The organism is Paenibacillus daejeonensis DSM 15491, assembly GCF_000378385.1.
Taxonomy (GTDB): domain Bacteria; phylum Bacillota; class Bacilli; order Paenibacillales; family Paenibacillaceae; genus Paenibacillus_D; species Paenibacillus_D daejeonensis.
On record NZ_KB899671.1, the window covers coordinates 22,971 to 77,927 of the forward strand.

Annotated in this window: 41 protein-coding genes; 2 read left to right on the forward strand and 39 right to left on the reverse strand. The window is 51.9% G+C overall.

Annotated features, from left to right (window positions below; genetic code table 11):
• The 18 genes from F556_RS38435 to F556_RS0125845 all read right to left on the reverse strand — a co-directional run.
• A partial coding sequence (locus tag F556_RS38435; protein WP_169447644.1) for a cadherin-like beta sandwich domain-containing protein occupies positions 1 to 2,261 on the reverse strand: 2,261 nt, incomplete at its 3' end.
• A 247-nt stretch (positions 2,262 to 2,508) separates the two neighbouring features.
• A complete protein-coding gene (locus tag F556_RS0125760; protein ID WP_020619892.1) occupies positions 2,509 to 3,084 on the reverse strand; it encodes a P-loop nucleotide/nucleoside kinase family protein in 576 nt (191 codons plus the stop codon).
• A 24-nt stretch (positions 3,085 to 3,108) separates the two neighbouring features.
• Positions 3,109 to 4,275, reverse strand: coding sequence for a nucleotide sugar dehydrogenase (locus tag F556_RS0125765; RefSeq protein WP_020619893.1), 1,167 nt, complete (start codon positions 4,273 to 4,275; stop codon positions 3,109 to 3,111).
• Positions 4,276 to 4,315: 40 nt separating this feature from the next.
• The gene (galU, locus tag F556_RS0125770; protein WP_020619894.1) at positions 4,316 to 5,197 is read right to left on the reverse strand and encodes a UTP--glucose-1-phosphate uridylyltransferase GalU; all 882 of its coding nucleotides are present in this window, start codon (positions 5,195 to 5,197) and stop codon (positions 4,316 to 4,318) included.
• Between the two features lie 9 nt (positions 5,198 to 5,206).
• Positions 5,207 to 6,496 (reverse strand): lipopolysaccharide biosynthesis protein, encoded by a 1,290-nt coding sequence (locus F556_RS0125775; protein WP_020619895.1) that lies wholly within the window; start codon positions 6,494 to 6,496, stop codon positions 5,207 to 5,209.
• A gap of 34 nt (positions 6,497 to 6,530) precedes the next feature.
• Positions 6,531 to 7,715 (reverse strand): glycosyltransferase, encoded by a 1,185-nt coding sequence (locus tag F556_RS0125780; protein ID WP_020619896.1) that lies wholly within the window; start codon positions 7,713 to 7,715, stop codon positions 6,531 to 6,533.
• 9 nt (positions 7,716 to 7,724) lie between these two features.
• Entirely contained in the window at positions 7,725 to 8,744 is a 1,020-nt protein-coding gene (locus F556_RS0125785; RefSeq protein ID WP_169447646.1) for an EpsG family protein, read from the reverse strand.
• A gap of 64 nt (positions 8,745 to 8,808) precedes the next feature.
• Entirely contained in the window at positions 8,809 to 9,939 is a 1,131-nt protein-coding gene (locus F556_RS0125790) for a glycosyltransferase family 4 protein (RefSeq protein ID WP_020619898.1), read from the reverse strand.
• A 20-nt stretch (positions 9,940 to 9,959) separates the two neighbouring features.
• Positions 9,960 to 11,303 (reverse strand): nucleotide sugar dehydrogenase, encoded by a 1,344-nt coding sequence (locus F556_RS0125795; RefSeq protein WP_020619899.1) that lies wholly within the window; start codon positions 11,301 to 11,303, stop codon positions 9,960 to 9,962.
• Between the two features lie 2 nt (positions 11,304 to 11,305).
• Positions 11,306 to 13,327, reverse strand: a complete 2,022-nt coding sequence (locus F556_RS39185) for an NAD-dependent epimerase/dehydratase family protein (protein WP_020619900.1) — start codon at positions 13,325 to 13,327, stop codon at positions 11,306 to 11,308.
• The gene (locus F556_RS0125810) at positions 13,324 to 13,947 is read right to left on the reverse strand and encodes a sugar transferase (RefSeq protein ID WP_020619901.1); all 624 of its coding nucleotides are present in this window, start codon (positions 13,945 to 13,947) and stop codon (positions 13,324 to 13,326) included. Before F556_RS0125810 ends, F556_RS39185 begins: the two co-directional genes overlap by 4 nt.
• A gap of 32 nt (positions 13,948 to 13,979) precedes the next feature.
• Complete coding sequence (locus tag F556_RS0125815) at positions 13,980 to 14,672, reverse strand: hypothetical protein (protein ID WP_020619902.1); 693 nt, start codon at positions 14,670 to 14,672, stop codon at positions 13,980 to 13,982.
• The gene (locus tag F556_RS0125820) at positions 14,669 to 16,555 is read right to left on the reverse strand and encodes a polysaccharide biosynthesis protein (protein WP_020619903.1); all 1,887 of its coding nucleotides are present in this window, start codon (positions 16,553 to 16,555) and stop codon (positions 14,669 to 14,671) included. Before F556_RS0125820 ends, F556_RS0125815 begins: the two co-directional genes overlap by 4 nt.
• A gap of 37 nt (positions 16,556 to 16,592) precedes the next feature.
• Positions 16,593 to 17,285: a CpsD/CapB family tyrosine-protein kinase gene (locus F556_RS0125825; protein WP_026297497.1), complete on the reverse strand. Its 693-nt coding sequence runs from the start codon at positions 17,283 to 17,285 to the stop codon at positions 16,593 to 16,595.
• Positions 17,269 to 18,030: a YveK family protein gene (locus tag F556_RS0125830; protein WP_020619905.1), complete on the reverse strand. Its 762-nt coding sequence runs from the start codon at positions 18,028 to 18,030 to the stop codon at positions 17,269 to 17,271. The genes F556_RS0125825 and F556_RS0125830 overlap by 17 nt, the downstream gene beginning before the upstream one ends.
• Before the next feature lie 120 nt (positions 18,031 to 18,150).
• Positions 18,151 to 20,586 carry an S-layer homology domain-containing protein gene (locus F556_RS0125835; protein ID WP_020619906.1) on the reverse strand — a complete coding sequence of 812 codons (2,436 nt, stop codon included), beginning with the start codon at positions 20,584 to 20,586 and terminating at the stop codon, positions 18,151 to 18,153.
• A 110-nt stretch (positions 20,587 to 20,696) separates the two neighbouring features.
• A complete protein-coding gene (locus F556_RS0125840; protein ID WP_020619907.1) occupies positions 20,697 to 21,479 on the reverse strand; it encodes a tyrosine-protein phosphatase in 783 nt (260 codons plus the stop codon).
• Positions 21,480 to 21,760: 281 nt separating this feature from the next.
• Complete coding sequence (locus F556_RS0125845; protein ID WP_020619908.1) at positions 21,761 to 23,443, reverse strand: glutamine--tRNA ligase/YqeY domain fusion protein; 1,683 nt, start codon at positions 23,441 to 23,443, stop codon at positions 21,761 to 21,763.
• A 554-nt stretch (positions 23,444 to 23,997) separates the two neighbouring features.
• Between F556_RS0125845 and F556_RS0125850 the strand changes: the two genes are divergently transcribed.
• Entirely contained in the window at positions 23,998 to 24,348 is a 351-nt protein-coding gene (locus F556_RS0125850) for a helix-turn-helix domain-containing protein (RefSeq protein WP_020619909.1), read from the forward strand.
• A 49-nt stretch (positions 24,349 to 24,397) separates the two neighbouring features.
• On the opposite strand, the gene F556_RS0125855 is transcribed toward F556_RS0125850, so the two are convergent.
• The 20 genes from F556_RS0125855 to F556_RS0125960 all read right to left on the reverse strand — a co-directional run bounded on the left by F556_RS0125855 (position 24,398) and on the right by F556_RS0125960 (position 52,178).
• On the reverse strand, positions 24,398 to 25,612 hold the full coding sequence (locus F556_RS0125855) for a hypothetical protein (protein WP_026297498.1): 1,215 nt from the start codon (positions 25,610 to 25,612) through the stop codon (positions 24,398 to 24,400).
• Positions 25,613 to 26,018: 406 nt separating this feature from the next.
• On the reverse strand, positions 26,019 to 28,391 hold the full coding sequence (locus F556_RS0125860; RefSeq protein WP_157272954.1) for an S-layer homology domain-containing protein: 2,373 nt from the start codon (positions 28,389 to 28,391) through the stop codon (positions 26,019 to 26,021).
• A 73-nt stretch (positions 28,392 to 28,464) separates the two neighbouring features.
• On the reverse strand, positions 28,465 to 29,796 hold the full coding sequence (locus tag F556_RS0125865) for a UDP-glucose dehydrogenase family protein (RefSeq protein WP_020619911.1): 1,332 nt from the start codon (positions 29,794 to 29,796) through the stop codon (positions 28,465 to 28,467).
• A 22-nt stretch (positions 29,797 to 29,818) separates the two neighbouring features.
• Positions 29,819 to 32,230 (reverse strand): phosphohexomutase domain-containing protein, encoded by a 2,412-nt coding sequence (locus F556_RS36655; protein WP_020619912.1) that lies wholly within the window; start codon positions 32,228 to 32,230, stop codon positions 29,819 to 29,821.
• Positions 32,231 to 32,252: 22 nt separating this feature from the next.
• A complete protein-coding gene (locus tag F556_RS0125875; protein ID WP_020619913.1) occupies positions 32,253 to 33,710 on the reverse strand; it encodes a sugar phosphate nucleotidyltransferase in 1,458 nt (485 codons plus the stop codon).
• Positions 33,711 to 34,408: 698 nt separating this feature from the next.
• The gene (locus F556_RS0125885; protein WP_020619915.1) at positions 34,409 to 35,698 is read right to left on the reverse strand and encodes a glycosyltransferase; all 1,290 of its coding nucleotides are present in this window, start codon (positions 35,696 to 35,698) and stop codon (positions 34,409 to 34,411) included.
• A 73-nt stretch (positions 35,699 to 35,771) separates the two neighbouring features.
• The gene (locus tag F556_RS35250; protein WP_020619916.1) at positions 35,772 to 36,773 is read right to left on the reverse strand and encodes a glycosyltransferase; all 1,002 of its coding nucleotides are present in this window, start codon (positions 36,771 to 36,773) and stop codon (positions 35,772 to 35,774) included.
• A 621-nt stretch (positions 36,774 to 37,394) separates the two neighbouring features.
• Complete coding sequence (locus F556_RS0125895; protein WP_020619917.1) at positions 37,395 to 37,673, reverse strand: hypothetical protein; 279 nt, start codon at positions 37,671 to 37,673, stop codon at positions 37,395 to 37,397.
• Positions 37,674 to 37,842: 169 nt separating this feature from the next.
• Entirely contained in the window at positions 37,843 to 39,159 is a 1,317-nt protein-coding gene (locus F556_RS0125900; protein WP_020619918.1) for an oligosaccharide flippase family protein, read from the reverse strand.
• A gap of 21 nt (positions 39,160 to 39,180) precedes the next feature.
• Positions 39,181 to 40,545, reverse strand: coding sequence for a UDP-N-acetylglucosamine 1-carboxyvinyltransferase (locus F556_RS0125905; protein ID WP_020619919.1), 1,365 nt, complete (start codon positions 40,543 to 40,545; stop codon positions 39,181 to 39,183).
• A gap of 50 nt (positions 40,546 to 40,595) precedes the next feature.
• Complete coding sequence (gene murB, locus F556_RS0125910) at positions 40,596 to 41,483, reverse strand: UDP-N-acetylmuramate dehydrogenase (protein ID WP_157272955.1); 888 nt, start codon at positions 41,481 to 41,483, stop codon at positions 40,596 to 40,598.
• A 38-nt stretch (positions 41,484 to 41,521) separates the two neighbouring features.
• Complete coding sequence (locus tag F556_RS36660) at positions 41,522 to 43,090, reverse strand: glycosyltransferase (protein WP_020619921.1); 1,569 nt, start codon at positions 43,088 to 43,090, stop codon at positions 41,522 to 41,524.
• 154 nt (positions 43,091 to 43,244) lie between these two features.
• Entirely contained in the window at positions 43,245 to 44,561 is a 1,317-nt protein-coding gene (locus tag F556_RS36665) for a glycosyltransferase family 4 protein (protein WP_020619922.1), read from the reverse strand.
• Positions 44,561 to 46,162, reverse strand: coding sequence for a hypothetical protein (locus tag F556_RS0125925; RefSeq protein ID WP_020619923.1), 1,602 nt, complete (start codon positions 46,160 to 46,162; stop codon positions 44,561 to 44,563). Before F556_RS0125925 ends, F556_RS36665 begins: the two co-directional genes overlap by 1 nt.
• Entirely contained in the window at positions 46,144 to 47,364 is a 1,221-nt protein-coding gene (locus F556_RS35270; RefSeq protein WP_020619924.1) for a glycosyltransferase family 4 protein, read from the reverse strand. The genes F556_RS0125925 and F556_RS35270 overlap by 19 nt, the downstream gene beginning before the upstream one ends.
• Positions 47,365 to 48,032: 668 nt before the next feature.
• Complete coding sequence (locus F556_RS0125940) at positions 48,033 to 48,689, reverse strand: sugar transferase (RefSeq protein WP_020619926.1); 657 nt, start codon at positions 48,687 to 48,689, stop codon at positions 48,033 to 48,035.
• Positions 48,686 to 49,597 (reverse strand): UTP--glucose-1-phosphate uridylyltransferase GalU, encoded by a 912-nt coding sequence (gene galU / locus F556_RS0125945; protein ID WP_020619927.1) that lies wholly within the window; start codon positions 49,595 to 49,597, stop codon positions 48,686 to 48,688. The genes F556_RS0125940 and galU (F556_RS0125945) overlap by 4 nt, the downstream gene beginning before the upstream one ends.
• A 442-nt stretch (positions 49,598 to 50,039) precedes the next feature.
• Positions 50,040 to 50,726: a CpsD/CapB family tyrosine-protein kinase gene (locus F556_RS0125950; protein ID WP_020619928.1), complete on the reverse strand. Its 687-nt coding sequence runs from the start codon at positions 50,724 to 50,726 to the stop codon at positions 50,040 to 50,042.
• Entirely contained in the window at positions 50,707 to 51,468 is a 762-nt protein-coding gene (locus tag F556_RS0125955; protein WP_020619929.1) for a YveK family protein, read from the reverse strand. The genes F556_RS0125950 and F556_RS0125955 overlap by 20 nt, the downstream gene beginning before the upstream one ends.
• A 281-nt stretch (positions 51,469 to 51,749) precedes the next feature.
• Positions 51,750 to 52,178, reverse strand: coding sequence for a hypothetical protein (locus F556_RS0125960; protein WP_020619930.1), 429 nt, complete (start codon positions 52,176 to 52,178; stop codon positions 51,750 to 51,752).
• Positions 52,179 to 53,157: 979 nt separating this feature from the next.
• On the opposite strand from F556_RS0125960, the gene F556_RS36670 reads away from it, so the two are divergent.
• On the forward strand, positions 53,158 to 53,577 hold the full coding sequence (locus tag F556_RS36670) for a LapA family protein (protein WP_020619932.1): 420 nt from the start codon (positions 53,158 to 53,160) through the stop codon (positions 53,575 to 53,577).
• A 111-nt stretch (positions 53,578 to 53,688) separates the two neighbouring features.
• Here the strand turns inward: F556_RS36670 and F556_RS0125975 are convergent, their stop codons facing one another.
• Positions 53,689 to 54,612, reverse strand: a complete 924-nt coding sequence (locus F556_RS0125975) for an AEC family transporter (protein ID WP_020619933.1) — start codon at positions 54,610 to 54,612, stop codon at positions 53,689 to 53,691.
• Positions 54,613 to 54,957: the final 345 nt, after the last annotated feature.

Consider the following 54,957-nt stretch of genomic DNA (forward strand, 5'->3'; position numbering starts at 1 on the left):
AGTGTCAAGCCGCTCAGATTCGCGTTGCTGGAAGCGGCCCGCGTCACTTCGACCGTATAGGTCTTCGTCGAGTTATCCTGCGCCGTTACTTCCACGGTGATTGTGTTCACGCCGACGTTCAGCGCGATCGGATCCGAAGCGCTGCCGCTAGTCACCGTCCCGCCATTAACCGTCACGGTAGATGTGCCGACGGCTGTTGTCGGCGTAACCTCGATGTTATTCACACTATTGGCGACAGAGGCGGTGTAGTCCTCCGTACCCGATGCAAACGCCGGATCCAAACTGCCCGCGCTCAGTGTCAAGCCGCTCAGATTCGCGTTGCTGGATGCGGCACGCGTCACTTCGATGGTATAGGTCTTCGTCGAGTTGTCCTGCGCCGTTACTTCCACAGTGATCGTGTTCGCGCCGACGATCAGCGCGATCGGATCCGAAGCGCTGCCACTGGTTACCGTAGCGCCGTTAACCGCCACGGTAGATGTGCCGACCGCTGTTGTCGGCGTGACCTCGATCTCATTCACGCTATTGGCAACGGAAGCGGTGTACGCCTCCGTGCCGGATGCAAACGCTGGATCCAGACTGCCCGCACTCAGCGTCAAATCGCTCAGATTCGCGTTGCTAGATGCGGCACGCGTCACTTCGATGGTATAGGTCTTCGTCGAGTTGTCCTGCGCCGTTACTTCCACGGTGATCGTGTTCGCGCCGACGTTCAGCGCGATCGGATCAGAAGCGCTCCCGGTAGTCACCGTCCCGCCGTTAACCGTCACGGTAGATGTGCCAGCGTCCACAGTTGGCGTGACCTCGATCTCATTCACACTATTGGCAACGGAAGCGGTGTACTCCTCCGTACCGGATGCAAAGACGGGATCCAGACTGCCCGCACTCAGCGTCAAATCGCTCAGATTCGCGTTGCTGGATGCGGCCCGCGTCACTTCGACCGTATAGGTCTTGGTCGAGCCGTTCTGCGGCGTCACTACCAAGGTGATTGTGTTCGCCCCGACGTTCAGCGCGATCGGATCAGAAGCGTTGCCGCTGGTCACCGTATCACCGTTAACCGTCACGGTAGATGTGCCGACCGCTGTTGTCGGCGTGACCTCGATTGTATTCACGCTATTGGCAACGGAAGCAGTATACTCCTCCGTGTCCGATGCAAACGCGGGATCCAGACTGCCCGCGCTCAGCGTAAGACTGGTTAGGTCAGCAAAGGCATTAAATGTGTGCCCGTAATCAGCAGCATAATCCTTAGCCGTAGATGGATCAAAGCTAATAAGAGTTAGATCCGCCGAGGATGGTTGATTGCCCTCGAACGCATGCGCTCCGATTATCGTGTCGCTGCCATTGATCCTAACACTGGACAGTTGGTTATAAGAGAATGCATATTCTCCAATTTCCGGTATACTGTCCGGGATCGCGATACTTCTTAAAGCGTTGGCTTGAAATGCTCCGTTCCCGATTGTCATTGAGCTATCCGGGATCGTAACACTTGTCAAACTGTTATTCATGAATGCAGAATTCCCTATAGACGTTAGACTATCCGGGAGGGTGACGCTGGTCAGACTGTTATTATAGAATGCGCTCACACCAATAGTCGTCACACCATCCGGAATGGTGACACTGGTTAGAGAATTGTCTCTGAAAGCATGCTCTCCAATACTCGTCACACTTCCCGGAATGGTGACACTGGACACGCTATTTAGGATGAATGCATAATTCCCAATCGTCTGAACACCATTTAAAATCGTGACACTGGTTAGTGAATTGTCTCTGAACGCTTGATCTCCAATAGTCGTCACACTTCCCGGAATGGTGACACTGGATAGGTCGTTTTCGCTAAATGCAGCTGCCCCTATTGTCGTCACTCCATCCGATAGGGTAACAGAACGCAGTCCGCTTTGTCTGAAAGCATGATCTCCAATGGACGTCACACTTCCCGGGATGGTAACACTCGTCAAATTGTTGTAGAGGAAAGCCTGAGCACCAATAGTCCTTACACCATCAGGGATTGTAACACTAGTTAGTGCGTTGCTTCTGAAAGCGTCCATTCCAATTCCAATGACCGTCAACCCATTCAATGTCCCAGGTATGTTCACATCCGTAGCCGTACCATTGTAGTCGGTAATTGTTACCGTCCCGTCTCCATGATTCGTGTACGTATAATCACCGAAATTATCCGCCAGGACGGGTTGGCCGGGGGTAGCAACCGAAACTACTAACAGGAAAACCAAAAAAAGAATGAACTTCGGCACAATCCTTTGCAATACCATTCTCTTGCCTCCAAAATACATATTTGTCTTCCGATTACAGAGATCCTTTCCTCATTATACTAGATCGCTATGAAAGAAATATGAAAGAATATGAAATCACACGCCCCCCGCCATCTTCCCCCTAGCCATCTTTAATCCGGCCTTCCTGCTATATTTCACCTGACATCTATACATGCCAGGCCATTTCCCTTGCCGTCGACAACCCAACGAACATGGACCTCACTGTACAAAAAGATGACCGCCACGGCTACAGGTCAGTGACGGTCATCTTGGTTCGAATTTGTGTAAGGAGAGCCTCATAGTTCATCCGCTCCGGGGTCGTGGTGTCCACCTCAATCAAGGTCCCACCGACGGACAGCGGCGTCAGCTCGCCCTGCAGTAGCAGCTCACGGTTGGCTTCCAGCCAGGCCTGATCGGCGTGGCCGCCATGTCGGGACTCGCTGGCCATACGCGCCAGGAAGCGTTCGACCAGCACCTCACCGTCCGCCTTGCAGAGCAGCTGGATCGGTTCATACGGATAGCGCTGCTGGAGCTGGTGAAACTCCCCGCTTCGTAGTGCCGGACGGCCGTAATAGCCTTCAACAAGACAGGAGCGTCCAACCGAGAGGATCTGTCCCGCCGCATAGTACATCATAGCGAATGCCCCGTGCCCCAGCGCAGGGTGCGCCTCATCCGATGGGCGGTGCATAGCATCATACAGGGTCTCGTAGATCCCATCCCGCGCAAAACGGGGAACCGCCAGATCCTGCGCCAGCCGCTGGGCCAGCGTGGTCTTGCCGGAGCCGGGCAGGCCGTTCACGATTAGCAGGTAGGGTACAGGCATCGGCTCACCTCACCTTCGCTGAGATTAGTCCCGGCTGAACAAATCCCGTGTGTACACCTTCGCCACGACATCCTCCAGGTCGCTGGAGAGACGGTTGGCGACGATCACGTCGGAGATTTCTTTGAAGAGGGCGAAGTCGTTGACCACCCGGGAGTTGTAGAAGGTGTCATCCGTCAGGGCCGGCTCATACACGACGACCTCAATGCCCTTGGCCTTGATGCGCTTCATCACGCCCTGGATCGCCGACTGGCGGAAGTTGTCCGAATCCATCTTCATTGTAAGACGGTAGATGCCGACGATCTTCGGACTGCGGCTCAGGATCATCTCAGAGATATGATCCTTCCGGGTACGGTTGGCCTCGACGATCGCGCCCATGATGTTGTTCGGCACATCCGCATAGTTCGCCAGCAGCTGCTTCGTATCCTTCGGTAGGCAGTAGCCGCCATAGCCAAAAGAAGGGTTATTATAATGCGTCCCGATCCGCGGGTCCAGACCAACGCCATCGATAATCTGCTGTGTATTCAGCCCACGCACTTCGGCATACGAGTCCAGCTCATTGAAGAACGCGACACGCATCGCCAGATACGTATTGGCAAACAGCTTGATGGCCTCCGCTTCGGTGGAGCCGGTAAAGAGGACGTCGATGTTCTCTTTTCGGGCCCCTTGCACCAGCAAGTCTGCGAACCGCCGCGCACGCTCGGACTCCTCGCCAACTACAATACGGGACGGGTAGAGGTTATCGTGCAGCGCCTTGCCCTCCCGCAGGAACTCTGGCGAGAAGATGATATTCTCCGTCTCGAACTTCTCCCGCACCTTCTCGGTATAGCCCACCGGCACCGTCGACTTGATCACCATCACCGCATCCGGGTTAATGGACAGCACACTGGCGATGACCGCTTCGACGCTGCGGGTGTTGAAGTAGTTTTTGTCCGGATCATAATTCGTAGGCGTAGAAATGATGACATACTCCGCATCCTTGAAGGCCAGATAGTTATCGGTAGTTGCCGTGAGCTGCAATTCTTCTTGAGCCAGGAACGTCTCAATGTCCGGGTCGATAATCGGCGAACGGCGATTGTTGATGAGATCGACTTTCTCCTGGATGATATCCAGCGCGATGACCTCATTATGCTGAGCCAGCAGCACTGCATTGGAGAGACCGACATAGCCGGTACCTGCGATTGTAATCTTCACTAGGCGACACTTCCTTGCTTATGTAATAGAGGCATTCCTCTCAGAATGCCTCTTCGTTGTGTAACTGTCGGAGATATCGGGCAACATCCTCCCGCAGATCCTCCCGCTGCAGCGCAAAATCAAGGGTCGCTTTAACGAAGCCAAACTTATCCCCCACATCGTAACGGGTTCCTTTAAAATGATAGGCCAACACCGCTTGGGTGCGGTTCAACTCATTGATAGCATCCGTTAACTGAATTTCTCCACCAGAACCAGCTGGTAAGGACTCCAGAACATCAAAGATTTCTGGTCTCAATACATAACGACCCAAGATTGCGTAGCGGGATGGTGCTTCCTTCGGATGCGGTTTCTCCACAAGTGCTTGGACATTAAGCACACCCGGCTCGATTTCATGCCCTTTCGGATCAATAATCCCGTACTTGGAGACGTCCGCCTCATCTACCGGTTGGACCCCAACGACGGAGGAATGGTAGCGATCGAAGACGTCAAGCAACTGCTTCAGACACGGCTCAGGGGACTGGACGATATCATCTCCCAACAGGATGGCAAAGGGCTCCTGACCAATAAAGGAGCGGGCGCATTGAATTGCATGCCCCAGTCCCAGCGCTTCCTTCTGCCGGATATAGTGGATATTAGCCATGTTGGAGATGGCCGCCACTTCTTCCAAGAGGTCGTGCTTGCCCTTTTTCAACAGCGTTTCTTCGAGCTCATAGGATTTGTCGAAATGATCTTCAATGGCACGCTTACTGCGGCCACTGATGATTATAATATCTTCGATTCCGGAGGCAATTGCCTCTTCCACGATGTATTGAATCGTAGGCTTGTCCACGATGGGCAGCATCTCTTTGGGCTGCGCCTTGGTGGCGGGCAAGAAACGCGTGCCGAGGCCTGCGGCTGGGATGATGGCTTTGCGGACTTTCATAGGCTCACCTCATGTTCTGTTCAAACTTGATTTTAGACTCCATTTTATTACCCAAAGAATTAAAAAGACATAAGATAACACACCTGCTATTGAGTACAAAGCTAGAGCAGCAACATCATCTCCAATAAAATAAAAACCAATTATTAAGGCAACTATCTTGAATAACGTACTGAATAGTTCATAAATTAAAAAACCTTTTTGAAGCCCTAAAACTGGAATGGCTACAACGCATGGTCTGTTGATAAACATAAAAAATAGCCATAGCGACAACCAGCGTGCATATTCTCCTGCTTGAGTCCACTCTGAACCAAAGGCATAGCCAAATATAATCGGTCCAATCAATATAATTACTCCAAACGGTAACAAACCAAGAGCGGCTAATCCTAAGGTACTTTTTATAATTAACTTACTAAGATCTTGCCCTTTATTTAACGCATCTGCAAGTTTAGGATAGAGTACATCACCTACAGACTTTCCAATTAGTTGAGTGGGCACTCCTAGTACAGTCCTACCAAGAGTATAGAACCCAGCAGAGATAGGACCAAAAAGAATAGACAACAATAATATAGGTGAACTTTGCGACAAGGCATTAATAAATACCTGAGGAGCTCTAAACAGCGGGAAATCAATATATTGTTTTGCCACATTGAAATATGTTTGCTTGTTTACAGTTTCAGAATCTCCGTAAGTTGATTTTGTTTTCATTGAAGCAAATAACATTATTGAATGAAGTAAGCTTCCTAATACAGTCACATATATAAGGGATATCGCAAAAGGATGTAGCCAACCAATTCCGACTTTTGAACTGTTTAAAATTAAAGAATGCATTATAGATACTTTTGCAGTTACAGCAAATTGTTTAGTCCTAATTCTCCATTGCTGGGCCACCTGTAAAAAGGAGGAAAAGAACATGAAGATCGGTACAAAATACAAATACCTTGCATCTATTTGTAGTTGAAAAACGTTTGTTATTTCAAAACTAAAAAATATTACTATTAGTATAGTAATACTAGCAATGATTCCTGATAACCAAAAAGAAAGTCGCGCAAGAACTCCCGCAGTAAAATCGTCTTGAGGAAGAACTATTGCAACAGGATATGTCAAAGCGGCTATGGGCGAAAGAACAGCGACTATTGCTACAAAAACTCCCAATATCCCAAAAGCTTCAGGACCATAAATACGAGTAATGATAGGTGAAAATATCATCGTTATAAATTGAGCAGCAGCAGTACCTGAAGCTACTATAATTATATTTCTTATTAATTTATTTTTACGGAATTGATTAGCTAAATGTCTCATAGTTCTCCTGCACATGACTCCTGTGTTTGGTTTTCTAGTTTATGCGAGACGAATAAAATTCTTTAATTTCCCTTCCAATGTCATTCCAAAAATATCCTTTCTGAACAATTTCTCGCCCTCTACTCCCGAGCTCATTCCTCTTTTTATCATTGGCTATTAACTCTTTTAATGAGAGATAAACATCTTCAACTGAATTAGGTCTTACCACTTTGCAACTTTGATCATTCACAACAACACCATCGATACCTTGATTTTGACATATTATTACAGGCTTACCGTAAAATAAAGCCTCAAGATAGACAAGTCCAAAAGTTTCTCTATAACTTGGTAAACTAAATATATCACAATCTTTTAAATATCTCATGGCCTCACCGTGAGACAAACTACCTTTAAATTGAATATATTTTTCTAGCTTTAATTTTTTCGTTAAAGTTATTAGATCCTCTTTAAACTCACCTTCTCCAATAATAATATATTTAACTTTTTCATATTCCTTTACTAATTCGGCCAATGCTTCTACATTGTATTGAATACCTTTAGTTTGGGTTAAATTCCCGATACTTAAGATAATCTTCTCGTCAACCATTTCTATTGAATCACTACTTTTTACTTGAGACAACTCATCTGGATATATCCCATTGGTTATTAATGAAGATTCAAAACCAAGCTCATTAAGTAGCTTCTTCTGAAGTTGCACACTTGGCGTAACTATTCCATCGGCGTTAGTATATATGGAGCGCATTTTATTTTTTATGTATGTTTTACCAATCGACAAGTCAAGATCCGAACTCCGAGCAGATACTATAACTGGAACGTTATATCTTTTTTTTAGATTTCTGATGCCTAAAGCATCTGGGTAGGTCATATGACAATGAATAATGTCAAATTTCAAGTTATGAGCTATTTGATTTAATGTCATTCTTATTGAACGCATTAACGAATGCTCGTTTAATGTACTAAGGAAGCGTCCAGCTTTAGGCAGCTTAATATATCTTGGATGGTAAACTTCAATTTCGTCATAGATTTCTTTTAAAGGAAGCTTACTATATTCTGACCAAGTTTTTTTTCGTTTACTTAATATCTTGGGGCTAAAGGGTATAGGAGAAATGACAGTCACTTTGCAACCTAATTTCATAAGCTCTTTTGCTTGACTATGGAATACTCGCCCATTATCGGTTAATCTATTCGGGTAAATTCTAGAAATATATATAACGTGCATTAATTCACCTCAGTATATCTGATAAGGTACTACTCCGTGCCATCCCTGTGACAATCTAATCGCTAAATAAGATAAAGTTAAAATAATTGTTGTGTAACTCAAAATGATTCTCTTTTCTTTTTTCTTAATTAGCCGCAAAGAATAAGGTATAGCAAGTATGTAAAAAACCATGAAAAAGTAACTAAACCTTACAAAAAGAGCTATTTCTAGCGACAACAAATTATTAAATAAGCTAAGAAGAGTAAGTATAATAAAAAAATCTAAATCTTTGTCTCTAATTGATTCAGAAAACTTAATATACACCAACAAAAACAATATACTCGCACTAATTAAAGGAAATAGCAGACCAGAACCCTCAAACAATTGGCCAGATTCTAGATAACTCAAAGTGTTTGAATTTCTAATAACTACGAGAATTAATCTATCTAAAATTGCCCAAACAACTGCGAAAACACTAGCTAACAATGCTAAAACCTTTATATTAGCTCTTAATCCATATATAAAGTATAAAACTAATAATAAAATTGAAGTTTGATGAAATAGTGACGCTAAAGCTACGACTACAATATACCTAATTAGCTTTCTATTAATAATGTAATGAAATCCAATTGCTATTATAGATATAGCTATGGCTTGCCTAATACCATTAAAAGAGAACAAGTACAGGTAAAGAGATACAAATAAATACAAACTAAAAACAACATTAGTAGAATTTTTATAAATAAAATAACCTACACCAGCTAACGACAGAAAACTCGTCACAATGAGAATTACCTGTTCATTATACGATATAATACTAGATAGCTTATTTATTATTAAATATCCAGGCTCCCATCTCTCGAGAGAAAATACATTATTGAATGATGTGGTTGCGATATTCCTAAAACCTCGAAGATAATTCCAAGTATCGGTCCCAATATTAGACCCTCTTAATCCAGATACAATAAACAGTGGAGTTAGGGATAAAACTAAATAACTTATTTTGGTACCAGCGTTCTTATTCCAGTATTTTGTATTGAAGAGTCCCAATAAAAATACAAATGAAAAGACAAAAATGTATATTGATATTTTAAACCCTCCACTCTTTTACTACTCAGAAATAAGTTTTGCTACTATGATAAATATCTATATATTTCTCAACAATTCCATCCCAATCAAATTTACCAACTTTTTCAATACACGCTTCTGATATCCTTTTTTTATTTTTATAGGCTAACAGTATTTTATCAGATATCCCCTCAATGTCAGTTGCCGAAACTTTATAACCTACTTCTCCATCATTGAATTGTGTATCAAATCCCTGTCCCTTTGTATATATTACTGGCAATCCTTGACTCATCGCCTCTGCGTATACTAATCCGAAAGTTTCAGTATGAGATGGCATAGCAAAAATGTCAGATTTACGATAGTATTTTATTAACTCTTCCTTTGATATAGGTGAAATATATTCAAATTCCCTTATACCTTTTAGTTGTTCAAAATACTTTTCATCTACTTTTTTTCCTATAACCATTAATTTTATAGATTTATCAGATTTCTTTTCAGCGATATTTAGCGAGTGCAGTAAACCTTCGATATTCTTTCTTTTAATGATTTGTCCCACAAAGATAATACTTATTACCTTTTCATTTTTCTTTATGTTTTTATGTTTGTTATTTAACCAATATGAATTAATACCATTTGGAATGACTACACTCTTCTCAAATAAACTATTTCTTTTTTTATCAGGAACGTATTCATTTAAAACAGCTTGTCTATATGCATCAGACAAAAAAACAATTTTATAAGCATTTTCCATAATATTAATTGCATGAGTTCTCAAATGAATTGCCATCCGAAAATATTTATTAACATCAGTGTCCCTAATTGCAACTATATAAGGAATTCTGTATTTCTTAAAAATACTAAAAGCCACTCCACCATCAGAAAACAAACTATGAGCATGCAATAAATCATGGTTTGAAAGACCAATATTACTAATTAAGTCTTTTTCCATCCTTTTAATTTTAGTGAAATACAAAAATTTGTCATATGGTTTTATGATTTTATTAGAATATAATTTGAAACCATAATCATCTTCATTATAAGTTTTTTTGTTTGAATAATGCTGCGGCACGTAGACTGAAAAACCCACTTCTTTTTCTTTAAGAACATTAAATAATTCAAAGTAAATATTACTATAGCTAGCTCCACAGGCTATGTGAAGAACTGCCACTTTGTTCACCTACTTATTTTAATATCTTTTTACAATCTCCAAAATGAGAATCCTTCATTTGAAATATCCGACTTTTCCATAATGCTTTTTACATCTATTATGACTTTGGAACTGTTATCCAGGTCTTCTTTAAATAACTTACTCCAGAATTTCATATCTTTATCTATGAATTCATTATGAGCAACTGCAAATACTAAACAATCCGCATCTTTAATTTTATCTAAATCAACAAGTTCAATTTCATATTGCTCTTTAACCTCATGTATATTTGCTATCGGATCTACAACAATTGGCCTTACACCATATTCATCCAAAACTTTAATTATATCTATTACCTTGGAGTTTCTAGTGTCCGGTGTATTTTCTTTAAATGTAAGACCCAATATAACCACAATTGAATCTTTTACTTTTTTATTGGTATGTATTAATTTCTTAACAATAGATTCTGCTACAAATCGTCCCATACCATCATTGATTTTCCTGCCAGCAGAAACAATTTGGCTGTGATACCCGAGTTTCTCTGCTTCATATATGAAGTAATATGGATCTACGCTTATACAGTGCCCCCCAACTAAACCTGGGTAAAAACCAAGTGCATTCCATTTAGTGTTCATTGCTTCAATAACTTCTTTAGTGTCAATCCCCATTCGATCAAACACCATTGCCAGTTCATTCATAAAAGCAATATTTATATCACGTTGGCTATTTTCCACTACCTTTGCAGCTTCAGCGACTTTTATAGACTTCGCTTGAAAAACTCCTGCTTTGATAATCAATTTATAAACATTGCTAATAATATCAAGAGTTTCATTATCACAAGCTGAAACTATCTTAACTATACTCGCAAGGGTATTAATTTTATCCCCAGGATTGATTCTTTCAGGTGAGTAACCCACCTTAAAATCAACGCCATACTTTAACCCTGATTCAGCTTCAAGTATATTTACACATATGTCTTCTGTTACACCAGGATACACAGTTGATTCATATACTACTATAGATCCTCTAGTCAGATTTCTCCCTACTACTTTACTAGCATTTTCAATTGGAGCAAGATTAGGGGTCTTATCTAAATTTATTGGCGTAGGTACTGAGACAATGTGAAATTTCGCCTCTTTTAACCTTTGCTCAGAAGAAGTAAACTCTACAGTTGTATTACTTATTTCCTCATTCCCCACTTCATTAGTGGGATCTTGCCCAGACTTATACAATTTAATTTTATCTATATTATTATCGTAACCAATAACATTAATTTTTTTTGCAAACGCTACAGCTAAAGGCATACCTACATAGCCCAGACCGATAATGGACATTTTTTCACGTCTATCTATTAATGCTTGAAAGAGACTCAAAGGAAACACTCCATTTTTCATATTTACATATTCTCATTTGAAAGCTGTTGATAAAGAGCAATATGTTTTTTTAAATTATTCTGTAGAGAATAAACTTCTTTTACTCTTCTTAAGTTGAATTTCTTTTCTTCCTCCATCTCCTCTGGGTTATTATAATAAAACAAAACCTTTTGAGAGAATTCATCAGAGCTTACAAAGACGTTGCTTTTGTTGCCTACAACCTCTACTGATCCACCTGAATTAGTTGTAAGCACAATATTTTTTCTACTCATTGCTTCGACCAATGTTCTTCCAAACGATTCAGTATTATAATTCGAAGTCAAAATAAATACATCCAATTTATAATAAAAAACATCCATCTGTTTCAAATCTATATTTATAGCGCCATTAAATCTTTCTCCTAGTAGTTCTTTCAATCTATTAAACATATCAATTGTTTGCTGTTTTGAGTGTTCATCTAAACATCCTACTGCCATTTCAACATATAATTTATCTCCAAGAACATCTTTAAGCTTTTCACAAATTTCTTCTGCTAAAGGCCAATTCTTCCAATCACAATACCGACCAGCGAACCCTATTTTTATACAATTTGAATTTGAATTCTTCTTTTTTAAATTCTCATCAAATTCCTCAAATAATAGGCCTGCAGTATTCTCTATAATCTTAAATTCTACCTTATTATTTTTTTTAGCAGTTATAGCTTTTTCCCAATGGGTCATGTTAAATTGCGTTGTAGTTACAAAAACATCCAACTCATTTATAAAAAATAAAAAAACCTTTCTAATTAAATCATTATACTTTGTATACAAACCTCTTTCGGTATGAACAAACTTTATATCATTTGAAATCATCTTAATCTTCTTCAACAAAGAAATTATAAAAAAACTAACTTGGGCCTGGGTGTGAATCACTTTTGGTTTATTGCTTTTTATTACACCTTTAATTCTAAAAATATATCTTAGGAATTTAATCGGTTTCTTTACCAAGTGCTTAATTCTAGTTTCAGAAGTAACATCGTAGTAAGATATCGCTTCAATTGGTTCTTTTATTATCCCTGGCTGAATGACACCTAATGGGAATAAATCTTTGATTCCTCGCAAAATAATTTTTGTAGACTCTTGCTCTCCCCCTACGCTATCTAACGCATTATCACCTATAATTATGACATCTGGTTTGTTTTTAGTTTCTGTTCTAAGTATGGATTCACTCAAATTAAAAATTTGATAATCACCATACGGGTATGTACTTAAAGATTTACTATAGGTAAAATTACCAAACAGTTTTCTTGTTAATTTTGATTTAAAGACCTTAATAAATGGATTGAATACTTTAGTGAGTCTAACCGTTCTCCCATGAAATCTAGCTATTAATTCTACTAACTCGCTTGTCTTAACATAATCTTTGTTTTGGGGATAAAAAACACCTTGATCGTTATTAAGTATTATGAACTTTATCAATTCGCATAAATTATCAATATAAAGCATGCTTCTTTCATTATCTGCGTCTGGAAAAACAGGAGTTTTCAAAGCGAAATTCGATAGTTTTTTGTAGTTTCCTTTAGCTTCTTTACCATAAACCATAGGGGCTCTTATAATAGCCACTTTAAAGTTAGTATCGGAGATCTTTTTTAATCCTTGTTCAGCTTGCAATTTGCTCATACCATAAAAGTTAGATGGATTGGGGACTGTATCCTTATTTATTTGGAATTTTTCACTTTTACTTTCCCCGTAAACAATCATACTACTCATGAAAACAAATTGTTCTACGCCTTCATTTTTAGCTTTTTCTGCAAGTTCAATCGTTAGATCTCTATTAACTTTATAATAAATTTCTTCCATATCAGACTTTGCATCTACATGTGCTATTCCTGCTACGTGCAGTATAACATCATAATCTCCAAATTCTTTATTTTTCCAATCCTCATTTTTACAAGATATAAAATCCGTTTGAATTTGCTTATCTTTGCTTACCCAAGAAGCGAACGAATTACCAATATAACTATTTTTCGCTGTGACTAGCACTTTTTTAGTGACAACAGTATTCATAGGCTCGTGTTTTTCCTCGCATTCCCTTTAGATTGCACTCGCCCTTCTACAACACCTTCACTTTTCAATACCGTTTTGAAGGTAAGAAGAAAACACTTGATGTCCATTTTTGCACCCATATTTTCAACATACTCCCCATCAAGCTTCGCTTTTATTTCAATTGGAAGCTCATCTCGTCCATTAATTTGTGCCCATCCCGTTAGGCCTGGTTTAATATCATTAGCACCATATTTATCTCTTTCAAAAATTAGGTCATATTGATTCCACAAAGCTGGTCTGGGACCAACAAAAGACATCTGACCTACAAAAATATTCCATAACTGGGGTAGCTCATCAAGTGATGTTTTTCTCAAAAACTTACCGACCCGGGTTATGTATTGATCCGGATCGGTAAGAAGATGAGTGGGCATCTCACTTGGAGTATCAATTTTCATAGTTCGAAACTTTAAAATATAATAATAATTCTTATTAAGACCAACTCTTTTTTGCCTAAATAAAATCGGGCCTTTAGAATCAACTTTTATCACTAAGACAAGTATGAGTATAACAATGGATAAGATAATCATACTAGAAAGTGAAAGTAAGATATCTATCGTTCTCTTAAATTTTAAGAAAGTCATTAAAAACTCCCCTACTCTAAATAACTTTTTCCCTATTGTCTACTTGAAGTTTGTTCCCCATAACTCTTCCCGGTACTAAGCCCATGTTTTGTAGCAACTGCAATAATTTCATCGTACTGCTCTTCAGTCAGTTTTTCTAACATTAATGCTCTAGCCTCTTTTTTCTCTTCGACGGTCAACCCGCCACTAGCCAACTCTTGGAGACGCTTGATATCTTCCACACTGAGTTGACCCATAATAATAGACAGCACTTTAGATTTATCGCCAAGCGTTACATTATCCTGCACATGCTGCGCCTTATCCGGCGTAACCTCAGCTGAGTAACCATCTAAGTCTTCAGGTGTTGTTGGGGCGGGATTGTTACTAGGTTTACCTCCTGAAGCTCCATCAGCCCCCGTACCTTTACTTGTTCCTGGTGTAGCAGTACCATCGGTCACAGCCCCGCCCTCAGAAGAATCTCCATCCCCGGAGCCACCGCCTCCTACAGGAGTGTTGTTACCAGTAGCCTGCTCACCGCCAGCATCAGCCGTGATATCTCCAAAATCGATCTCTGCTGCCATCTGTTCCAAGAACTTGTCGATAGCATAATTAGCCGCAAAAAGACCACCGGCACCAAGAATGACCACTATAGAGAGCGTCCATAGCAGTACCTTGGGCCAGCGTTTCTTCTTGCGGTAACGCTTCTTACGAACTCTTATTTGCTCTGGTGGCTGTTGTTCACTCATGATACGACGGCCTCCCTTTCTATTTGAATCGTTGACGTTGCTTTGACGATTGGTCTTTCAATTTGTTCTTCATATAACGGAACGATACTCGTGATCGCCATTCTTACGTTGTCTGGAGGTTCACTGACAACCTTCTCAAGCCGCTTGTATTCCAGCTCCAGCTCGGCGCGGTTAATGTTAGACGGCTTGCCTATGTAGATGCGCTCGTGCGTGGTAGAGGTGATGGCCTCTTCATCAGTGAGCAGCTCTTCGAACAGCTTCTCGCCTTCACGCATGCCGGAGAATTCGATTGGAATCTCTGCATACGGTTCGAAGCCAGAGAGCCGGATGAGGTCTTCCGCCAGCTTCAAGATCTGTACCGGCTTGCCCATATCGAGGACGAAGATCTCGCCGCCCTTGGCGAATGAACCAGCCTGAATGACCAACTGTACGGCCTCCGGAATGGTCATGAAGTATCTCACCATCTCAGGATGAGTGACGGTGACCGGGCCGCCCCTTGCGATCTGCTGCTTGAAGTAAGGTATGACACTGCCACGACTTCCGAGGACATTGCCGAATCGGACGGCAACGAACTTGGTCCGGCTGCTTGCGCCCAGACTCTGCACATACATTTCAGCGATCCGTTTGGTAGCTCCCATGATGCTGGTCGGATTGACGGCCTTATCCGAGGAGATCATGACAAACCGTTCCGAGCCATATTTATCTGCACAATCTGCTACATTCTTCGTGCCGAAGCCGTTATTTTTGACGGCCTCCGCTGGGTTGCGTTCCATGAGTGGCACATGCTTGTGGGCAGCCGCATGGAACACGACCTGTGGACGATGGGTGCGGAACACCTCGTCCATCCGCTCCCGGTCCTGAATATCCGCAATGACGGTCTCTAGGTCGAGCCACGGGAACTTGTTGCGGAGCTCCATCTCTATGGTGTAGATACTGTTCTCGCCATGCCCGAGCAGCAGCAGCCGATCAGGATGGAAGGTGCCGATCTGGCGACATAGCTCGGATCCGATGGATCCGCCAGCGCCAGTGACCAGTACCGTTTTGTTCTGTACGTAATTGGCAATCCCCTCTAGATCCGTAATGACTGGATCACGTCCCAGCAAGTCCTCGACACTGACGTCGCGGATCGCCTTGACGGATACCCGGCCCGTAATTAGATCGTTCAGGGCTGGAATCATTTTCACCTTGATTCCAGATGCCAAACTGAGGTTAATAAGTTCAGAGATTGCTTTCTTGGGCGCAGATGGCATAGCGATAATGATCTCTGCAATGCCATGCTCCTTGACGGCCGATTGAATCATATTACGGTCCCCTAATACGGGAAGACCATAGACTTGCATGCGCTGCTTGAGCGGATCATCGTCGATGAACCCGACAAGCTTCCATTCTCCAAAAGCCGGATTCTGCAATTCCTTGGCAATCAGTGCGCCACAGTCGCCTGCACCGATGATCAGCACAGAGGATTGCGCTTTTTGCTCAGCGCGCTTCGCCCTACCATTACGCACCAGTCGGTAGAAGAAACGGATTCCGCCTGAGAGGAGCAACATCGTCTCCAGCGTTCGTACGGCAATGCCAACCGGTACGAATTCACGGAACAATAGTGCTGTAATAAGGTACGAGAATACCCAACCAATACTTACCGCTTTGAGGATAGCGATAATCTCGCTAATACTGGCATATTGCCACATCCGGTGATAGAGACGGTAATAGACCATGGCAGCACCGCAGACGATCATGGAGACGGCAGAGTAGAGCATGAATTGCATCTGGACCGCTTGCGGCAAGGTGCCGTTATACTTGAACAGATACGATGTCCCTATACTGAACCATACAATGACGATATCGACTACAAACAAGGCCAGCAATTTCTGCTTGGTACTCATGTCTCGCCTCCCTTTCCTTCCTGCTTGCCCTCGGACACTACTTGCTGTCCGCCGTGCCATAGTAATAGTAATAATAAGCTTCCGAAGACTTTCGCTTCACGTTGTTCATCACGACTCCCAGGACACGGGCACCCACTTTATCCAGGTTGGCCTTCGCCTTGATGGCAATGTCGCGTTTGACCTTTCCATAATCAATGACCAGCAGCACACCATCACTCTTGGTAGCGACGATCTGGGCATCGGTTACCGCCAGCAGAGGCGGGGTATCAATCAAGACAACATCATATCGGTTGCGTAGCTCGCCGATCAGCGCCGTCATACGCCGGGACGCAACCATTTCAGCCGGATTCGGGGGAATCGGCCCTGCAGTAATGACACTAAGATTAGGCACATTCGTCTTCTGAATCACATCCTCCAGCGAGGCTTGTTGAGACAGTACGGACGAAAGGCCAAAGCGGTTGCTGACACCAAACGTATGGTGCTCGGTCGGTTTACGCATGTCTGCATCCACCAGAACAACCGAACGATCCATCTGGGCATAGGTTACGGCAAGGTTGGCAATCGTCGTTGATTTCCCCTCACCCGGACCAGCCGAGGTGACCATAATGACCTGCATAGACTCATCGATTGACGAGAAGTCTACATTAGTTCGCAGCGAACGATAAGACTCAGAAATCGGAGATTTCGGATTAGTGACAGTGATTAGATGACGTTTATTCGACTGTGACACGTTCGAGCTCACCCGCTTTCTGATAGGATCGGTTCTCCTGTAGCGACTTCTGTTTCTCTTGCTCATCGACACGAGTAATCATAGCCAACGTTGGCAATCCCAGCGCCTGCTGGATATCCTCTTCGGTCTTAAGCGTATCGTCCATATATTCCAACAAAAATGCGATTCCTGCTGCAATCATCAGCGACACGATGAAACCAATCGCGATGTTCAGTGGGATATTCGGCGCCACTGGAGATGGCGTAATGTCCAGTTTGGCTGCATTGAGGATGGAGACATTCTCTACGTTCAAGATCTGTGGAATTTCCTGTTGGAAAATAAGGGACACCGCATTGACGATCTCTGCTGCCTGACGGTAGCTAGTATCCTGAATGCTCAGTGTCATGACCAACGTGTTATTAACCGCATTGACTTGAATACGTTGGGTTAACTGCTCAGAGGTCAATCCGAACTCCGGGTGCTCTGAGACAACGCGGTCCATGATCGCCGGGGTACGGATAATTTCTTTGTATGTATCGATCATGCGAATATTAGTGTTGATCTCATTTAGATCCAACTGGGGAGCAGAAGCTTGAGTGTCAGCTCGGTTGACGATGATTTTGGTTGAGGCTTGGTAGACGGCTTCCTTGAAAAACATACTATAAACGGCTGCGGCCACGGTCGAGATGAGGACAATCGCCACGATCAGCCAGATGCGCTTGCGAAGAATGCGAAAGTAATCCCGCAAGTCTAATTCAGTGGACAACGTTAATTCCCTCCATAACTATAGAAGCGCGTAGCGCTTGGTAATAAAACGTGCAAAGCATCCTCCTCTCACCTAAGAGAGAAGAGGATGCTGTTGCCTGACTAAGGATAGATGAGGATATTATTCTGTGAAGTTAAATGCACGGTAGACCATGACAGCCGCTTCTGCACGGGTAGCATTGTCGTTCGGCATGAAGTTACCTTGGTACCCAATGATCAGCTCTTTGCTAGCTGCCAGCGCTACGCCGGAACGAAGTGTCGAGTGGATCGAAGCACCATCGATGAAGGCTGCCAGTGCGCCGTCAACATCGGAAATCGCTTCGAGCTCATGCGTAATGCTCAATGTGCGAGCCAGCATGGTTGCCATCTCAGCACGAGTGATCAGAGCGTTCGGTGCGAATGAAGTCGCGGAACGGCCGTTGATGATACCCAGATCAGCTGCAGCTGCTACATATGGTGCAAACCAGTCGCCCGAGTTTACATCAGAGAAGCTATGCGTAGCTGAGTTGTTCTCCAGGTTCATGGCACGAACCAGCATTTTAGCAAATTCAGCACGAGTGACGTTGTCACGTGGTACGAATTGACCTGCAGCTCTTCCTTGGATCGCTCCCTTGGCTGCCATAACTTGAATTTGACGTCCAGCCCATGCGTTTACGCTGCCGATGTCGTTGAAGCTGACTTTGTTCTCGACGATAACATAAGAGGAGAACGAGTCACGTGGTTCAACGATGAAGCCGCCACGCAGGAAGCCGCCATGGAATTCCAGATCGCCGTTCACGATCTTGGCCAACGACAGCAACTCTTCGTCCAGTCCGTCAGTGTTAACAACAGGAATTTTCAGAATAACCTGACGGTCGAAAGTCGTTACAGCATTGCCGCCTACAGTTACATCGAAGCTGTAGATTTGCGATGCGGTACGGACACCCTCAACAGCAGGCTCACCATTTGGCGTTTCGCGCTCAACCGACAGGTTCACTGCGCCACCTGCGAAGCTGTTGCTCGCTGGCAGAGTTACGCTCAGACGGTCAGCAACGATTTCGAAGCCAGCCAGACCTGCGTTACGTGCAGCTGTGAACAGCGCTTGCGAGATGTTCACGGACACTTGGTCCTCAGAGATTGCACCCAGGTGAATTGCAATCGCACGAGGCTTCAGGCCGTTCGTGGAACCAGGAGCCAGGCTCTCAAGCTTCGCTTTGATATCGCGAATGCCGTTGATGATCGCCAGCACGTCTGCATCCGATACGTTCAGCGTAGCCACGCCGTTCGCTACCGTCACGCTCGATGCTGCATTGTAGTTCGCAATCTTGTCGATCGCTACTACTGCTGCGTCGATTGCTTTGGCAATGATCTCCGCACGCTCGGATGGCGATGCGCCTTCCAGACCAGCCAGAATGTCATCCAATTCGTCCAGAACTGCGCCGATTACGCCAGGTACGTCAACTGGAGGCGTTTCAGTGCCAGGTCCTGGAGGAGGAGTAACTGGAGTTCCAGGGCCTGGGACCCAGCCGCCTGTATTTGCTGTAAGAGTAACGGTCTCTTCAAAAATTACACGGTTACCAATACTAGCTGTAATGGTCGAAGTTCCATTTCCGCTCGCAGTAAACACTCGATTACCGTTAGATGTAGATTGTGTCAAGGTATTGCCAGATGTCGTCCATGTCAGACCAAACTGCGTAGCTGGAACATCAATTCCAAGTACTCTTAGCGCACTGTAAGAACGAACAAGTCCGTTCGTGGATCCCAGTGCAGTCGTATTGGCACGAATATACGCTGTGCCCAGTGCCTTGGTAGCATCTTCATAAGTGTCTTCAATTCCTGGGAGCTCCGTAAATGCATTGTAAGCAGCCACGAGATCATTTGTAGTGATATTTAACTCTTCCGAAGCATTATTATCCAAGAACCTTAACAGAGCACTTACATTGTTATCAGCAGCACGAAGTTCTGGCGCAATAGCTCTGATGATATCCTCACGACCATTTGCATTAATGAGATCAAGAAGATTATCTTGTTCTGCTACGACATAATTTTTTACAATTCCTTCGCTTTGATCGAGGAATTTAACAACCTCAGCTACCGTAATCTCAATTCCTGTTTTTTCTTCAAGAAGTGTCAATCCCGCGATAACATCAGGATCAACAGCAATCTCTTGAAGAGCCTTCAAGTCCTCGTCATAATAAGAGCCCATTACAACAGTCAGAATCGCTTTAAGACCTTTTTTGGCTACGACCTCTTCTTGTTCAATCAACTCTAGCTGATCTACAACTTTGAACCAGAATGGAAGAATAACATCTTCAATGTCCTCTTCGTCCAATGCTCCCAGAGCATCTCTGAAATCTCTTACGTCTTGAATATGCTGATCATCAGCCTTATGTAGTGCGTCATGAATCGTTTTAATCTTGGCCTTGAAAGCTGAATCGATTACAATTTCAGCCGCACTAGCCACATTTACTTGAAAACCCACCTTTTCAGCCAAACCTTTGGAACTGAGCGGGATTCCTGCAAAAGCGGTTACTGCCATGGATGCCGCAAGCGTGGAAATCGCAATTTTTCTTTTCATTGTCACTTTCTCTTCACCTCGACTAGTTATTTTGAGATTATGTTGTCAAAAAATGACGAAATATGTAGCGAATCAAGTTTAGTCTAGCATTAGAAATATGAGAGAGTCAATCATTTTCGGAAAATCCTTGTAATTTTATGCCAAATATTGTTATTCGAAACCATCAATGGCGGGGCTTGTCCAAACGCCCGATCGCTCGCTACGGCTTCGGCGTTCTGGAGCAAATAATCCCTCCACTCGGTCCCCATCACCTCCTCGATTTCCTGATAGGCTTCCCTCATCTTAAACCCCCGGCGCTCCACATGATGCGCATCCGAGGAAACGAGATGAATGAGTCCCTCGCGGCACAGCGTCCACGCGGATTCCTGGCACCGCTTGCCGAAGCCCCCCAGCAACGAAGCTGCCGTCACCTGGGCAAAAGCACCCGCCTCGACCAGCTCGGCCAGCCGCTGCGGCTGTCTCATGATCGGCGCGTTGCGTTCGGGATGGGGAATAATCGGTGTTAGTCCCAACACCCTCAGCTCATGCAGCAAATCGGTCATACCGGACGGAATCTCCGTGAACGGCATCTCGACTAATATGTAGGAAGAGTTGCCCAGGGTCAACAGCTCACCACGTCCCCACGCATCCAGCAGATCGTTGTGGACGCGGATTTCTTGGCCTGGCAGCATTCGGATCGCGATTCCCTCGGCATCCAATCGCGATTGCAGCTCATCGGTCAACGAGCGTACGCCATCGGCAGGATTACGCCAGGAACCGCTCGCATGGTGCGGCGTCGCGATGATTGTCGTGATTCCCTCAGCCGCTGCTGTACGGGCCATCGCCAGTGACGATTCCCAGTCCTCTGCGCCATCATCAATCCCGGGCAAAATATGTGTATGTATGTCGATCATTGTGACTCTCCTTTATATTCCAGACGAGTGTAGCCTATTTAAGCTATCACCCATTCTATCATAGGTTGAATCACAAATTGTCAAAAAAAGCCTCGTTAATCCGTCTAAAACACCCGATTTCATGTCTATTTCTTGTCGAATAGGGTCAAAAACAACAAAAAAAAGCACCACATGGTACATACTGTACCACGCGGCGCTTAACAATTCGCTTACAAATTGTAGAACTTTAGCATTTCTTTAGGCAGCGTTCCCGAGATGAGAGAATGCTCATATGATTCTCATCAAGAACCTTTACTAGGATCAAAAGAGCTCTTGAGCGATACGATCCGGTTGAACACCGGACGCTCGGGAGAGGTCAGCTTGGGATCCACATTGAAGTAACCGTGGCGGAAGAATTGGAACTTGTCGCCGCCTTGGGCACGCTGCATGTCCGGCTCAACGAAGCCTTGCAGCACTTGCATGGACTCCGGGTTAATGCAATCGAGGAACGACTTGCCTTCCTCATCGGCCTCATCCGTGATCAGCGGCTCGAACAAACGGAACTCCGCAGGAACAGCCTGAGACGCATCGACCCAGTGGATCGTGCCCTTGACCTTTCGGCCGGTGAAGCCGGAGCCGCTCTTGGTCGCCGGGTCATACGTGCAGCGCAGCTCGATGACTTCGCCTTGCTCGTCCTTGATGACCTCTTGGCATACGATGAAGTATGCGTGCTTCAGCCGCACCTCGTTGCCAGGGAACAGACGGAAGTATTTGTTCGGCGGATTCTCCATGAAATCATCACGCTCGATATAGATTTCGCGGGAGAACGGAATATGCCGTACACCCATCTCTTCATTCTCGGCGTTGTTCTCCGCTTCGAGCAGCTCGCTCTCGCCCTCGGGATAGTTGGTGATGACGACCTTGAGCGGCCGCACGACCGCCATTGTCCGCAGCGCCTTGAGCTTCAGATCCTCCCGGATAAAATGCTCCAGAAAACGCTCATCGACCTTGCTGTTGGCCCGTGCCACACCGATCTCGCGGCAGAACGAGCGGAGCGCTTCGGCCGTGTACCCTTTTCTACGCATCCCCGAGATTGTCGGCATCCGCGGGTCGTCCCAACCATCCACTTCACCTTCGTCTACGAGCGACTTCAAGAGCCGCTTGCTCATGACGGTGTTGGTGATGTTCAGGCGGGCAAATTCGTACTGGCGAGGCTGTGCCTCCATCTCGCACTCCTGGATCACCCAGTCGTAGAGCGGACGATGATCCTCGAACTCGAGCGTACAGATCGAATGCGTCACCCCTTCGATTGCATCGCCGAGCGGATGCGCGTAATCATACATCGGATAAATGCACCAGTCATCCCCAGTCCGATGGTGATGCGTATGTGCGATGCGATAGAGTACCGGATCACGCATGTTCATGTTAGGGGACGTCATATCGATCTTGGCCCGCAATACTTTGGCCCCGTCGATATATTTGCCATCTCGCATCTCGTCGAACAACGCCAGGTTCTCATCCACGCTCCGATTACGGTACGGGCTCGCCTGCCCCGGCTCGGTCAGTGTACCGCGCGTTTCACGGATCTGCTCCGCATTCAGATCACATACATAAGCTTTTCCTTTGCGAATCAGCAGTTGGGCCCGCTCATACATTTCCTCGAAATAATCCGAAGCGAACCGCAGCTCGTCCCATTCGAAGCCCAGCCATTTGACATCCTCCTGGATCGATTCCACATACTCAGTATCTTCCTTGAGTGGATTCGTATCGTCGAACCGCAGATTGGTCCGGCCCTTGTATTCGTCGGCCAACTCAAAGTTCAGACAGATCGACTTGGCATGTCCGATGTGCAGATAGCCATTAGGCTCGGGGGGGAACCGGGTGACGATGGTATCCATCTTGCCGGCGCTCAGGTCGCCTTCCACGATCGTTTTGATAAAATTCGAAGATGAGGACTTTGTGTCCGCTACTGCCTTATTTTCCATAATGATCAACCTTCCCGCATGGTAATGTCTCATCCTCTTATCATACACCACTTTGCGTTGGAATATAAGGGAAGACAATAGAAACGGGAGGGACAAAGTAATGGCAACCTTTGCGTCCTTCATAACGTTTTAAATAGAGTGGAACCTTTTGGTGCATCATAGCAATATGATGCTTTTTGACGTTGGTTTTGAGGGTTGTAGCACATTTTTTTGAAAAAAAGTGATCCGTTTCGTCTGTTTTAACGTATTACTTTTTAATAGTTCTAAATACTCATTTTCAATAGACTTTTTCATCAAATGCTAGAGACCGCGTTCACTCCCTAATTTTTGGAGGATTTACGTGGTTGTAGACAGGATAGATGCGGAGCGGATGATTCGATTTTCGTGCAACAAGCCCATGATCATGCTATAATTAGTTGCCTTTAACGATTGATCTGAATTAATATAGGTCTTAAGACCGGTTTAATTATACCTATATTTGGTTAATATTTTGTGATTAAAATCCTACAGTCGGTTTAAGAAGTAAGTATAAAGTCCTCCAGGGGGTTGTGCAGATGTTTTCCAAACGATTGAAGTTGCTTCGGAAGAAAAGGAAGTTCTCCATGCAGGAGTTAGCAGATGAAGTAGGCGTTGCGAAGAGTACATATGCCGGGTATGAATCGGGGTACCGTCAGCCGACACTGGAGACGATCCAGCAGATTGCCAAAAAGCTCAACACGTCAGCTGATTACTTGTTGGGCCTTACGGACTACATTGAGCCACAGGAGCCCAGCAGCAATGCAAGAGAGCTGCTCAATTATGAACAGCTCCATTGGGATGGTATTCCGCTCGAAGAAGAAGATCTGGAGCTCGTGAGACGGCTCCTCGAGCGTGTGGTCAAGGACCGTTCGACCAAGGATCTGTAATATCGCAAGTGGCTGTGCTGGCCCTAACCCCCGCCCGCACGGCCTTTTTTTACATTCTGGACTGAATCTGGCTTGTGGCCCGATTGCGAATCGAGGCTTTGGCCTGCTCATATTCCTGATCCCAGGTCTTGCCCGCGGCGAAGCTCAGCTTCGCCTTTTTGAATTCGGCTTCGGCCTGCGCTACTAACTGTTCATACTGCCGGTCACAGCGCTCTTCAGCCACACTTACCTGCTCCATCAGATCTTGCTCGGCTGCTCCAGCCGCCGACACGCTATCTGCCTTGTCCAGATGGGAGATAATTTGGCTCAGCATGCGCTCGGCCTCCTGTACGCAGCTCGACTTGAGGGATTGCAGTTGACGATGATAGGATGCCGTCAGTTGTTCAGCAGTCGCGGGGCCAGCTTGACCGCTCTGGCCAGAGGTTTGGGGCGGTGTGGAGCTGGCCGCTTCATTCTTCTGTGGCTCCTGACCGCCTGCGGATGCAGTAGCACTCGGCTTGCTGGCGTCCGCCGTCGGTGCAGATGGCTGCGAACCACTCTGCGCGGGGGCATCCGAAGAAGCGACGGGGGCGTCGCCCTCCGCCGCGCCTGTAGTAGTCGAGGGGCCAGATGCGGGTGTATTACCCGGCGCCGCACCTGCGTTTGGCTGTGCTGCCGCTGTTGGCTGCGGGCTATCCCCCGACTGCTCGGCTGCTGCCTTGGCTTTTTTTCGGTGCTCATAGATAATCCGGTCCCGCTCGGCATCATCCTTCACCCCTACCGCTTCAATCGGGTAGTTCGGGTCCAGGATGACGAGGTTTTTGCCGTAGCCGGAGGTGATCGCTCGCAGTGACTCAATCTCCTCTCGCTTCAGCTTCGCGAGCAGCAGATCGCGGATATGTTGTTTTTCCTCCGTAGACAGTGTGTCTGTCGACTTGCCTAGCAGGTAGTACATCTCGCGAAAAGACAGTCCCGACTGCAGCAGAATCGCCGCCGCATCGAGGGCATCGTCGCTCTGAATCGGCTTGTCTGCCAGCGTATCGGCTTTGCTCACCGCACTGCTGAGTGAAGGTGGCAGCGCCCCGCCACCGCCCGCCTCGGAACCCTCGGCCCCCTCGCTTCCCTCTTGCCCTTCCGTGCCCGGATCGGCCTGCAGGACATGGCGCTCGCGGATGTCACCCAGATCCATCGACGTCAGCTTCCAATACAGCAACCCCGCCGCCGTTACCACCAGCAGCCCCATAATTCCCGTCGTCCACAGCGTAATCTTCCATACTCGCTTCATGCGTATCCTGCCTCCCTTGCCCAGTTCTGTTTAGCTTACTTTTCTTCCCTTACAGCACCATTCGGCGCTCGACTCCAACCTCTAACTAAACTTTCCTTACTTACAACCACCATCCGGCGCCTGATCCCAACCTCTAACTAAGCTTTTTTTACTTACAGCCACCATTCGGCGCCTGATTCCAACCTCTAACTAAACTTTTTTTACTTGGAGCGGTGCGAAAACGGCCCAGCTTAATGCAACATGATGCAGTTAGGCCCACCTGACTCCTCACTTCCTACCCCAAAAAGCAAGTAAGCCGGAAGACAGCCTCGCGGCTGCCTTCCGGCTGCTGTGTAAATCTCACTGGCGTAACGCCCACTAATCACTTGCTAACGTTACTGACTCGTGATCTTGCTAACCTTCCCGACTATTGCTGCTCCAACAGATCCAGCAACCGGTAGATAACAACCGCGCCCTCCGCACGGGACGTATCCCGATTCGGGTAGAAGCTGCCTTCGCTGCCGACGATGAGTCCCTGCTCAGCTGCGTAGGCTACGCCCGCCTTCAGTGAAGCGTGGATTTGGGCGCTATCAGCGAACACGCCGTCCAGCGATGCCCCTGTCTCCTCCACCTCTTCATCTGCCGTCTCCAATTGAACGCCCCGGGTAATCATCGTTGCCATCTCCGCACGGGTGATCGGCGCATGGGGTGCAAACGTGCTTGCGTCGCGTCCCTGAATAATGCCATAAGCATAGGCGGATTCAACAAATGGTGCGAACCAGTCGCCCGAGATGACATCCCCGAAGCCGGCCGCGCTAGCGCCATCTTGCGGCAGATCCAGTGCCAGGACGAGCATCTTGGCGAACTGGGCACGCGTGATTTTGGCCTGCGGTGCAAAGCTGCCGTTCCCTACGCCCTCGATAATGCCCTTGGCTGCGATGGCCTGAATCTGTGCACCCGCCCAGGAGCGGACACTGTCGATATCATGGAACGTGACCCCATTGCCAGCCTGGCTCACAATCGCGTACGTGAAGCTGCCGCTCAATGACTCGATCACCGTACTGCCTCCGTTAACGGCAGCCGTCTCTTGCAGCTCCCCGTTCACAATCGGCGCAGCCGAGACGATCTCCTCCGGCTGCTCGCCCGTACCGCTTGTCGGCACCTCGATCAGAATCGGCTGCTCCAGCGAGCCGACCGGCTGGCCGCCCTCCTGAATCTCCAACTCGTACGCCTCCGAAGCATTGCCACTGCTAGGCGGTGCGGATGCGCCGAAGCTGAATGTCAGATCAGAGCTGAACTGGCCGATTGGAATGTTCACCCGCATGCCGTCCGCAATGAACGTCACCGTGTTGATGTCCGCTTCCTTCAGGCTGGCCAGAATGTCAGCTGACAACCGGATGTCCAATGCCTGACGTCTGAGACGTTCGAAGTCGAAGTTCATGGCCGGATACAGGAACTCCAGCGATCCTCCGAGCTCGCCAAGCTGCTCGCTAATGATCCCTTCCGCCGCAGTCTGCTCATCAATGATCGGCTGTATCACCTGCAGGGACGGGGCAAATTGCGCCCGCTGGCCGCTCCGGTCAATCAGGGAGCTGATGTCCGGGGTGATGAATGGAGCCCATGTCCGCTCGGACAACCGCTGGCCCTGACGGATGAGTGCCAGTCGGCGCTGCTCATTTGCACCTGGTAATCTAGCAATCAGACGTTCCATATCCGCGACATAGCCGCTCAGGAAGTCACCGCCGCCGCGGTACACCGTCACTTCCTTCTGGAAGATAATGCGCTCCAGCGCCGGTACCTCTGCCCGGATCGTTGCTGTGCCGGAATTGGCATTGCCAATCAGCGTGACTACACCGGATGGGGAGATCTCCAGGTTGCCGCCCTCCGACACCTTCGACCATTCCAGCGCCAGCGATGGTACTTCAATCCCGAGAATGCTCAGCTTGAACGTATGCCGTCTGCCATTGGCCGATACCTGGACCTCTTCCTTCGCTTCCGAGCGCAGGTAGGCAAAAGCCATCGCTTCAATTGCCGCATTCTCATGCTGAAGGGTTTGGCGGAAGTTGAGGCTGGTATCGATGATATCCTGTTCGTTCACGCCCAACTCGCTCAAGATTGCGCTCACTGTATAGGTGTTGGTATCCCGCAGCACCACACCCAGTGCCGAGCGCAGCAGAGCGTTGCGGCGTGTCTCGTCCGCGAGCAGCAGCGCCAGCTCCGTCGAGGAGCGCCCGGCCAGCTGCGCCCGGAACTCGCCTTCGACGCCGCGCTTGCCTTCGCTGCCAAAGATGAATTCGAAAATATCCGGCACCGTCAGATCGGTCTGATCACCGTAGCCCGCTGCGGATGCCACCGCCACGAGCGCACTCCGGTAATCCGGATCGTTGCGGATCGCCTCCAGATCGGTGAGGTTCGGATCGTACCAGATCCCGCCGACCGCAGTGACGAACTCGAACAGATTCTGCTTGATGGTCGCATGTTCAGCCTCTGGCAGATCATCCGCCAGCTTGTTCCAGATCGGATCAATCGCTGCGCCATGCTCCTCATACGTCAGAGTGCGGATCTCATCCCGCAGCCTGCGGACGTCAAGCACATCCTGCTCCTCGATATGCAGCCCAGCGTGGATAGCACGCATCCGCTCCAGGAAGCTTTCGCTGAAGAATGGACGCTCATTGGCATAAGCCACGGATACGCTGGTTAACTCAGCCAGCCCTTTGCTGCTCAGCGGGATACCTGTCAGCGTACTTCCCACCAGTGTCACTGCCACCGTTGCGGTCACGACTTTACTCTTCCATTTCACAGTTCCTTCACCTCTCCAGTCATATTAGGTAATGCTAAATATTATTAAGTATGGCATACGAATTACAGGTGGATTAAACCAGCTCGCCAACCTGCGGCCGTTCATTGTACAGCGCTGGCCGCCCTACCGGATAGTAGGAGAAGTGGGTGTTCATGAGCTTCTCAGCTCCATACAGATTGCGTCCATCGATTAGCACCGGCTGCTGCATTGTGCGCTCAACTGCCTCCAGATCGAGAGCTGCGTACGCCTCCCACTCGGTGAGCAGGCAGACGGCATCCGCTCCTGCTGCGGCCTCTTCCGCTGTCTCGCACCAGACGATGGACGGATGATCCAACTGGCGGCGGAAGTTCGTCATCGCGACCGGATCCGTCACGCGCGGCGTCGCGCCCAGCTCCAGCAGACGGTCCAGAATCTCCACTGCGGGTGATTCGCGTACGTCATCTGTCTCCGGCTTGAAGGCCAATCCCCACACTGCCACCGTCTTGCCTTGGAGGCTGCCGAGCGCATGGACTAACTTGTCGATGACGCCAAAGCGCTGATGCTGATTGACCTCGACCACCGATTTGAGAAGCTTGAAGTCATAAGCCACATTGCCAGCAATCTGGATGAGCGCCTTGGTATCCTTGGGGAAGCAAGAGCCGCCGTAGCCGATGCCCGCCTGGAGGAAGGAAGCGCCGATCCGGCCGTCGAGTCCCATACCGCGGGCCACCTCGGTGACATCGGCGTGGACTTTTTCGCAGATATTGGCAATCTCGTTGATAAAAGAAATCTTGGTCGCCAGAAACGCGTTGGAGGCGTACTTGATCATCTCCGCGCTGCGGATGTCTGTCACAACAACCTGATCAGTGAGTGGCTGATGAAGAGCAGTGAGTCGCTCCACGGCTTGCGGGCTCTCAGCGCCAATGACGACCCGATCCGGGTGCATGGTGTCATGAACGGCCGAGCCCTCGCGCAGGAACTCCGGTACAGAGGCCACATCGAACGGCTGCTTGGTTCCCTTCGCAATCAGCGACTGAATGCGTTCATTGGTGCCAACGGGGACCGTACTTTTGGTCACGATGATCTTGTAGCCATTGAGCGTGTAAGCAATCTCGCGAGCGGCTGTCTCGACATATGTCATGTCCGCTTCTCCGCTTGCCAGCGGCGGTGTACCAACCGCGATGACCACAATCTCCGCCTCGGGCATCGCTGCCTCCAGGTCAGCCGAGAAGGTCAGTCTCCCTGCTGCCGTATTGCTCGCAATCAGCTCCTTCAGGCCCGGCTCGTAGATCGGCACCCCGCCTTCGCGGAGCAGCCGGATCTTGTCCATGTCCTTGTCCACGCAGACCACCTGATGGCCCAGCTCGGCGTAGCAGACGCCGGATACCAACCCTACATAGCCCGTTCCGATTACCGTTATTCTCATCTCGTCCACTCCCCGTATATAGTTATAAAATGGATTCCAGCTCCACCAGCAAATTAGACCGGAGCGCCGCCGTCTGGCGACGGCTCTCCTGAGCTGTATCTGCTCGACAACCGTAATACAGCGTCAGCACCGGCTCAGCGCTGGAGGCACGTACCGCACACCAGGCGTCCCCGTCCAGCTGATACTTAATCATCTCGCCCGCTGGAAGACCTGTCGGCTCGACGCGCGAGCGGTAGCGGTAGCGGATCTCACCGCTCCCGTAATCGCACACCGCGCTCACCTGCAGCGGCCCGATCGCCGCGGGCGGCTCTGCCCGCAGCTTCTCCATGGCATTGCGGATCCGCTGCCAGCCTTCCAGCCCGTTGTACACCAGGCTCACCTGGCCTTCCAGATGGTAGCCGTGCAGCTCACCCAGTTGCTGCAGCCGCTTGGCCAGTGTGAGCTTCTTACCCCGATAGTACGCCGTCATCTCGGCAATCAGCATCGCCGTCTGCAGCGCATCCTTGTCCCGCACGAAGTCCGCCGGCAGGCAGCCCCCGCTCTCGTCATAGGCGAGGCGAAATGGCGGGGCTGGCGCTTGCGGTTGCGCAGAGCCAGTAGCTTCATCGCCACTGTTGCCGGAGCCCGGTGGCTGAACTGCACTGGCCAAGGATTCGCCACTGTTGCCAGAGCTTGGCGGCTGAGCTGCACTAGTCGATGTTGCATCTCCGGTGCCGGAGCTCGGCCGCGGTGCAGCAATCTCCCCCAGACTCCCCTCGCCCTGGTTCAATGAAGATGTGTCTTGTGCGACTCTCGTCGAGACGAATGCAGCGCGAGGATGCAGCGACTGGCTATTCGCCTTCCCTACCGAGAGGTTGATCGTATTGGTGTGACGCTCAGCCAACGACATGTTCGCGCCCCATGCCGCCGGGCCCGTGGCCCCTTGGTGGAGGCTGCTTGGCGGTGCCGCCATCACCATGCTAACTGCAGCCCGCCGGTGCCCACTAGAGAGCAATTGACGCTTGGCGCGAAGCTTCACGACTGGCTGCACACGGAACTGAAATTTTTCCACTTCCGCCGCAGCCTGCTCTCCCTCCGTCGACAGCCGTTTTTGTCCTCTCAACGCCCCTGTTGCAGCTCCCGCTCCTGTTGTTGCGGATGTCGCGGATGTTGCGACATTTGCTGGTATTGATGCTGATGAGTCTAACTCAGTGGCAGCAGCAGAAGCATTCTCCACCGCTGGCCATTCCTCCATGGCTTCCGCGTCCGCCATCGCCGAAGCGATATGGCGAAAGCCCGGCAGCGTACGAACCAGCTGCAAACCGTAGCGGGCCGCAATCTCGTCCGCTAGCCCGCCTGTCAGCACGCTGGTATAGATGGAGCCACTCGCTGCTGATTTGTCCCGGCGCTTGATTTGCATCCCGATATAATCCAGCAGCAGAGCGCCCGTCTCATCCGGCCGCAGTGTCCGATACCGGCTTCCGCTCTCGCGGATCGTCAGGCTCAGCCGCTGTGCCTGCGGGTCCATAGCCAGCACGATGTCCGCCTGAACGGAACGCGCCAACTCCAGCGCAGGCTCCAGCGCTTCTGGACAAAATGGATCAGGATTTTTCACGGTGGAGAAGAAAGGATCCGGCCCCGCCTGCTCCTTCACTTCATAGACGTGCGTGTATTTGGCACGCTTCAGCATTCGCTGCAGTGCTTCGCCGCCTGTGCCATGCAGCGCCGTGAAAACAATTCCGATTCCAGCCGCTTTGTTCTTGCTGATCTTGGCGAGCGGTACACTCATCTCCAGTTGGCGCTGATAGGCCTGGTCCAGTTCCTTGCCCACCATGATAAGGCGGCCCTGCTCCAGCGCTTCCTGCTGACCCATCAGCGGAATCCCAATCTCGTCCTCCAATTCGGCCATGGCTTGTCCGAGCCGCCCGCTGGCTTCGGGAGCCATCGGCGAACCGTCTGGGCCATAGAGCTTGCAGCCGCTATATTCTCTGGGGTAATGACCGGCCGTAATGACGATACCCGCCGCAGCCTCCAGCAGCCGCACCGCACAGGATAGCTGCGGCGTCGGCCGCGACTGCTCCAGCAGATACGCCCGGATCCCACAATGCGCCAGCACTAGCGCTGCCTGCTGGGCAAATCCGCGAGACGACAACCGCCCATCATAGCCGATGACGACGCCCTGCTCCAGTGTCTCGCTCCCCTGAGCCTCCAGCTCCGTGGCCAGTGCACGGGCGATCCGCCGGATGGTATAGATATTGATCCGGTTGCTTCCGACACCGACCCGCTCACGGATCCCTTCCGTTCCCATCGCCAGATGGCGGTAGAAGCGGTCCGTCATCTCGCTGGCTTTGAGCTCGCTGAGCTCCTTGCGCAGGTAGCCCGGCAGATCCGCATGCAGCCAGCGGCGGTAACGAATTTGAATCTGGTGATCCAATTGTTCTGCGATGGCATTCATAGCTCGATTCCCCTTTGGCTTATCAGAACTGTGTAATCGACGACCACTGCGTACCCAGACGGACGATATCCTCCTCCACCAGCCGGACGCCGCGCTGCACCTCAATGAGCTGCATATCCGTATGCGCCATCAGCGTGTGTACCGCTCGTGCCGGGATGACCGCGACGTCACCTGCTTGCAGTAATCGGGTGGCCCCATCCAGAATCATCTCGCCGCGACCACTGAGGACGGTCCAGACCTCGCTGCGATCCGTGTGAAAATGGTAGCTAAAGTTACAACCCGCCTCCAAGCACACTCGCTTGGTGATGGCCGACGTCCCATCGTCATGCCGGACCTGGTCCAGCACCAGATAGTGCCCCCAGCGCCGCTCCTCGTACATCGGCCGCCGGTCGTCGTGCTGCATGACCTCCTTGATCCGGGGGCTCGCCGCCTTGTCGGAGACCAGAATCCCGTCGGGGCTGGCGGCCACCACAATGCCGGAGAGACCGAGCACCGCAATCGGGATGCCGAGCTCATTGAGCACATGCGTGTCCACGCAATCCTCAGTCATCCGGCCTTCGCCCAGCAGCGGGGACTTCATCTCCTCGGTGAGTGTGTTCCACGTCCCGAGATCCTTCCAATACCCGTCATACCGCAGCACCTCAATGTGCGCCGCCTGCTCCACCACCTCGTAGTCGAAGCTGGTTTTCTTCAGACGATCATACTGCTGCAGCATCCCGTCATAGTGAATCGGCAGTCCGCGGTCGATCAGCAGCTGAATCAGATAGCCCAGCCGGAAGGCAAAGACGCCACAATTCCACAGCGCCCCCTCCGCGATCAGCCCAGCCGCCGCCGCCTCATCCGGCTTCTCCGTAAAACGGCGTACCCGGCGGCTGTGGGCGATTGCGCCTACCCCTGACAGCTGACCAGACCGAGCCTCCTCTTCGGAAGCTTCGACCCCAGTTGGTGCCAGCTCGCCGCGAGGGGACTGTACTGGATCGTCAGCATGCCCCGGCTCTGGAACAATGTAGCCATATTTGGCAGAGGGATAAGTTGGCGCCACGCCCATCAGCGCCATATCGCAGCCCGTCCGGGCGATCACCTCCTCCAGCTCGGTCACCCGGCGGAAGAAGCCGTCCTCCACGTAGGGATCGACTGGCAGCACTGCCACCGTCTCATCCAGGCTGACGCCCAGAATCGAGTAGAGATATACGGCCGAGAGGGCAATTGCGGGAAACGTATCCCGCCGACTCGGCTCCACGATCAGCGGCACCTCCGGTCCCACATGCGCCCGCAGCAGCTCCTCCTGCGCTTGCCCGGTGGCAATATACGCGGAGGAGCGGATGCCGCTCTCCCCCAGCTGCCGCCATACGCGTTCCACCATTGACTCCTTGCGGCCCTCCGGCCCCTCCAGCATGCGGAGGAATTGCTTGGAGCGGGCGTCATTGGACAGCGGCCATAGCCGCTTGCCCGACCCGCCGGACAATAAGATCAGCTTCATCGATCCCTCTCCCTCCTGTTGCCTGATATCTACCAACCGCACCACGCGACACCGACGCGCATCCCACTGCTGACGCTACTTGTAGCTCCATCAGCTGAGCTTACTTGTACAATTTCGACCAACACTAGCTACTCCAAGTTCTTCCTCTACTCGCACACTTCCAACCAACTCCGACACTCCAACACACTTTTCTTCCTCTATTCGCACACTGCCAACCAACTCCGACGTTCCAACGCACTTTTCTTCCTTTATTCGCTCACTTCCAGCCAACTCCGACGCTCCAGTGCACCTTTCTTCCTCTATTCGCTCACTTTCCGCCAACTCCAAAGCTCCAGTGCACCTTTCTTCCTCTACTCGCACACTACCAACCAACTCCGAAGCTCCAACGTACCTTTCTTTCTCTATTCGCTCACTTTCCGCCAACTCCGAAGCTCCAGCGCACCTTTCTTCCTCTACTCGCACACTGCCAACCAATTCCGACGCTCCATCGCACTTTTCTTCCTTTATTCGCTCACTTCCAACCAACTCCGACGCTCCAGCGCACTTTTCTTCCTTTATTCGCACACTTTCGGCCTTCTGCCCACCGCCAGTGGGCCACTATGCGCCTAGTCTCTCGCACTAGCTAATGTCAGCATCGTACATTCCCGACCAACTGTCGCCCATCACACCAGCGGGTTCACAACCCGCTCACTAGCCAGCTATCCTTCGGCCTGCTGCAGCTTGCGGCGGGCTTGGACCTCTCTGCTCGCCCCCGGCTGAATCAGCAGCTGCAAGAAAATATCCTCCAGCCGCTCATTGAGCCGGTGGATGTCATAGCTCTGCTCGACGATCTCCCGTCCCCGCCTGCTCATCTCCGGCCATTGGTGGCGGTTATCCATCAGCAGCTTCAACTTGTGCGCCAGCCCCTGCTCATCGCGCTCGGGCACGAGATATCCGCTTGCCCCGTCCTCGACCAACTCGGGAATGCCACTGTGCCAAGTCGACACGATTGGCAGTCCGATCGCCATCGCCTCCATCAGCACGACTGGGATTCCCTCTTGATCACCGTTGGCCGCTGTTACGCTGGGTGCCACCATCAGGTCCGATTGCCGCAAAATATTCAGCACCTCGTTCTGCCCCTTCGGGCCCACCAGCCGGATGTGCTCACCCATCTCTAACGACAGAATCAGTTGCTGCAGCTCCTCTCGGAGCGGTCCATCGCCGATGATCGTATACTTCACCTCACGCCCCTCGGCGGCTAGCGCTGCGGCAGCCTGGATGGCGTAGGCGACACCTTTTTTCTCCACCAGTCGGGCAATTGTCACCAAGCGCAGCGGCATATCCTCCCCCTCCACCGGCGGCCGGTAGGCAAACCGCGACGAATCGATTCCCATCCGGTGAATCGTGATTCGCTCCTCCGGACATCCCAGCTTCATGAGCTGTGTCCGCCAGCGCTCGCTGATGGGCAGGAACAGATCCCCCTGGCGAAACAACTCCCGGTACACCTGCTCGCCCCGCTGCTGCAGATACGAAGTGATGTCTGCCCCGTGAAAGGTCGTGATCAGCTTGCCCTTCAGCAGCCCAATTCCCTGCAATGCAGCCGCCAGCTTGCCCGTCGGTCCGAAATGGCAGTAGATGATGTCATACTCCCGCCGATCCGCCTCCAGCAGGGATACTGCCGAATAGAACAGGTTCAGCGACGAGGCCTCTCGGCCGTACCGAATCGGATTCAATGCACCCAGCAGCGCACCAGGCGCCTTGAACAGGTGACGGGCCAACAGCGGTAGGAGCTTGGCATAACGGGCCAACTTGCCGGGCGGCATCTGCCGGTAGCGGCAGCGAGCGTCCAGATTGTAGGCGGCGACGTCGGGGTGACGTGTGTTTTCCTGTCTCGGGGCCGTGGCGTAAATATCCACCTCATGCCCGCGATCGAGCAGCCCGGTAACCTGGTTCAGCACGAACGTCTCCGACAACGCCGGAAAATAATCCGCAAACACCGCAATCCTCATCCGTCCTCACTCTCCTCTCTTCAACTTGTTCCGTCCGCCATGCAGCGAGTCTTGTCAGTGACACCGCGGCGCCTTAACGGGCCGCTTGCAGCGCTCTTCGCCGACGGGCTTTGACAGCCCTCAGCTGATCAATCCACCGCAGCGCCCGCTCCCGGCGTCCTTCCCTCCGGTCGATGAAGTCCGCGCCTGCCAGCAATAGCCGGCCTTTGAACGAATCATGCTCATCCAGTGCCAGCTGCAGCAGCTTGCGTGCCTTGGTCAGGTCGCGGTCCTGGATGATAGCCGCCTTGGCCAGCCCGTAGAGCAGACCCGCCAATCGCTTTGACCGTTTGCGAAAAAACAAACTATGCGCCCCATACTGGTCAATCAAGTCCCGACCGGTGTCCATGCGCATCTCGATGCATTGCCGGCCCAGCTCGGCCAGGTATTGCTGCACCATCATTTTGTCGACCGATGCACTCACCCCGTCCGGCAGCGTATACCGGCGATATAGCAGTCGATCCACGCTTGCGAACTCCGTCACCATCGCCATCCGCAGCCACAGGTCATAGTCCTGGGTGAACTTGAAAATCTCACGGTACCCGCCAACCTTGTCGTACACCGACCTGCGGAACATGACCTCGCCGTGGGTGTAGACGTTGTTGCGCAGCAGCTGCGTGAGCGGCCGTTCCTCTTCCTTCAGCTTGTGAAACATCGCCGTCTCCCCGGTAACGATGTTGCGGTTCTCCACCACGCACCCGACCACGCCAACCTCTGGTCTGGCCTTCAGCAACGCCGCTTGCTCCTCGATCCGCTCTGGATAGGAGATGTCCCCCGAGCCGTGGATAGCGATCAGGTCGCCCGTGCTCTCCGCCACCGCCTTGATGATGGATCGCGTAAATCCCCGGTTGCTGTGGCTAATGACGCGAATCCGCGGATCCGTCCATTGTTGCAGCCGCTCCAGCGTATCGTCCGTTGATCCATCGTCCACGATGATGATCTCCAGATCCTCGTAGGTCTGGCTCACCAGACTCCGGATCGACTCGTCCAGTTGATCGCCTCGGTTGTAGTACACCGTCAGTACCGATACTTTCATGAATGGTCCCTCCTTTCTTACAGGCCGTTGAAAAGGAGCCTACGGTCACGGATCGATCTTCCGATCGCTGTTGTCCCCAGATTTCTTGATTTCCTAACCGCTCTAGCGGTTGAAATCCGGGGACAGCGTATGCTTCCGAAGCTAGCTTTTCTGCGAAAAGCTTTCAGGCGAACGCTTCGCAGCGTGTGCTTCCGAAGTCGCTTTCTTTCAGAAAGCGTTGACCAGATTCGATTCCGTGCCTCTTCGGCTATTTTCAAATGCCTTCTTTCACTCCGTTAGTCGCCCAATTGAAGTAACATTTTGCTCCTATTTCCACGCTTAACCCGCTTGTCGCTCTTTTCAAGTAACATTGTGCACCTAATTCAGTGCTCAACCCGTCAACTGGCGAATCCAAGTAACATAATGCACCTAATCCGACCCGTACTCAGTAAATCAGCCGATTTAAGTAACATTGTGCACCTGATTCGCCGCTTACCCAGCAAGGCAGCCATTTCAGGTAACATTGTGCACCTAATTCAGTGCTCATCCCACCAACCGGCCCAATCCAAGTAACCTTTTACCTCTTAACCCGCGCTCATCCCACCAACCAGCCAATCCAAGTAACTTTTTACCTCTTGTGCCTCACTCATCCCACCAACCGGCCGATCCAAGTAACTTTTTACCTCTTATTCCGCGCTCATCCCACCAGTCAGCCAATCCAAGTAACTTTTTACCTCTTATTCCGTGCTCAACCCACCAACCGGCCAATCCAAGTAACTTTTTACCTCTTATTCCGTGCTCAACCCACCAACCGGCCAATCCAAGTAACTTTTTACCTCTTATTCCGTGCTCAACCCACCAACCGGCCAATCCAAGTAACTTTTTACCTCTTATTCCGTGCTCAACCCACCAACCGGCCAATCCAAGTAACCTTACCTCTTACTCCTCACTCATCCCACCAACCGGCCAATCCAAGTAACTTTTTACCTCTTATCCCGCGCTCAACCCACCAACCAGCCGCCCTATCGTCCCGTCCTAACCGGCACAACTGGCCAGGACCTTCTAGCCTAGCTAGGCAGCCAGCCCCCGCCTACCCCGAGGGGGCAATGCGCGCCCGCAGCTTGCCGAGCTTGGCCCGGATCTCTTGGCGATCCTCGGCGGTCGGCAGCAGCACCGAGCGGAGTGGAATGCCCTCGCGTCGCACGTACAGCCAGACGAACAGAAGTCCCGCAATGCCATAGCTGATACTGGAGGCCACTGCCGAACCGATGGCGCCGTAGCCCGGAATCAGCATCAGGTTGAGCACAATGTTGACCACCAGCGCCAGCAGCGAGACCCGCATCGAGAACAGCGGGGCGCCGCGCCCTGACAGATCGGCATGCAGCAGCTTGAAGATGACCATGATGATGATGCCCGGCAGCAGGTAGCGGATGATGGTCCCCGACCCGGCGAACGCCGAACCGTACATCAGGTCAATCATGACCGGCGCCATCAGCCAGAACAGGGTACCGCAAACCACCAGCGTCGGTACGACCAGCCGGATCAGCTTGGATGTACGTGCCACGGCGGCCTCCGTCGTCTTGGACCCGGCACTGCGCGAGAACAGGATCAAACCGATGGCGGTCGGCAGCTGCCAGATCAGTTCGGCGATGTTGGTGCCTACCGAGTACAATCCGACCTCCGTCGCACTGGTCAATCGCTCCAGGAAGACGATGTCGATGCGATAGTTTAACTGAATGACGAACAGCGCCAGTGCAAAGGCGAAGCCCTTGCGAATCAGCATCTGCGGAATCGGCTTAACCACGCGAATCGAGAAGCCAATCTCTCCTTTTAACAGCCCAAACGAATACACCAGCGTCACCAGGAGCAGCAGCAGCTGAGTCAGCGCCGCACCAAACACACCAAGACCGAGCCAGCCGACGAGCAGCATCAGGATGATGAAGTTGAGCGCCGTTTTGACGATCTCCACCCGATTGATGCCACCGATCCGTCCCCGCCCCTGCATAATGCCCCGCAAATACTGGATGCCCAGGTTGACGGGTATCGTCATGATGCAGACGCCGAGCAGCCACCAACTGTACTGGCCGCTGTATTGGAGCAGGAAGATGACCGTCACGATGCCGACGCTCAGCAGGGAGGTGAGCAGCCACAGGAACGTGAGCGAGGACACAATATCCCGCTGTTCATACGTGCGCTGACCGATAAAAAACGCCGTCGCCTGCCGGATCCCCAGATCCGCAATCGTCACTACCAGCGTCGGGATGACCAGGATGGCGGTGATGATGCCCTTGCCCTCCGGTCCGAGCAGGCGCGCCATGATGACCGAGACGACAAACGCGCCGAACAGCACAACCACCCGCGTGCCTAAGGTGCTGACGATTTGGAAGAGCATGCCTTTTTTGTCCATAGGGTCTCCGTCCGCCCCGTCTTATTCCGCTACACGGGTGATAGATGCGCCGAGCGCCGTGAAGGTCTCCCGGAAGCTGTCGTAGCCGCGCTCCAACTGGTAGAGGTTCGTGACCCGGCTCGTCCCGACCGCTGCCATCGCTGCTACTGCCACGGCCGCACCACCGCGAATATCTGTGGCCACCACGTCGGTGCCGTAGAGCTGACCCGTGCCGGAGATGACTGCCGTCTGGCCCGGTGCGCCGTTGACGCAGGTGAATCCGCCATCCTTGACCTTAATATCCGCACCGAGCTTATTCAGCTCCTCGCAGTACGCGAACCGTCCGTCGAGGATCGTATCCTTCAGCTCCGACGTCCCCATCGCATGCATCATCAGCACCGTATGCAGCGGCTGAATGTCCGTATGGAATCCGGGGTATGCCTCCGTCATCACATCAACTGGACGCAGCGGCCGCTCCCAGGCGACCCGGATGCCGTCCGCAAGCTCCTCAATCCGTAGCCCCGCCGCACGCCAGACCGCAACTTCTGCTTCTAGCACCCGCGTTGACGCATTGCGGATAATCGCGCTGCCGCGTGTTGCGCCGATGGCCGAGATGATCGTTGCCGCAATGATGCGGTCACCCATCACCGTATGCTCCGCCGCATGCAGCCGCTCCACCCCGCGAATCCTCAGTGTCCCCGGCTCGGTCCAAGCGATGTCGGCGCCCATCCGGCTGAGCAGCTCGATGACATCGAGCACTTCCGGGTTGCGAGCTGCGTTCTTCAGTGTGACCGTGGACTTCGATTTGACTGCTGCGAACAGCACGTTGAGCGTGCCGCCGAAGGTCGGGTACGAGAAGTCCACTACCGATTCGGTATGCGGCTGGCTTGCTGCCAAGTGAAGGCCGAGCTCACTTTCTTCCATTCGGAAGCCCATCTGCTGAAGCGCCTGCAAGTGAAGATCATGCTTGCGGTTCCCGATGCTGCAGCCGCCTGGCAGTGGCAGGAACAAGCCTTGCCGCCAGTTCGCCGACGCACCCAACAGGAGCAGGGAGTGCCGAATCTTCCCGGCCAGCTCGGCATTCAAAGTCCCTCCATGCCAACCGGCACCGCGGCAGATCAAGTCGCTACCTTCCTGCCTCACCTCGGCTCCTGAGTCTTGAAGCAGCTGAATCAGCTTCTGCACATCATTGAGTCCCAGGGGCACATGGCGCAGCGTCACTTCCTCATCTGCGAGGCAGGCGGCGACGATGGCGGGAAGAGCGGCGTTTTTGGCTCCCGGCAAGGTCACTTCCCCCTGCAGCGGGCGGCCACCTTCGATGATCAGATGCGGCTCGCGCAGCCGGGGACGTACCGCTTCCGCCGCTGTTGCCAGCCGGCTCACGGCTCCAGTTCTAATTCTCTCCATCTTCTCTCCTCATTTCTTTAAGGTAAGTAAATCGCACGCATTCCCACGTCTTAGACAATCAAGACCTCCGGCTCCATCTCGATGCCGAGCTTGCGGACGACCGTCTCCTGCATCACATGCATGAGGCGCTTCACGTCCTGCGCGGTTGCGGTGCCGAGGTTGATAATCCAGTTGGCATGCACCTGACTGATCTCTGCGCCGCCGACCCGGTGTCCCTTCAGCCCAACCTCCTCGATCAGACGTCCGGGGTGCGGTCCGGCTGGCGGACTTTTGAACGTACTGCCCACAGTCGCCACATGGAGCGGAAATTTTCCTTTGCGGATATCCGCTGCCGCCCGGGTGCGGGCCATTACATCCTCCTGGGCATCGCCGCGCTGCACCCGGAATTCCGCCTCCAGGATGAGACAGCGCGTGCCCTGCAGCGCACTAGTGCGGAAGCCCAGCCCCAGCTCCGAAGCCAGCTTGCGGTGAAGCACGCCCTGCTCGTCAAGATAGGTCACTGCGTTCAGCACATCTGCGGTATCCCGGCCGATGCAGCCTGCGTTCATGACGACGCCGCCACCTACGGTTCCTGGAATGCCAGCCATGAATTCGAATCCAGCCAGTCCTTTTTTGGCCATGGCCCAAGCCAATCTTGGCATCGGCAGTCCGGCCTCAGCGATTAGCGTGTCGCCTTCGAGCCGCATCCCCTTCAGCCGGCGTCCGAGATGGATGACCACCCCGGCGTAGCCGCTGTCGTCCACCAGCAGATTCGAGCCGTTGCCGACGGCCAGTACAGGCAATCCCTGCTCGCGGCATTTTGCATAGATTGGCTCCAGCGCATTCAGGCCGTGGGGCGCAACATAATAAGCGCAAGGTCCGCCGACGCCCATCGTCGTGATATGCTTCAGCTCATAGTGCTCTCTCACTTCACAGTCCAGCTCGCTCCACATCCTCATCCCTCACCCTTCGTTTGGTTGGTCTAGCTCCTGCGGCATTACTCTCTGGCACTACTCCAGGCAACAGCCGGCGCACCCTGCGGGGCCTTGCCCGGACCGAACCCTCTGGACATCGCACCAGCGAATGTCGTCTCTTCCTCCACAGGTACCGTGACGGGGCGATTGCGAGGACGCCCACCCTCGTACACATCAATCAGCGAATCCATCATGCCCTCCAGCGTAAAATATCCCTCATACAACTCCCGGCTCCGCTTGCCGTAATACGCGATCAATTCGGGATGCTCGATCAGCCGCGACAGCCGCTCCACGCCTTGCTCGATATGCTGGGCCTCGAACAACAAGCCGTTGTAGCGGGCCAGCACGACCTCATTGTTGCCAATGACGTCAGTAGCGACGATCGGCATGCCCAGGCTGAGCGCCTCCACGATAGAGTACGGCAAGCCTTCATATAGGGAGGTAATCAGATAGACGTCGAATGCCCGAATCAGCTCCATCACATTGCTGCGGAAGCCGACCAGCCGGATCCGTTCTTCCAGCCCCTCCTGCCGGATCTGCTCATCGATCATGTCCTTAAAAATCCCATCGCCAATGTAGACGAAGTCCACATGGTCGTAACGTGTCACAATTTCCCGGGCAATACGGTAAAAGGTCCAAGGATCCTTTTGCTCGTCCAATCTTGCCGACGTTCCTATCGTCAACCGGCCCCCAGCACGCAATCGAGCCGCTCGCTCCGCAGCCGCAAAGCTAATGACATTGCTTGCCGTCTTGCTCAATTGGCCGTTGTCCGTTGTCGTCCGGTGTCGATCTGCCTCGAGTTGTTGCTCAGCTGAACCGATGCCCGTGCTAACAGGTTGCAGAGCTTCTTGAAGCGCCAGCCTGCTGGCAGCTTCTGTGCTTGCCACTTGCGTACTACCTTCCTGCCCTTCCGCTGCCGCCGCCACGTGTGGTTCCACGCCCAGCAGCTGCTGCCAGGCACTCGCATAGTTCGCTGCATCGACCCGTCGTCGAAACGTTTCGTGCCGCGAACCGGGGGCCGCGTCCGGCTGCTCGGGCGGCTGGATGCCGTTATAGATCAGCACCGAGCGCTCCTCCCGCATGACCCGCTGCTCAACACCCGCCCGCCGTTCGCCGGCTGAGACGTTGATCGTCATCGTCGTGATGCGGCCGAGCACCCGCTCCATCATGGTGTACATCCATTTCTTGCGGTCGCTGAGGCCGACATTCTGAAACATATAAGCATGCGGTGTGTACAAAATGGTGCGAATGCCGCACAGTCTGGCCGCCAGCCGTCCGATTCCCCCGGCTTTGGAGCTGTGGCAATGGACGATGTCCGGCTCCAGCGCCCGGATCAGCCGCATCGTCTTGCGCAGCGCCGCCCAGTCCCGACGAGGCGACAATTCCCTAACCAGCTCATCCACCGGATAGAGTCCGATGCCCATGTCCCGCAGCAGCCGCAGCTGACTGGTGAACAGCTCGTCCGCACGCCGGTCGCTATAGATGAGTGACACTCGGTACCGGCTCAGATCCAGATGAAGCAGGATGTCCAGCACATGCTTGCGGACGCCGCCGCCCATCGCTTCGCAGATCAACACGATATGCTTTCTCATGGCGCTCCTCCTAAAAGTTTTCCGAAGGAAAACTCACTTCGGAAGCATTAGCTTAGTTTTCCGAAGGAAAACTCACTTCGGAAGCATTAGCTTAGCTTTCCGAAGGAAAACTCACTTCGGAAGCACTCGCTTAATAGTTTGTGAGCTTATTCTGCTACCCCGACTGCACGATCTCCCGGAACAAGCCGCCCGAAAAGGAACGCCACCGGTACCCCTCCGCATGCGCCAGTCCGCGCTCGCGCAGCGAGTGGCGCAAGGCCTCGTCGCCCATCACCTGCTGGATTTTCTCGGCCAGATCGGTGTACTGGTGCGGATCGCAGTAGATCGCATGCGGTCCGCACACCTCGGGCAGCGATGCCGCCTGCGAGACGATCACCGGACAGCCGCAGGACATCGCCTCAATCGGTGGCAATCCAAATCCCTCGTAGAAGGACGGATAGATGAAGCAGCCTGCGTGCTCGTACAACGCCTTAAGCTCACTGTCGCTCACGTACCCGAGCAGCTTGACCCGGTTGCGGGGCGTCTGCGCTGCATCGCCGTTGCGTGCTCCTGCCATCCGTTCTTCGGTTGCAATCAAGTCCGCATGGCTGTCGCCATGATGGGTACTGCCTGCTGCGGAGACCGGAGCTCCAACTCCCTCTTCAAGCGGCTTGTCTGGTACACCAGCCAGTTCCGCCTGATTCACGACAGGACGAGGAACCTGCTCCGCTCTCGCGTGTCCTCCCGTTTCCCCGTTCACGCCGCTCACCTCGGCCTGCCCAAACACCTGAGCATTGGCCCCGCCGACGATCACACAGTCATAAGCGGTGTTCCCCAGATGACGGATCGCTTTGACGATGGCGTCGAAGTTCTTGTTGGGGCTGCGACTGCTTACCGCCAGCACATAGTTGCCTGGGGTGAGGCCGTGCTTGGCCAGGATCGCGTGGTCGGCGATCGTCTTGGCCATATGGTCTACGCCGAGATGATGCACCGCAATCTTGCGCTCGCCAATCCCGCAGTAGCGCTGAATCTCCGACTTGGAGAAATGCGAGACGGTTATCACCTTGCGCGAGGCGATCCGGAAGCCCGTAAACATCAGCCGGTACCAGCTGCGGAACACCAGCGAGAAATTCTCGCGGTTAGCAAAGATAGCCGCATCGTGAATCGTCACGATCTGCTGCCGCTTCGCCAGCGGCGCAGGGCCGCACAGGTTCACCAGCAGCTTGCCCCGCGTCAGACGCGGCAGCTCCAGCTGCTCCCACAGATGACCGCTCATACGCCCAGCCTCGCGGACCGGGATGTGCCGCAGCTCTACCTCTTGCCGTTTGCCGGGAGGCACCAGCATCTCGAAGCGATACTGGCGCCGGTCGATTTCGCCGCTCTCCAGCATCTCGTCCAGCATCCGCACAGCCTCCATGGCCACTCGCTGCACGCCGGTAACCGACTGCGTCAGGAAGCGGCCGTTGATCATAATGTGCTGCTCTGAATTCATCATGCACCTCCTTCATCTTGTGTCTCTTCCGGCCGGAACAGGCAGCTGCCAATCGCCAGCCAGAGGAATACGTTATAGGGAAACAGCTCCAGCACATTCGTGGTCAGGCCAGCGAACAAACCGCCAGCGATGAGGGCAATGGCCAGCTCCGTCTGCCGGATATAATTGCGCTGAATAGCCGGTGCCGGATTTCCATGCCGTGTCTCCACTGCCGGGGGCTGCCCTCCAGTCTCGCGCGAGCGGTCAGCTTGGCGGCTGGGGGACGAACCTTCTGCGTGCGCTATGTGCAAGTCGCTATTCGTCGCCCCGCGTTGCTGCGTCCGCTGACGACCGAGCCTCCCGTGCAGCGACTCAGCAGCTCTCTGCGTTGGCATGACTGACGCCATGTCTCTTGCAGCAATCCCGGGCAAGACCGCTTTGTTTGTCTGATGCCCGCCAACTAACCCGACAGCCGAGCCAGGAACCGCGCCATCGGCATGACGCAGATTGCTCAGCAGCTTGGCCATCAGCACCACCGTCAACACGGCCATCAACAGCATGCCGGCGGTACCGATCTGTTCATAGATGGCCAGGTACTGGTTGTCCACGGCATAGCTGCCATTCTCGCGGCCCAGCGCCACCGTACGCTTGCTGGCAGCGCCGACTGCCCCGAGGCCGAAGCCCATCATGCCGAACAGACTGATCGGCGACACCAGGTAATCCCCCCAATGGCTGAAGCGGTCGAGCGTCGAGCCGATGGATAACAAATCCCGCTCCTGAAGCACCAGCAACAGGCCGGTGCCGACGGTTGGACCTGCCAGCAGCAGAAGTGCCAGCCAGAACAGGCCGCCCTGCCCCTCGCCTCTTACTTTGAGAAGGAACAGACAGAGCTGACTGACCAGCCAGAGCACTAGTGCCGAGCGGATCGTTGAGAGCATCAGGAATACGCCGGTTGCCACCATAACGATCAGCCGCAGCCAGGGGCGATTCGCTAGCATTTTCGACCGCTCCAAGAGCAGTCCGGAGATTGCCAGCAGATAGGCATAGTTATCTGGACTGAAAGCAATCGACGACAGCCTCGGCATCCCATCGGCAAAGTGCTTGATGTTCACGCCATAGACGAAGCCCATCTGCATCAGCCGTTCCATGCCGAGCAGATATTGCGCCGTCCAACCGCCAATCGCCAGCAGGAAAACGACGAGGTATGTCCGATCCAAGGTTCCCCGGTGCATCCGCGGTGCGATGTACATACCGAGGAACAGCAGCAGCAGCGGTAGAATCGTGATTTTGACGCCGTACACCCAGACCACCACGTCGATACCCGTCAGCACGCCAAAAGCGCCGATCACGACCATGCCGCCGATCAGCGCTAGCAGTGAGGCACCCAACACGGAGCCTTTTTGCAGGACATAGAGGATACTGACCGCCGCGAACACCAGCATCAGCACGTCCTTGATGGAGCGGACCAGCAGGTTGTCGACGAAGACGGACATCAGACCATACACCGAGACGAACAGCAGCAGCAACCATGTCGTGCGACCAACCAGCGTCTCCGCACCAGCGGTACCCTGTGCCAGCAGCGGACGCGGCGGCGCAGCCAGCCTTAGAGCGCTTGTCGCCATGCGGCCGCTCCTTCCGCCGGGTACAGGAGCCGTCCGTACAGCTCATCGTGATGTGCCAGCAGTTGGTCCGTGCCGTAGCGCCGGCTGTGCGCGTGGCACAAGACACTATGATGCCGTCGCGCTTCCTCGGATAATGTGCTGTAGCTGCGCAGTTTGTCAGCAATCGCCTGGGCGCTGCCCGGATCAAAGGCACAGCAGGATGGATCCTCCAGCACCTCCGGGATGCCGCCAATCCGTGACGCCAGCACCGGTGTCCCCACTTGGTACGACTCGATGATGACGCGTCCGAATGGCTCCTCCCATACCGACGGCACCACCGTCAGGTCGACCTCGCTCATCCGGCGCATCGTTTCGGCCCGGCTTAGCTTGCCTGTGCAGGTAATGCGAGCATCGCCTGCAGCCAGCTCCCGGATCGCCGCCAGCTCTGGCCCGTCCCCGCAGATCCATAGCTCAGAGACGAGCTCCGGTGGCAGACTGCGAACCGCCTCCACCAGATGGCGGACCCCCTTGATCTCCTGAATCTGGCCAAAATACCCGACACGCAGCGGTCCGCCCGTAATCGTTCGCTCCAGGTAGAGCTGCTCTGCCTGCACACTCGGTGTGACGGCATTCGAGATCACGCCGGCAGCGGCGTCGCGGAAGAAACCGCGCTTGCGGTGCTCCGCCAGCACATGCTCCGAAATGCCAACTACCGCCGAGACGGCCGAGCTCATTCGACGCGCTGCCTGATGGTAGAGCATGGAATAGCTACGAAACGGAATCGGATCAAACAGCGAGTAATCCCGCAGGGTATGCACAATCGGCACATTCGCGCGTCTTGCCGCCTGCCAGACGGACAGGCTCAGCCCGGCCAGATTTTGCGTATGGATGAGATCGGGCTTGATCTGCTCCAGGATCTGCTGGACGCGGCGGCCTTGCCGAGTGTTGTAGACATCCCGGATCCGCCAGGCGATTTTCTCCATGGTGCTCTTCTGCTTCTGGGTATCCCCGAACCAATATAAGTTGTGATGCGGCAGCCGGAGGATGCGGACACCCCCGTGCGACTCCTCCACCGTCTCCCGCTCCTGCGGGCCGACAGTGACGACTGTCACCTCGTAGCGGCTGCCCAAGGTCTCCGCCAAGATCTGCGTCGACACCTCCGCCCCGCCGATAATATGCGGCGGGTAGAGACTGTGGGCAATAACGACCGATGGTCTGGGCATGTGCGCTCCTCCTCCTAATGTGTTAACTAACCAATCCTTCTATGTGCAGGCCGCGCGCGGCGCTCTGACTAAACTTTCTTTACTTGCAACCGCCACTCCACGCCACGCGCAGCACTCCAACTAAACTTTCTTTACTTACAACCCTCACTTCACGCCGCGCGCAGCACTCTAACTAAACTTTCTTTACTTACAACCCTCACTTCACGCCGCACGCGGCACTCTAACTAAACTTTCTTTACTTGCAGCTTCCGTCTGCACCAAACTCCACTCTCCAACGAAAGTTTCTTGCCTTACAGCTTCCGTCTACACCGTACTCGGCTCTCCAACGAAACTTTCTTTACTTACAGCTCCCGTCTGCACCACACTCGGCCCTCCAACGAAAGTTTCTTGCCTTACAGCTTCCGTCTGCGCCACATTCGACTCTCCAACGAAACTTTCTTTACTTGCAGCTTCCGTCTGCGCCACACTCAGCTCTCCAACGAAAGTTTCTTGCCTTACAGCTTCCGTCTGCACCACACTCGGCTCTCCAACGAAAGTTTCTTGCCTTACAGCTTCCGTCTGCACCGCACTCGGCCCTACAACGAAAGTTTCTTGCCTTACAGCTTCCGTCTGCAACTCGCTCAGCCCCTGCGCCCGAGCAAAGCATCCAATCCCCAAGGCGTCGCGCCTCAGTACGCGTCCTTGGAGCCCAGCAGCATGCCGGCCGTCTTGACGATGACCGTTAGGTCGAAGCGGATGCTGCGCTGGCGGATATAGCGGAGGTCGAGCTCGACCATTTCCTGAAAGCTCAACTGGTTGCGCCCGCTGATCTGCCACAGGCCCGTGCAGCCTGGTGTGACGAGCAGCCGTTGTTTCTCGTAGTAGGTGTATTGTTCGACCTCGCGCGGCAGCGGCGGCCGTGGACCGACAAGACTCATGTCGCCCTTCAGCACATTGAGGAACTGTGGGATCTCGTCGAGGCTGGTGCGGCGGATGAAGCGGCCGATCCGTGTTACTCTCGGGTCGTCCTTCATCTTGAACATCGCGCCTTCGATCTCGTTACTGGCCAGCAAGGAGGCCAAACGCGATTCGGCGTCGCAGACCATCGAGCGGAATTTGTACATCCGGAATGGCTTGCCGTTCTTGCCGATGCGAATCTGGCTAAAAAGAACCGGACCCTTCCGGTCCTCCAGCTTGATCGCCAGCGCAATCAACAGCAGCAGTGGTGACAGCACGAGCAGCCCGAAGGCCGCCCCTAGCATGTCGATGATGCGTTTGGCGATGAGGTATCCCGCCTGTTCGTTCTTGAGGACGCCGGAGTGCAGCGCTTCTTTGGGGTTGATCATACGCTGCTCCCCCTGACCGTTGTCAGATCAGCGAGCCGTTCCTTGCCCATCAGCGCCTCCAGCTGCTCCAGCAGCGGGGCACGCAAGTCATTACTACGGAGAGCAAAATCAATCGAGGTCATGATGAAGCCCAGCTTCTCACCCACGTCATACCGCACACCTTCGAAATCATATGCGCACACGCCCTGAGCCAGGTTCAGCTTCTGGATCGCATCGGTCAGCTGGATCTCGCCACCTGCACCGATCTCTTGCTCCTCCAGGTAATCGAAGATTTCAGGCGTCAGCACATACCGGCCCATAATTGCCAGATTGGATGGCGCCTCGCCGAGCGGAGGCTTCTCCACAAACCGGCTCACCTCGTACAATCTGCCGTGACTGCGAATCGGATCGACGATGCCATAGCGGTTGGTCTGATCGTCGCCTACCGTCTGCACGCCAATCACCGATTTTTGGGTTAACTCGTATTGTTCCGCCAGTTGACGGATGCAAGGCTTGTCCGCTTGGACGATGTCGTCGCCCAGCAGAACAGCAAAAGGTTCATTACCAATGAACTTTCTAGCACACCAGACGGCATGTCCGAGGCCCTTCGCTTCTTTTTGACGGATATAGTGGAGATCGACATTGGAGGTGGCGCGCACTTCGTCGAGCAGGCCGAACTTGCCCTTGCCGAACAGGTTGTGCTCTAGCTCGAACGCATGGTCAAAATGATCTTCAATCGCGCGCTTGCCCTTACCAGTGACGATAATGATGTCTTCAATGCCTGAGGCAATCGCTTCTTCGACGATGTACTGAATGGTCGGCTTGTCGACAATCGGCAGCATTTCCTTCGGCATCGCCTTGGTGGCCGGCAGGAACCGCGTACCCAGTCCCGCAGCTGGAATAATCGCCTTCGTTACTTTTTTCGTCATCTCTCATCACCCTATCCCTTACTTTGTATTTGGTATAAATGCCAGGTATGGATTCTTGCCTAAAATAGAAGTTCATTAGCCTCGTGATCAAAAGTGGCTTGTTGAACAACCATCGTCAAGAACCCATAGCTCGTATTTGTACTACCGGGCATCAAACCCGTCCTCACATCACACCCTTGACGATGAACGTCTAAGGCTCCGCTTGGCGGAACCCACAGCGTGACCGAGTGCCTCCAGTGATACAGGTGCAGGAGACATTACCTACATGAGTGACGAGTGACGGACTGGCCAAATGTGACAATTTGACGCATCAGCTAGCTCACGAACCGTGTGACGCTGGCAGCACCACAGAATCTTGCTCCACCATCCGACGCATTAGTTGCCCCGCCCTTGCTCTTGCCTTTGCTCTTGCCGTTATCCTTGCTCCTCTTCCCCTGCCCCCTCAACTCCCGTAGTACGAGTAGTAGGCGTAACTGTCAGAGCCAGAGCGATTGACGTTGTTCAGCACGACGCCGAGCATGCGGGCGTTGGCGTGCTGGAGTTTGGCTTTTACCTTGCGCGCCATATCCTTCTTGACCTTGCCGGCATCGATGACGAGGATGACCCCGTCGCACTTGGCGGCCATGATCTGAGCATCGGTGACTGCCATCATCGGTGGCGTGTCGATCAGCACAATGTCGTACTCGCCTCTGGCACGCTCCAGCAGCAGCTCCATCCGCTTGGAGGCCAGCATCTCTGATGGATGCGGGGGAACCGGACCCGAGGGCAGCAGGCTGAGATGGTCAATACCGGTATCCATGACGACCTCCCGAAGCTCACTGTTGTTGCTCAGTGCCGAGGTCAGTCCGTAACGATTGCTCAAGCCAAAAATCTTGTGCTGCGTCGGTTTGCGCATATCTGCATCAATCAACAACACTCGCTTACCCGTCTGGGCATACGTGACAGCCAGATTGGCTGTCGTGGTGCTCTTCCCCTCACTCATCCGCGATGACGTAATCATCACCGTCTGGATATCCTCTTCAAAGTTGGAGAAATCCACGTTTGTACGAAGTACTTTGTAGGCCTCGGATATCGGTGATTTTGGATTTACTTCCGCAATCAGCGGCAGACTAGGCTTCGAAAGGGACATTTTTCTCACTCCTCGCCTTTTTCTCGACCGGTACGGGCTTCAGCTTGCCGCTGTTGCTGCTGAAATCCCGCTCCTTCATTCGGGGAATGACGGACAAGGTTGGCATATCCAACACCTTCATCACATCGTCCTCGGACTTGATCGTGTCATCCAAATATTCCAACAGGAAGGCTGCACCCATTCCTAACATCCCTGCCAATAGCAGCGCTGCTGCAATATTGAGCTTCGGCGAAGGCGATACTGGCGCCGGGGTACGATCTAACTCTGCCGTGTTGAGGATGGAGACATTGTCCACCTGCATAAGCAACGGAATTTCCTGCATGAATACCTCAGACACGCTGTTGACGATCAGGGCTGCTTTTTCGTAGGAGACATCTCGGGCTGAGACGTTCATCACCTGAGTATCATTGACCGAACTGACATTGATCTTCTGCACCAGCTGCTGCGCCGTCAATCCGAGCTCCGGATGCTGCTCAGCGACCACTCCCATGATGCGGGGTGTCTGGATGATCTCCTTGTAGGTCTTGACCAACTGAATGTTGGAGTTAATGGTCCCCAGATCCAGCTTGGCCAACATACTTGCTTCACTCGACTGATTGACGATGAGCTTGGTGGAAGCCTCATACACCGGGTTCATCACCATGTACGAGTAGAGCCCCGCACCCCCACCGCCGAGTACCATGAGCATAATGATCAGCCACAACCGCTTCTTGACGATGGTCCAATACTGTTTCAGTTCCAATGATCTTCCTCCTGTTCATCACTTCACCTTGTCTGTGTAATTGTCGACGCCATACGTATGACCTTCTTCAGAAGCTGGACATTTTTGATTAAAGTTATTCAAAACGCGACCTTTTAGTTAAAAAAAATTATGTCTGTCTCTTCGCCGCTTGGATACAAGTCAAGGAAGTAAGAATGTTCAGACATAATTCTTGGTACAGGAGCTCTTTTAGATGCTTATCATGACAGTTTTTCACTTGAAAACTATTATTCACTTAGAGAATTTGTCGATTTGAGTATAATTCAATACGAATTATTTTGTAAATACCTTTTTGAAAATTCATCCACCGAACCACCTTCAAGTACGTGACCGATCAGGTCTTCAGCTGTGCAGGCGCTGCCTTCCTTCTCCAGAATGAGTGTAACCAGTTCGGCCAGATTGACCGTCGGTTTCGTGTGGACAGGCACATATCTGCGCTTGGCATAATCATAGACCATCTCTTTTTTGACCGGATACTCAGCCCTGTGCAGCCATTCCGCCATCGTCGGTCGATCTTGCTTACCGCCGGCTTCAGCCAGACTTTCATCCTGAGCCAGCCGCTTGAGGAACTCATTCACCCGCAATGCTTTTTGCTTGCGCAGGAGCAGCGCCTGGAGGCTGTCGGAAAGTTCCATATGATGAATTTCCCTTCGGTAGTCCATAGCTGCCAGCGATCTGGCCTGATCCATCATTAGTCAATTCCCTCCGTTTCTGAATTCTCAGTATGAGGATTTTGGCAAAATAATGTTATACGTTTTGAATAATTATAAAATAGCTTTTTCAAAATATGTGTCGCTTTATGTCGAATAAAATACGATTACAAATTGCTTACAACTCGTAACCGCTTACTATTCAGGTATAGCAATGATTTCTTCTGAAAAAAAATAAATGCCATCCTCTCCGTCTCCGGAAATAATGGCATTAATATGCAAATCTATCTGGGTCCAGCGAACGAAAAACAGTAAAAGGGACTAGTAACAAACGATGTGAGCAGGGTAGCGGCCAGTGGATCAGCGAAATAACAGCCAAACCAGGCAGACCCAGAACGGAATTGCCAGCAGCAAACCGTTAATATAGCCTACTCTAAGACTTCCTTCCCGAAAAATCATGAGAAAGCGCCCCCTTCATTCTGCAGGATACTACTAAGTATATCCTTAAATCTGAAAAATACAACCGCTTTCATTAATATTTATTCAGATTTGTTTGTTCCTTTTGGAAATTGGGTAAAATGCACAACGCTTACACTCGTTTTCGGGACTATGGTTCGTCCTATGAAACCCTCCAACCATTCATTCCGACTCACTTGCTTGGTATTCTCTTCACAATAAATAGTCCTGTAAGCAGGGTTTGGCCAAAACGTTGCTAAGCCTCTGGCACCTTTTATCGAGGCGTAGACCGGGATTTCCAGCGATTCCAATGGGATTCTCCTTGGTTCACACTCCCAACCGAGGCCTCTGCTCTTCAACGTGTTTCTTCATATAATAGTGTTACGCCGTTTTGGTCATAGAAATTCTTATCCTGGGAGAAAATAAATCCAGTTCCACCCGCTGCTGATTCATCCGCGCTCAGCGGTGTTATGATTAGGTATCGGTATCCGTACGGACTGACTTCTAACGATTCTGCGGCTCGCCGAGAGCATAGTCCAATTAACCTACGAAAAGAGGCGGCATTATGAGCAATCAATCGTCTATGAAAGTACAATGGCTAATTATCTCCGCCCTCGTCTTTGCCGTGATTACAGCCATCTTCGCCGTCATTAACGTCGACTCGGTGCAGGTGAACTTCTTATTCACGACTGTCGAGACCCCGCTGATCTTGGTCATCCTCATCTCTACCCTCCTGGGTGGTTTGATGGTTTTCCTCTTCAGCTTCGTGCGCCAGGTGCAAATGCAGCGCCGGGTCAAGCAGTTGGAGAAGCAGTTGGCGGAGGCCGAGCGTGTACAGACCAGCCCGATCATCGACGAGCCAGTTGGTGGATTTACCACGGACTTTCCTAAAACTGACGTTCATGAGCCAGCCGACGAAACGACGCTCCCAGGCGAGGAGCCGCGCACTGGACTAAACGGCAGCACGCCGGATCGCGATCGTTAATTAACCGCAGCTAGCAATAGCATAACGTGCTGGCTACACGTAGTGAAAAGGCCGCCCACCGGAAATCCGGGGGCGGCCTTTGTCGTGTTTCAGACAGAAGGGGCCTGGCTGCTATTGAACCAGACTAATTAATATAGGTAGCAAGGGGAACGAAATCAGTGTACTCCACAAAATACACTTGGCGACCATCGTCGGCGCGGCCTTGAATTGCTCTGCCAAGATAACGGAATTCACGGCTACCGGCATACAGGACAAGATGAACAACACCGAGAACAGGATGCCGTCGATCTGCAGGATGAACAATGCCAACAAGGCAGCAAACGGGGATAGGAGCAGCCGAGCGCTCATGCCTGCCCAGAAGCCTTTGACGACCTGCGGGTCGAGCTTTACTTTGCTCACATTCATCATCTGGGCACCAAGCACAACCAATACCACAGGCGAGTAGGCGGCCGCAGCCATCGAAATCCCGCTGACCAGCCCCGCAGGCAACTCCAGATGGATACTGCGTACGGCAAATGCGAAGACAGCCGCGTAGATCGCTGGCAGCTTGAACACCGAATGAATCGCCTGCTTCACCGAGAAATGGGAGCGAGCCGCAAAATAGATGCCAATCGTGTTGACGATCACCATCTGGCCGATGACGTATACGGATGCCTTGTCCAACCCAAGCTGCCCGAATGCGAGCAGGACCAACGGCAGCCCGTAATTCACACTATTCGTAAAGGTCGTTACCAGCGTCAGACCCGCCTGCTCCTCTTGTGGCAGTCTGAGGAGACGGCCCAGTCCCAGGGCCAGCAGCCAGAGCAGAATCAGGTTGAGCAGCGAGAAGCCGACCGTTTTGTAGACGTCGCCCATTGTAATCTCAGCGGTCAGCAGCGTATCCAGCAGAATAGCCGGACTGAGAAAATAAAGGTAGAGCACGAGCAGCGGCTTCGTATCTAATTGTCTGTAACGGGCCAGCAACGCGCCGACCAGTACAGGAATCATGAGTGGAAGGATGACTTGCAGCAATGTAGTATAGACGGTCATGAACATAAGATGGTCTTGCCTTCTTTCCAGTAGAAGTATCTGTGGACAGGATAGGTCTATTGTAGCCCTCATTTCCGAGCAGAGCAATGGCCCAGATGTCCCCAACAGAAGGGTAGTCTGAACATGGTATTGGGTTCAGGCGAATGTAAGCTAATGTCCGCCAACCACCGCATCCAGGGGTAAAATGTTACTTCATTCGATCCATTCCCCGCCTACCGCCGCATCCAAGGGGAAAATGTTACTTCATTCGATCCATTGTCCGCCAACCACCGCATCCAGGGGTAAAATGTTACTTGATGCGATCCTTTGTCCGCCTACTGCCACATCCAAGGGTAAAATGTTACTTCAATC

Excerpts from the sequence above, each read along its gene's own strand:
- F556_RS36660 (WP_020619921.1), bottom strand. The coding sequence starts at position 43,090 with ATGAGAAAGCATATCGTGTTGATCTGCGAAGCGATGGGCGGCGGCGTC.
- F556_RS0125820 (WP_020619903.1), bottom strand. The coding sequence starts at position 16,555 with ATGAGTACCAAGCAGAAATTGCTGGCCTTGTTTGTAGTCGATATCGTC.
- F556_RS39185 (WP_020619900.1), bottom strand. The coding sequence starts at position 13,327 with ATGAATACTGTTGTCACTAAAAAAGTGCTAGTCACAGCGAAAAATAGT.
- F556_RS36655 (WP_020619912.1), bottom strand. The coding sequence starts at position 32,230 with ATGAATGCCATCGCAGAACAATTGGATCACCAGATTCAAATTCGTTAC.
- murB (WP_157272955.1), bottom strand. The coding sequence starts at position 41,483 with ATGAGGATGTGGAGCGAGCTGGACTGTGAAGTGAGAGAGCACTATGAG.
- F556_RS0125905 (WP_020619919.1), bottom strand. The coding sequence starts at position 40,545 with ATGGAGAGAATTAGAACTGGAGCCGTGAGCCGGCTGGCAACAGCGGCG.
- F556_RS0125810 (WP_020619901.1), bottom strand. The coding sequence starts at position 13,947 with ATGACTTTCTTAAAATTTAAGAGAACGATAGATATCTTACTTTCACTT.
- F556_RS0125760 (WP_020619892.1), bottom strand. The coding sequence starts at position 3,084 with ATGCCTGTACCCTACCTGCTAATCGTGAACGGCCTGCCCGGCTCCGGC.
- F556_RS0125940 (WP_020619926.1), bottom strand. The coding sequence starts at position 48,689 with ATGATCAACCCCAAAGAAGCGCTGCACTCCGGCGTCCTCAAGAACGAA.
- F556_RS0125845 (WP_020619908.1), bottom strand. The coding sequence starts at position 23,443 with ATGGAAAATAAGGCAGTAGCGGACACAAAGTCCTCATCTTCGAATTTT.
- galU (WP_020619927.1), bottom strand. The coding sequence starts at position 49,597 with ATGACGAAAAAAGTAACGAAGGCGATTATTCCAGCTGCGGGACTGGGT.
- F556_RS0125950 (WP_020619928.1), bottom strand. The coding sequence starts at position 50,726 with ATGTCCCTTTCGAAGCCTAGTCTGCCGCTGATTGCGGAAGTAAATCCA.
- F556_RS0125850 (WP_020619909.1), top strand. The coding sequence starts at position 23,998 with ATGTTTTCCAAACGATTGAAGTTGCTTCGGAAGAAAAGGAAGTTCTCC.
- F556_RS35250 (WP_020619916.1), bottom strand. The coding sequence starts at position 36,773 with ATGAAAGTATCGGTACTGACGGTGTACTACAACCGAGGCGATCAACTG.
- F556_RS0125795 (WP_020619899.1), bottom strand. The coding sequence starts at position 11,303 with ATGAAAAATGGAGTGTTTCCTTTGAGTCTCTTTCAAGCATTAATAGAT.
- F556_RS0125835 (WP_020619906.1), bottom strand. The coding sequence starts at position 20,586 with ATGAAAAGAAAAATTGCGATTTCCACGCTTGCGGCATCCATGGCAGTA.
- F556_RS0125975 (WP_020619933.1), bottom strand. The coding sequence starts at position 54,612 with ATGTTCATGACCGTCTATACTACATTGCTGCAAGTCATCCTTCCACTC.
- F556_RS0125840 (WP_020619907.1), bottom strand. The coding sequence starts at position 21,479 with ATGATCGACATACATACACATATTTTGCCCGGGATTGATGATGGCGCA.
- F556_RS0125960 (WP_020619930.1), bottom strand. The coding sequence starts at position 52,178 with ATGATGGATCAGGCCAGATCGCTGGCAGCTATGGACTACCGAAGGGAA.
- F556_RS36670 (WP_020619932.1), top strand. The coding sequence starts at position 53,158 with ATGAGCAATCAATCGTCTATGAAAGTACAATGGCTAATTATCTCCGCC.
- F556_RS0125865 (WP_020619911.1), bottom strand. The coding sequence starts at position 29,796 with ATGAGAATAACGGTAATCGGAACGGGCTATGTAGGGTTGGTATCCGGC.
- F556_RS0125875 (WP_020619913.1), bottom strand. The coding sequence starts at position 33,710 with ATGAAGCTGATCTTATTGTCCGGCGGGTCGGGCAAGCGGCTATGGCCG.
- F556_RS0125780 (WP_020619896.1), bottom strand. The coding sequence starts at position 7,715 with ATGCACGTTATATATATTTCTAGAATTTACCCGAATAGATTAACCGAT.
- F556_RS0125855 (WP_026297498.1), bottom strand. The coding sequence starts at position 25,612 with ATGAAGCGAGTATGGAAGATTACGCTGTGGACGACGGGAATTATGGGG.
- F556_RS36665 (WP_020619922.1), bottom strand. The coding sequence starts at position 44,561 with ATGAATTCAGAGCAGCACATTATGATCAACGGCCGCTTCCTGACGCAG.
- F556_RS0125925 (WP_020619923.1), bottom strand. The coding sequence starts at position 46,162 with ATGGCGACAAGCGCTCTAAGGCTGGCTGCGCCGCCGCGTCCGCTGCTG.
- F556_RS0125885 (WP_020619915.1), bottom strand. The coding sequence starts at position 35,698 with ATGAGGATTGCGGTGTTTGCGGATTATTTTCCGGCGTTGTCGGAGACG.
- galU (WP_020619894.1), bottom strand. The coding sequence starts at position 5,197 with ATGAAAGTCCGCAAAGCCATCATCCCAGCCGCAGGCCTCGGCACGCGT.
- F556_RS0125900 (WP_020619918.1), bottom strand. The coding sequence starts at position 39,159 with ATGGACAAAAAAGGCATGCTCTTCCAAATCGTCAGCACCTTAGGCACG.
- F556_RS0125815 (WP_020619902.1), bottom strand. The coding sequence starts at position 14,672 with ATGAGTGAACAACAGCCACCAGAGCAAATAAGAGTTCGTAAGAAGCGT.
- F556_RS0125775 (WP_020619895.1), bottom strand. The coding sequence starts at position 6,496 with ATGAGACATTTAGCTAATCAATTCCGTAAAAATAAATTAATAAGAAAT.
- F556_RS35270 (WP_020619924.1), bottom strand. The coding sequence starts at position 47,364 with ATGCCCAGACCATCGGTCGTTATTGCCCACAGTCTCTACCCGCCGCAT.